Here is a 57284-nt window from a genome sequence, read left to right as displayed (position 1 = left end):
CGGAGGATTAAGGCCGTAAAAGCGGTCATTGGCGGCATTCCATTAAACCGGTCATCCCCGCGAAAGCGGGGATCCAGCTCTTTGTCGCGCTGACGCCTGCCCAAGGACGTGCTGGATTCCCGCTTTCGCGGGAATGACGGAAGATTGGATTTGCGGCTCTCATCCTCCCGCCCCCATCTTCAACTCCCGCGGAGTGTCGAGGCCAATTGGGCCGTGGGTCGCTGCAACAATGAAGCCGCCACCGGAAAGGTGGTCGCGCATGAATCCGGCAAGACGGTCCTGCGATTGGGTGTCGAGGGCGGAGGTGGGTTCGTCGAGCAGCCAGACCGGCCGTTTGACGGCCAGGAGCCGGGCGATCGACAGCCGCCGCTTCTGCCCGGCCGAGAGGTAGGCCGCCGGCAAGTCGGCGAGCGTGTCTAATTCGACGGCTTCGAGGGCGGATTCGATCGCCGCTTCGTCCGAAGCCCCGAGAAAGTCGGCCCAGAAGGTCAGGTTTTCCCGCACCGTCAGCGAAGGCTTGGCCGCGTCGAGATGGCCGAGGTAGTGGGCCTGCTCCGGAAGCGTCGCGTCCTCGCGGCCGCCGGCCAGCGTCACCTGGCCTTCCGCCGCCCGCAGCAGCCCGGCGATCACCCGCAGCAAGGTCGACTTACCGGCGCCATTGCGCCCGGTCACGACCATGGCCTCGCCGGCCGATACCGTGAAGTTCACGCCGGCAAAAACCTGCCGCCCGCCGCGCTCGCAGGCCAGGCTCTCGCAGATGAGCTGCATCCGGTCGGTCTTCATCGAACCTGCCTTCGCTCGCGCGTGCGGTCGTTTATGACGATCCGGAACAAGAGCCTGAACAAAATTGGCGCCTTCATACTCTGGAATGATCCCAGTGATTATGGCATTGCGCAAAAAAAGACCTTATAAGCCAGCGAACTGCGGCGCCCTGCCAGCGCATAACGGTGCTGGCCAGCCATTGTCCTTGGATTTGCAATTGAAACCAATGACTTAGCGAGCGGGCGCCCCGAACGGATTTATCGTCCCCCGCCGGGAATGGAAACACAATCATGACCTCTCTCGACAGCTTCAAATGCGCCAAGACTCTCAAGGTCGGGTCCAAGACCTATGCCTATTACAGCCTCCCGGCGGCGGAGAAGAACGGACTGAAAGGTATCTCGCGGCTGCCCTTCTCGATGAAGGTGCTGCTCGAGAATCTGCTGCGCAACGAGGACGGCACGACGGTCACCAAAGAAGATATCAAGGCCGTTGCCGAGTGGATGAAGACCAAGACATCCACTCATGAGTTCGCCTTCCGTCCGGCGCGCGTCCTCATGCAGGACTTCACCGGCGTGCCGGCGGTGGTCGATCTTGCCGCCATGCGCGATGCCATGGAAACGCTCGGCGGCGACCCCAAGAAGATCAACCCGCTGATCCCGGTCGATCTCGTCATCGACCATTCGGTCAACGTCAACTTCTTTGGCGACAGCAAAGCCTTCAAGAAGAACGTCGACGAGGAATACCGGCAGAACCAGGAGCGTTACACCTTCCTGAAGTGGGCGCAGCGCTCGTTCGACAATTTCCGCGTCGTGCCGCCCGGCACCGGCATCTGCCACCAGGTCAATCTCGAATATCTCTCGCGCGTCGTCTGGACCAAGAAGGACAAGGTCACCATCGGCAAGAAGACCGCCGAGATGACCGTCGCCTATCCGGATACGTTGGTCGGCACCGACTCGCACACCACCATGGTGAACGGCGTCGCCGTGCTCGGCTGGGGCGTCGGCGGCATCGAGGCGGAAGCCGCGATGCTCGGCCAGCCTCTGTCGATGACGCTGCCGGAAGTGATCGGTTTCAAGCTGGTCGGCAAGCTCAAGGAAGGCCTGACCGCCACCGACCTCGTGCTCACCGTGACCCAGATGCTGCGGAAGCGCGGCGTGGTCGGCAAGTTCGTCGAGTTCTTCGGCCCGGGCCTGCAGCATCTGCCGGTCGCCGACCGCGCGACGCTCGCCAACATGGCGCCCGAATACGGCGCGACCTGCGGCTATTCGCCGGTCGACGAAGATGCCATCCAGTATCTCAAGGACACCGGCCGTCCGAACGAAGTGATCAAGCTCGCCGAGGCCTATGCCAAGGCGCAGGGCATGTACCGCACCGCGCGCACGCCGGACCCGGAATTCACCGATGTGCTGACGCTGGACCTCGCCACCGTGCAGCCGTCACTGTCCGGCCCGAAGCGTCCGCAGGACCGCATCGCGCTGCCCGACGTCGTCGCCGGTTTCACAACGGCGATGGAGAAGGAATACAACAAGGCCGCTGAGCTGAAGAAGCGCGCATCGGTCGAAGGCCGCAAGCACGATCTCGGCCATGGCGACGTTGTTATCGCCGCCATCACCTCCTGCACCAACACCTCGAACCCGAGCGTCATGATCGGCGCTGGCCTGCTCGCTCGCAAGGCGGCGGCGCTGGGCCTCAAGGCCAAGCCGTGGGTGAAGACCTCGCTGGCGCCGGGATCGCAGGTCGTCGCCGAATATCTCGCCAAATCGGGCCTGCAGAAGGACCTCGACAAGGTCGGCTTCAACCTCGTCGGCTTCGGCTGCACCACCTGCATCGGCAACTCCGGCCCGCTGCCGGAGGAAATCTCCGACACGATCAACAAGAACGATCTGGTGTCGGCCGCGGTGCTCTCGGGCAACCGTAATTTCGAAGGCCGCGTCAATCCGGACGTGCGCGCCAACTATCTGGCGTCGCCGCCGCTGGTCGTCGCCTATGCGCTGGCGGGCTCGATGTATGTCGATCTGACCAAGGATCCGATCGGCACCGACAAGAAGGGCAAGCCGGTCTATCTCAAGGACATCTGGCCGACCAACAAGGAGATCGCCAAGTTCGTCTCCAAGTATGTGACCAAGAAGATCTTCTCCGCGAAATACGCCGACGTGTTCAAGGGCGATACCAATTGGCGCAAGATCGCGGTCAAGGGCGGTCTCACTTACGGCTGGGACGACCGTTCGACCTATGTGCAGAACCCGCCTTACTTCGAAGGCATGCAGCGCAAGGAAGTGCCGATCGAGGATATCGAAGGCGCGCGCGTGCTCGGCCTGTTCCTCGACTCGATCACCACCGACCACATCTCGCCGGCCGGTTCGATCAAGGAGTCGAGCCCCGCGGGCACCTATCTGCGCGATCATCAGGTGCGCCCGATCGACTTCAACCAGTACGGCACGCGGCGCGGCAATCATCAGGTGATGATGCGCGGCACCTTCGGCAATATCCGCATCAAGAACCAGATGGTGCCGGGCGTCGAAGGCGGCGTCACCATTCACTACCCGTCGAAAGAGAAGATGACGATCTACGACGCGGCCATGCGCTACAAGGCCGAGAAGGTTCCGCTTGTCGTCTTCGCCGGCAAGGAATACGGCACCGGCTCGTCGCGCGACTGGGCGGCCAAGGGTTCGGTGCTGCTCGGTATCCGCGCCGTGATCACGCAGTCCTTCGAGCGCATCCATCGCTCGAACCTGGTCGGCATGGGCGTGATGCCGCTCAACTTCGAGGAAGGCACGTCGTGGCAGTCGCTCGGTCTCAAGGGCGATGAAAAGGTCACGATCCACGGCCTCGAAGGTGATCTCAAGCCGCGTCAGAAGCTGACCGCCGAGATCACAATGGGCGACGGCACCGTCAAGAAAGTGCCGCTGATCTGCCGTATCGACACGCTCGATGAGCTGGAATACTTCCGCTCGGGCGGCATCCTGCAATACGTGCTGCGTCAGCTCGCCGCCTGACGCATCGCCGGTTCCGGACTACGGTCGCCCGCCCTCACTGCGAAGTGAGTGGCGGGTGATTTACTTTTGTCCCTATATGATGCGCGTCGCGCCAACCGGGGAATGACGCCGAAATGGGACTGAGCCGCCTGACCTTTGCCGCCGCCTTTGGCGCGGTGCTGGCTGTCGCGAACCCCGCCGCTGGCGGGGAGCCGAAAGCCGTGGTCGAGCTGTTCACCAGCCAGGGCTGCTCGTCCTGCCCGCCCGCCGACCGGTTGCTCGGCAATCTGGCCCATGACCCGTCCATCATCGCCGTAAGTCTGCCGGTCGATTACTGGGATTATCTCGGCTGGAAAGATACCCTGGCGCTGAAGGGGCACAGCAAGCGGCAGCGCGCCTATTCGATCGCACGCGGCGACGGCGCCGTCTATACGCCGCAGGCCGTGATCAACGGCGTCGCTCATGCGCTCGGCAGCGACCAGGCTGCGATCAAGGATGCGGTTGCCAAGTCGCGCGACGATAAACTCGCGCTGCGGCTGGCGGTGAAGGCAGCGATCGAGGATGGCAAGATCGTCGTCAACGTGCCGGCCGTGAACGGCGAGCCCATTACCGCCGACGTGTGGCTGTGCCCGGTCACCGACAAAATCGAGGTCACGATCCAGCGCGGCGAAAATCGCGGCCAGAACCTGAACTACTACAACGTCGTGCGGCGCTGGGTGAAACTCGGCACCTGGAGCGGCAAGGCGGAAACCTTCACGCTGCCGCTCAGCGAGATTCCGAACGCGAACTTCACGCTATCGGACATCAATCATTTCGTCGTGCTGGTGCAGAACAGCGTCGATGGAAAGCCGAGCCTGATGGTCGGCGCCGCGACCGTGGCGATGAAATAATCGCGCAGCAAGCACCGGGTTTGAAGGGGCGCGTCCGACGGGCGCGCCATTTTCATGCGTCCAGCACATAAAAATAGGGCCGGCTTTTTGGGGCCGGCCCTAAGGCATAGGGGATTGAATCGAACGCTACTCAACTTGAACTCGATCGGCCCGGTCCGAAGACCCCCGGGGGGCTGGGGGGCTGAGGAATCCGGAGGTCAAACCGGACCGGGCCTTGAGGCAACGGTGCATTTATCCCAAGGCCTCGTGTCCGGCGATTGACCGAAATTGGGCGTTATTGTGAGAAGTGCTGACGAGTTCGTGATGCCGCCCGCGGCTTTTTGGCCTGAAATCGCGGCGTTTTCGCCTGGCCGGACGCGGCAACGGGAACTTCGGCGCGCGATCCTGCCATTTGAATCAGGGGCTTGCGGCGGCGGGCGGGCGGCGCGATCATCCATCTGTCACATCGCAGGGAGGCCGCATGACGATCGAGTCCGGCGACAGCGAGCCTAGCCAGTTTCCCGGGGGCGCTCCGGCGCGTGGTGCCCCCAACCTGCTCGGTCAGGTCACCTTCAACCGCCGCGAACTCAATCGCATTCTCGACCTCTACGGCCGTATGGTCGCCGCCGGTGAATGGCGTGACTATGCCATCGACTTTTTGAAAGACCGGGCGGTGTTCTCGGTATTCAGGCGCTCGTCCGAAGTGCCGCTCTATCGTATCGAGAAAGACCCGAAGCTGGCGCAGCGCCAGGGCGCCTACAGCGTCATCTCGGCAACCGGATTGATCCTGCGCCGCGGCCACGAACTCGACCGCGTCCTGCGCGTCATCGACAAGCCGCAACTGGCGCTGGCGAATTGATGTTTGTCGTCCCCGCGCATAGCCGTCCGAAGGACGGCGTTCTTTTAGAACGCCTATGAGCGGGGACCCATAATCCCTGCACTATCGAGAGAACACGGCGTATGGGTCCCCGCCTTCGCGGGGACGACAGCAATTAAGCCGGCTCTTTATCGCCCTTCCCGAGCGGCAACTGCATCTGCACCGTGTCGAGCCAGCGGCCGAATTTGTAGCCGACCGACTTGAACACGCCCGCCGGCTGGAAGCCGCAAGCCTTGTGCAGGGCGATCGAGCCTGCCTGGTTTGAATCGCCGATCACCGCCAGCATCTGCCGGAAGCCGGCTTCGGTGGAGAGCTTGATCAGCTCTGCCATCAGCGCCTTGCCGATCCCGCGCTTCTGCATGTCTGGCGCGATGTAGATCGAGTCCTCGACGGTGAAGCGATAGGCCGGCCGCTCGCGGAACGGCCCGGCATAGGCGTAGCCGGCGACCTTCCCGTCGATCTCGGCGACGATGTAGGGAAAACCGCCTGAGCGCAGCTTGTCATAGCGGCGCAGCATCTCGGCCTCGGTCGGCGGCTCGAGCTCGAAGGTCGCGGTGCCGGTGCGCACGGCGTGGGCGTAGATGGCGGCGATGGCCGGGATATCGGCGGGGGTCGTGGGGCGGATCGAAAGGGACATTGAGTCAGACTACAACAGGCGATCAGGCGGAGCGATGGTGGAGATCAAAGAATATCGCTGGAAAAAGCGGCGTCCAGTTGCTCCATAGGAGTCCCTCAAGGAGGTCCAATGTTCACGTTGTATTTTTCCCCGAATTCCTGTGCGCTGGCGTCGCACATTGCGCTGAAGGATGCGGGCGCCGACTACCAGCTGCGGCGCGTCAATTTCGCCGAGTCCCAGCAGCGCTCGCCGGACTTTCTGGCGGTCAACCCCAAGGGCCGGGTGCCGGCTCTGGTGACGCCCGCCGGCACCATCACCGAAACGCCGGCGATCCTCGCTTTCATTGCGCAATCCTTTCCGCAGGCCCGCCTGGCGCCGACCGATCCATTCCGCTTCGCCAAGATGCAGGAGTTCAACAGCTATCTCTGCTCCACCTTGCACGTGGCACACGCCCATCGTGGGCGAGGCCATCGCTGGGTCGATGACGAGGCGGCGATTGAGGCGATGCGGCGCAAGGTGCCGGAAACGGTCGGAGCCTGCTTCGAATACGTCGAAACGCAGATCGCCGGCCCCTGGGTGATGGGCGAGGATTACTCGATCGCCGATGCCTATCTGTTCACGCTCGCCCAGTGGATGGAAGGCGACGGTGTCGATCCGGCGCGTTATCCGAAGGTGCTCGATCATCGCACCCGGATGGCGGCGCGGCCGAATGTACGGGCGGCGATGGAAGAAGAAGCGCCGCAATCTTAAAGAAAACGCCCCGGCTTTGGGCCGGGGCGCTGCATTTCGCAACTGTCTCTGTTCGTTAGCGGCGATCGCCCAGGGGCGCGTTAGCGCCGATCGCCCAAGAAGCGCAGTAGGAACAGGAACAGGTTGATGAAGTCGAGATAGAGCGTCAGCGCGCCCATCACCGCCTTGCGGCCGGCCGCGGTGCCGTCGTCGTTGACGTCGTACATCTCCTTGATCTTCTGGGTATCCCAGGCGGTGAGACCCGCGAAGATCAGGACGCCGATCGCCGAGATGGCGAAGTCGAGGCCCGTGCTCTTCAGGAAGATGTTGACCACCATCGCCAGGATGAGGCCGAACAGGCCCATGACCAGGAACGAGCCGATCGGCGACAGGTCACGCTGCGTGGTGTAGCCGTACAGGCTCAGCGCACCGAACGACGCCGCGGAGATGAAGAAGGTGCGGGTGATCGACGCGCCGGTGTAGGCGAGGAACACCGACGACAGCATCAGGCCGAGCAGCGCCGCGTAGCCCATGAACAGCATGAGCGCGGTCGACGGCTGCAGCGTGTGCACGCGGAAGCTCAGGAAGAACACCAGTCCCAGCGTCGCCAGGAACAGAATGATGGTTACGGGTCCGCCGAAGATCGTCTGGCCGAACGACGTCAGCACCATCTGCCCCGCGGCATTGGTCTGCACTGCGGCGTTGAAGGTAAGCCAGGCGACCACGCCGGTCAGAGCGACGCCGGCCGCCATGTAGTTGTAGATGCGGAGCATGTAGGCGCGCAGGCCCGCATCGATCTCCGCGGTGCGCGCGGCGGTGCCGAAGCCGCGGGCGGCAACGTTACGGTCGAAGTCCGACATCGAAGTTCCCTCTTCTCAGTGCCGGCGGCTGTCAGGTGACGGTGCCGGCTCTCGTCAGGCGCCTGGCCCCGCGGTCGCGGGATCGGCGCTCGTGTCGCAGAATGTAATGGTTGGTGAGGTTGGACGCCAGATATGGCGGGGGCATGTCGGCGCCACCTTGCGGAATATTAACCTTTGCCGCCGGGCCCGATTCCGCCGCAAAAACAAGGCCTGCCGCTGTCCCGGGCTACCGGCGCGGCGGAATGTCGCTGGCAAACCAAGGTGTTAATGGCCGCCAGTCAGAGATTTCGCAGCACCGGGGCCGGTTTCTGGCCGAGCGCCGAGAAGGTGCCGGCGAGGCCGAGCACCACCGTCACCAGCACGGCCGCCACCGTGGCGATCAGCGCCGCGCCGGGCTGCCAGGCGAACGGCAGGCGCATGAGTTCGGTGACGATCAGCCAGCTCGCGGCGCTGCCGGCGAGCACCCCGAACACGGCAGTGGCGGCGGCGATCAGAAGATACTCGATGGTGTAGGCGCCGATCAGCCGCAGCCGGGTGGCGCCGAGCGTCTTGAGGATGACGGCATCATAGACCCTGTGGCGATGCCCGGCGGCCAGCGCGCCGCCGAGCACCAGCGCCGCGACCAGCAGCGTCAGGCCGGAGGCGCCGCGGATTGCCAGCACCAGATTGCCGATCAGCGAGCCGATGGCGTCGAGCGCGTCCTTGACGCGCACGGTGGTGATCATCGGGAAGTCCTGCGCCACGGCGCGGATGATCTTGTTCTCCTGCTCCGCGTTCGAGCCGCCATTCGGATAGGTCAAGGTCGCCAGCCGGGTATGCGGCGCGCCATCGAACACGTGCGGAGAGAACACCAGAATGAAATTGATGCTCAGGCTTTGCCAGTCGACGGTGCGCAGATTGGCGATCTTCGCCGTGATGTTACGGCCGAGCACATTGACGGTGACGGTGTCGCCGATGGTGAGGCCGAGGCCGTCGGCGATCTTCTTCTCGAACGACACCAAGGGCTCGCCGCGATAATCCGGCGCCCACCACGCGCCGTCCGTGAGGCGCGAGCCGTTCGGCACCGTCGCCGAATAGGTGATGCCGCGGTCGCTCTGCAGCACCCAGGCGGCTTCTTCCGACGGCTTGAGATCCTGCGCATCGATGCCCTTGGCCGAGACGATGCGGCCGCGCAGCATCGGCACTTCATCGAGCGCGGCGTTAGGGGCTTGCTTGGCGACGAAGGCGTCGAAATCCGGCGCCCGGTCGGACGGGATGTCGAGAAAATAGAAAGCGGGCGCCCGCGCCGGCAATTCCTTGGCGAACTGGCTGCGCAGATTGCCGTCGATCTCGATCACGGTAACGAGCAACGCGATGCCGAGGCCGAGCGACAAGACGATGGTCGGCGTCAGCGCGCCGGGGCGGTGGATATTGGCCACGGCCATGCGCAGGCTGGTCGAGCGCGCCCGCGGCACCCGGCGCGCCACCGCCATCACCAGGATGCCGACAAGCTGCAGCAGCACGAAGACCGCGGCAGCGACGCCGACATAGATCAGCGCCACGCGCCGGTCATAGGCGAGCAGCACCGCCAGCGTGCCGAGCGCGGCGATGGCGAGTGCGGTGAGCGCCATGTAGCTACGGCGCGGCCAGGCCGGCTGCGCGGCGACGACGTCGCGGAACAGCGCGCCGACCGGCACATCGTGCGCGCGGCCGAGCGGCCATAGCGCGAAGGCGAGCGCGGTGAGCAGGCCGTAGACCAGCGACAGAACGAGTTCGGGCGCCTGGATGGCCGGCACGATCGGCAGCGGAATGATCGAGCCGAACAGGCCGACGACGATGAAGGGCAGTGCCGCGCCTAAAGTTGCGCCGATGGCACCGCCGATCAGCGACAGCAGGATCACCTGCGTGAGATAGATCGCGAAGACACGGCGGCCGCTGGCGCCCAGCGCTTTCAGCGTGGCGATGGTGGCGCGCTTGCGGTCGAGATGACTCTTCACCGCATTGCCGACGCCGACGCCGCCGACCAGCAATGCGGTGAGGCCGACGATGGTGAGGAATTGCGTGAAGCGGTTGACGTTGCGCTCGAGTTGCGGCGAGGCATTGGTGCGGTTGCGGATTTCCCAGCCGGCATTGGACTGTTTGATGCGGGCGTCGTCGGTGACCGCCTTGACCGCGGCTTCATTGCCGGCGCCGGGCAGTTTCACCTGATACTTCCAGCGCACCAGGCTGCCGGGCTGCAACAAACCGGTGGCGCGCAAGGCTTCTTCGCTGACCATCAGGCGCGGGCCGAAGCCGATACCGACCGACAGCTTGTCCGGCTCGTTGGTGAGCGCGGCGCGGATGATGAAGTCGATATTGCCGACGGTGATGCGCGCGCCGGGTTCGATGGCGAGTCGCGCCAGCAAGGTCGGGTCGGCAACCGCGCCATAGGCGCCGTCGCGCTGTGCCAGCGCCTCATCGAGCGGCATGTCGGGCGCCAGCGTCACCTTGCCAAACAGCGGATAGGCCTTATCGACGGCTTTCAGTTCTACAAGCGTGGCGTCGCCGCTGGCGATGCGCGACATGGCGCGCAGGCTGGCGGTGGTCGAGACCTCGCCGTGGCTTTTCAGGAACGCCAGTTCCTCCGGCTTGGTCTCACGCTGGATCAGGCTGAACGACAAATCGCCGCCAAGGATGACGCGGCCTTCGCGTGCAAGGCCGTCATTGAGACTGGCGGCGAGCGAACCGACGCCGGCGATCGACATGGCGCCGAGCGCGATGCAGGCAACGAAAACATAGAAGCCCGACAGCCCGCCGCGCATCTCGCGCAGCGCGTAACGGAGCGGGAGCCAGCGTGAAGCGCTGCCCATTATTGACCGTCCACAATATGCCCGGAGCGCAGCCGCACGACGCGGCCGCATTTCTGCGCCAGCATGGGATCGTGCGTCACCAGCACCAAGGTCGCGCCGCGCTTCTCGTAGCCGGCAAACAGGAGTTCGACGATCTGCTTGCCGGTGTCCTCGTCGAGATTGCCGGTCGGCTCATCCGCGACGAGGATCGATGGATTCGGCGCCAGCGCGCGCGCGACCGCGACACGCTGCTGTTCGCCGCCCGACATCTGCGCCGGATAGTGATGCAGACGATGGCCGAGGCCGACGAGATCGAGTTCGGCGCGGGCGCGGTCCTGCGCATCGTCGATGCCGGCGAGTTCGAGTGGCACCGCGACATTTTCCAGCGCCGTCATGGTCGGGATGAGGTGGAAGGACTGAAAGACGATGCCTATGTTGCGGCCACGGAAGCGCGCGAGTTCGTCTTCGTCGAGTTCGCGCAGGTTCTCACCGGCGACCGTCACGGTGCCGGTGTCGGCGCGTTCCAGCCCGGCCATCACCATGAGCAGGGTCGATTTGCCCGAGCCTGACGGGCCGACGAGGCCAATTGCCTCGCCTCTGCCTATATTCAGGTCGATGTCCTTGAGGATATGAACGCGGGCGGCGTCGCGACCGAGCGAGAGATTGAGCCCCGACAAGGCAATGGCGGGGCCTGCAGGAGAAGGTGCTTTCATGAATCTCTTTCCGATGCGATCGCCGTCATATGGGGTGGTTTCGGGCTTCGTCCAGCAGGCTGCGGCGCTATACCTCATATTTGCCGGCATTTTGGGCCCGATTGGGGCCCTCGCGGCTGACAAACCCGTGAAGATCGTCGTGCTCGGCGACTCCCTGTCCGCTGGCTACGGGCTCAATGTCCAGGACGCTTTTCCCTCCAAGCTGGCAGTGGCCTTAAAGGCCAAGGGCCATGCCGTCGAACTGGTCAATGCCGGCGTTTCCGGCGACACGGCGACCGGCGGGCTCGACCGCTTCGACTGGTCGGTGCCGGCGGACGCCGACGCGCTGATCCTCGAACTCGGCGCCAATGACGCGCTGCGTGGTGTTGCCCCCGACGTGACGCGCGCGGCGCTCGACAAGATTCTGACCAAGGCCGGCGAGCGCAAGATTCCGGTGCTGATCGCCGGGATGAAGTCGCCGCCCAATATGGGCCCTGACTACGTGGCGAAGTTCGACGGCATTTTCCCCGAGCTCGCGCAGAAACATAATGCTCTGCTCTATCCGTTCTTTCTCGACGGCGTCGCCGCCGACAGCAAGCTCAACCAGCGTGACGGCATGCATCCGACCGCCGAAGGCGTCGACGTGATCGTGAAGAATATTCTGCCGAAGGTGGAAGAATTGATCGCGCAAGTGAAGGCAAATTAATCCCCGTCATGCCCGGCCTTGTGCCGGGCATCCACGTCTTCTTTATGCTGTGAGACGTGGATGGCCGGGACAAGCCCGGCCATGACGAGTGTGTTTGACGTTCTGAGAACCAACCCATGCCCCGTCTCTTCACCGGCATCGAAATTCCCTCCGGCGTCGCCGAAGCGCTGAACATGCTGCGCGGCGGGCTGCCGGGCGCGCGCTGGATCGACCGCGAGAATTATCACATCACCTTGCGCTTCCTCGGCGATATCGACGACCGCGCCGCGAACGATGCGGCCTCCATCCTCGCCGATATCCGCAAACCCGCATTCGATCTGCATTTCGACGGGCTGGCCTCATTCGGCGGCCGCAAGCCGCGCTCGGTCTACGCGCAGGTCGCGGCCGAGCCGGCTCTGGCGGAGTTGCAGGATGAGCAGGAGCGGCTGATGCGCCGCATCGGGCTTGAACCGGAAACGCGCAAGTTCACGCCGCATGTGACTTTGGCGCGGCTGCGCTCGACATCCAGCCTCGATGTCGCGGACTACCTGTCGGCGCGCGGCTTCTTCCGCACGGCGCCGTTTCCGGTGACGCGCTTCGTGCTGTTCTCATCGCGCGCCTCGACCGGCGGCGGGCCTTATGTGGTGGAAGAAAGCTATCCGCTTCTCTGACTACGCCACCTTGAACAGCCGCATCTGCGCGTCGAGCATCGAGGTGGCGATGCCGTGGGCGTCTTCGACGGCTTCGAGCGCGAGCGACAAGGCTGTGTAGCGCGGCGCCTTCACCTCGCCGATGATGCTGCCGAAATCGAAGGTAAAGTCGGCTTCGAACTTGCGGGCGAGCTGTTGCATGCGGCGATTGCCGGCCAGACAATCCATGCGCAGCAACCGGATGCCGCGGTTGCGCGACGACAACAGGATACGCTCGAGCAGCGCGGTGCCGACGCCGTGGCTCTGCCAGTCCTTTTCGATCGAGAAAGCGGCCTCGGCCTCGTGGCTGAACAGCGGACCCACCGGGCGCAGTTCGCCGGCGCCGCGCAGCACGCCGTCGACGAAGAAGCCGTACACGATGACGCCGAAGTCGCTGATGCTGTGGGCGTGCTTGTCGATGAATTCGTCGGAGACCGCGCCGGAGAAGCGCGTGTTGCGGCTCTCGCGGTCGAGGCGCAGCAGGTGATCGCGGTAGGCGGCGGCCTCGGCGGGCCAGAGCTTGCGGACGACGCCGTCGTCGGGCAGGGGCTCGTTCATTGTCGGAAGTCCTCAGGTCAGGTGGTTAGCTTGTTCCCTGGGTCTCCCGACTCACTTTTTGTTTGTGTGCATGTATATGGTGCATTGCAGCAAAAATGCGATGCGCTTTTGGCCGCAGACGGCCTCCGTTGCAGAAAACGCATGGGTTACAATAGGTTAATGCGGTATCTGGGTCGCCGGAATACCCGCTATGAACGTTTTCGCCGCGGGTTTGTCGTGTGGCGTGTCCATCTGCCGCCCCGCGAAGAGGCTGCCCTGGCGAATCGGGCGATTTACAGGTGCGGCGGTACGCCTTAGCAGTTGCGGCATTACCCCGCCGCCCCGCTATATGTCCTTCCACGCATGCCTCAAACCTTTGCCAGCCGCTATGCGGCGCTGGTCGCCTCCGGAAAGATCGAGGCCGATCCGGCGCAGGCCGAACTTGCCCGGCACTATGTCGCGCTCGATCAGCGGCTGACCGAGCGGCTGCTGGCGCGCAAGTCGTCGTCGCTCGGCTGGCTGTTCGCCAAGAAGGCGAAAGCGACGCCCGTGAAGGGTCTTTACGTCCATGGCGAGGTCGGCCGCGGCAAGACCATGCTGATGGACCTGTTCTACGAGTCCACGCCGGTCGAGAAGAAGCGCCGCGCGCATTTTCATGAATTCATGGCGGACGTGCACGAGCGGGTGCATCGTTATCGGCAGGCCATCAAGGACGGCAAGGTTCCGGACCAGGACCCGATCCTCCATGCCGCCGAGGAAATCGCCGACGAGACGCAGCTCATCTGCTTCGACGAATTCCACGTCACCGATATCGCCGACGCGATGATCCTCGGCCGGTTGTTCACGCGGCTGTTCGAGCGCGGCGTTGTCATGGTGGCGACGTCGAACCTGGCACCGCGGGATCTTTATAAAGATGGGCTCAACCGCGCGCTGTTCGTACCGTTTCTCAAATTGCTGGAGCAGCAGTGCGAAGTGGTGCGGCTCAATGCCCGCGCCGATTTCCGGCTGGAAAAGCTCACCGGCGTCAATGCCTGGTACGTGCCCCCCGATATCCAGGCCGAGGCGGCGCTGGACAACGCCTGGCGCGATCTGGTCGGCGACGCCGAAGGCGCCGCGCACGAAATGGTGGTGAGAGGGCACATCGTCAATGTGCCGAAGGCGGCCATGGGCGTAGCCCGATTCGATTTCGCCGATTTGTGTTCGAAGCCGCTGGCGGCCGCGGACTACCTCAAGGTCGCGCTGGAATTCCACACCCTCATCATCGACCGCATCCCGGTGATGGATCAGTCGCGCCGCAACGAGGCCAAGCGCTTCATCATCCTGGTCGATACCTTGTACGACCATGCGGTGAAGCTGCTCGCCTCTGCCGAGGCGTCGCCCGAGCAGCTCTACACCGGCACCGACGGCTATGAGGCCAACGAGTTCAAGCGCACCGCTTCGCGCCTGTTCGAAATGCGTTCGCAGTCTTATCTCGGTTTGCCGCATGGGCCGCGCACGGCGGAGAATGTCGATCTGGCGAAGATCGTCGATACGTAGAATTTAGTTTTTCGCAAGGCGGTTGACCGTTGCCAATCGCGCCGCGCGGCGCGACATATAGCCTGGGCGACCGCAAGCGAGACCGTCATATGTCCGATCCATCGCATCCGACCGGCGAGGGCGGCACGCCGCCCCTTTCCTCAAACAACGCATCCCAAAACGACGCATCCACAAGCGGCGTGCCGACCCGGGCGAAGCGAGCCAGGCCGGTGCGCTTTCAGTGCGTGATCTGCAACAAGGAAAAGCCGCTCCGCGACGTGACGTCGCTCGACGTGGTGCGGCCCAGTCTGCTCGACCGCATTCATGCCGAGCATCCCGACCTGCCGGCCGAGGGTTACGTTTGCAACGCGGACCTCGACCGCTACCGCTCGCGTTATGTCGCCGAACTCCTCGGCCAGGAGCGCGGCGAACTCACCCGGCTCGAGCATGAGGTGGTCGAGAGCCTCGCCGCCCATGAAACGCTGGCCGAAAACGTCGAGGCCGAATATGCCGGACAGCGCAGCTTCGGCGAGCGTCTTTCCGATCGGCTGGCGGCCTTCGGCGGCAGCTGGACCTTCATCATGATCTTCTTCGCGGTGCTGGTCGTCTGGATGGCCTTCAACCTCATCGCCGTGCAGCGCGATGTGTTCGATCCTTATCCGTTCATCTTGCTCAATCTGGTGCTGTCGTGTCTGGCGGCGATCCAGGCGCCGATCATCATGATGAGCCAGAACCGGCAGGAGGCGAAGGACCGGCTGCGCTCGGAGAACGACTATCGCGTCAACCTGAAGGCCGAGCTGGAAATCCGGCACCTGCACGAGAAGATCGATCACATCCTCACGCGGCAGTGGGAGCGGCTGGCCGAGATTCAGCAGATTCAGCTTGAGATGATGCAGGACTCTGCGCTTCGCAACTTTCCCAGAAAATAGTCCTTGACCTATATTCCTACTAGGCCTATATTCCACCTCATCCCGCCCCATCTAGCGAGGGGTGTCTGTACAGCATCTTCAGATGCTGGGGCGGGGAGCGGTGGCCGGGTTTGGGGCGTCGGAGATGCGGCGCGGTTTCCCTCCCGGCGGTCCAAGCCGCATCGGTCCTGGCGCGCTAAACCGCGCGCAACGGGGAGTGTAACTGGGCGTGGGGTGACGGGAGGTTGCGTCACGTCCTGAAGAAATCCCACAGCGGTGGATAGGCTGCCCCGACGTAAGAAGGGCCCGCCTGAAAGGTCGTGAGTCCACCGGGGGCCATGCGGAGCAAACCTAAGAAACACCGCGCGCGGAACGCCAAAGGCTCGGCAATTCCGTGGTGACTAACTCGTGTGAATCTAACTCACACTCACACGAGGCTGCGGGGCTGTTCGAGCCCCGGCGTTCCGCGCGCCCTCGTTAGGGGGCGTTGGATAGGAATGCGAACTGGGACTGCGGCCTGCCCGGGGCCGACCAAAGAATACGGGCGATGACGCATGTCCGCCGCGCTTCTTCTTCACCCTCCCCTGGAGGGGGAGGGTCGGCGAGCATCGAAGATGCGAGCCGGGGTGGGGTGAACCTTTGACTCCGAAAGCTCACCCCACCCCGACTGAATCTCGCTGCGCTCGCTCAGTCGACCCTCCCCCTCCAGGGGAGGGTGAAGACGGAGAACCTAACGCCCCACGAACTCGCCGTTCATGCCGCACATCTGCCTTCGCACCGCAGCGCTCTTCGATGGTCGAGATGAAACCCCTCGATTCTCACCGGCATGTCGCACTGCGAGACTACGTTGCGCTGCGTCCGCACTTTCCAGGCGAATCGCTCTGGACTTTGGTCGAATGCTCTGTTGGTATTATGTATACACGATAAGAAAACAGGGCGGAAATGTTGCTGCGCAACAGCAAAATGGCTAAGCCATCGGCGGCCGCGCTCCGCGGCAGCAAGCAAAGAGTTTCCCATCATGGCGCGTAATAAAATCGCATTGATCGGCGCTGGCCAAATCGGCGGCACGCTGGCCCATCTGGTCGGCCTCAAGCAGCTTGGCGACGTCGTTATGTTCGACGTCATGGAAGGCATTCCGCAGGGCAAGGCGCTGGACATTGCCCAGTCCTCCCCGGTCAACAAATTCGACGCCAAATTCACCGGCGCCAACTCCTATGAGGCGATCGAAGGCGCCGATGTCTGCATCGTCACCGCCGGTGTGCCGCGCAAGCCGGGCATGAGCCGCGACGACCTCCTGGACATCAACCTCAAGGTCATGGGCCAGGTCGGCGCCGGCATCGCCAAGTATGCGCCTAATGCATTCGTGATCTGCATCACCAACCCGCTCGACGCGATGGTGTGGGCGCTGCAGAAGTCCTGCGGCTTGCCGCAGCAGAAAGTCGTCGGCATGGCCGGTGTGCTCGACTCGGCGCGCTTCCGCTATTTCCTCGCCGACGAATTCAACGTCTCGGTCGAGGACGTCACCGCCTTCGTGCTCGGCGGCCACGGCGACACCATGGTGCCGCTCACCCGCTACTCGACGGTCGCCGGCATTCCGGTGCCGGATCTCGTCAAGATGGGCTGGACCACGCAGGCCCGCGTCGACGAGATCGTCAAGCGCACCGCCAATGGCGGCGCCGAAATCGTCAACCTGCTCAAGACCGGTTCGGCCTTCTACGCGCCGGCGGCCTCGGCCATCGCGATGGCGGAAAGCTACCTGCTCGACAAGAAGCGTGTTCTGCCCTGCGCCGCTTATCTGAGCGGCGAGTACGGCATGAAGGACATCTATGTCGGCGTGCCGGTGGTGATCGGCGCCAAGGGTGTCGAGCGCATCGTCGAAGTCGATCTCAATGGCGCGGAAAAGTCCGCCTTCGAGAAGTCCGCGGCCTCCGTGCAGGGTCTCATCGAGGCCTGCAAGAAGATCGCGCCGACTTTGGCGTAACTCGTTGCTGTCATCGCCCGCGCAAGCGGGCGATCCAGTAATCGCTGCGAGACCGGGAATACTGGATGCCCCGCTTTCGCGGGGCATGACAGCCTAGGGAGTTGGGGAGAGCCGATGAATATCCACGAGTACCAAGCCAAAGCAGTTCTGAAGGAATTCGGCGTCCCGGTGCCGCGCGGCATCCCCGCCTTCACCGTCGATGAGGCCATCAAAGCCGCCAATGAGCTTGGCGGTCCGGTCTGGGTGGTGAAGGCCCAGATCCATGCCGGCGGCCGCGGCAAGGCCGGCGGCGTTAAGGTCGTCAAGACCGTCGACGACGTGAAGAAGGAAGCGACCCGCATTCTCGGCTCGACCCTGGTCACGCACCAGACCGGCCCGAAGGGCAAGCAGGTCAACCGCCTCTACATCGAAGAAGGCTCGGCCATCGATAAGGAGTTCTATCTCTCCGCGCTGGTCGATCGCGAAACCTCGCGCGTCGCCTTCGTCGTCTCGACCGAAGGCGGCATGGACATCGAGCAGGTCGCGCACGACACCCCCGACAAGATCGTTTCGTTCTCGGTCGATCCGGCGACCGGCCTGATGCCGCATCACTCGCGCGCCGTTGCGCAGGCGTTGAAGCTGACCGGCGATCTCGCCAAGCAGATCGGCGATATTCTGCCCAAGCTCTATGCGGCGTTCATCGCCAAGGACATGTCCATGCTGGAGATCAATCCGCTGGTCGTGACCAAGGACGCCAAGATCATCTGCCTCGACGCCAAGGTCGATTTCGACAACAACGCGCTCTATCGCCACGCCGATGTGATGGCGCTGCGCGACATCACCGAAGAAGACGACAAGGAAGTCGAGGCGTCGAAATACGACCTCAACTACATCGCGCTCGACGGCCAGATCGGTTGCATGGTCAACGGTGCCGGCCTTGCGATGGCGTCGATGGACATCATCAAGCTCTACGGCATGGAGCCGGCGAACTTCCTCGATGTCGGCGGCTCGGCCACCAAGGAGAAGGTCACCGCGGCGTTCAAGATCATCACTTCCGATCCGAACGTGAAAGGCATCCTGGTCAACATCTTCGGCGGCATTATGAAGTGCGACGTCATCGCCGAAGGCGTTGTCGCCGCGGTGAAGGAAGTGGGTCTCAAGGTGCCGCTGGTCGTGCGCCTCGAAGGCACCAACGTCGACCTCGGCAAGAAAATCATCAAGGAATCGGGCCTCAACGTCACCTCCGGTGACGACCTGGACGATGCCGCGCAGAAGATCGTCAAGGCCGTGAAGGAGGCTGCGTAATGTCCGTCCTCATCGACAAGAATACCAAGGTCATCTGCCAAGGCTTCACCGGCAAGAACGGCACCTTCCATTCGCAGCAGGCCATCGCCTACGGCACCAAGATGGTCGGCGGCACCTCGCCGGGCAAAGGCGGCTCGACGCATCTCGACCTGCCGGTGTTCGACACCGTGGCCGAGGCTAAGGAGAAAACGGGGGCCGACGCCTCCGTGATCTACGTGCCGCCGCCGGGTGCGGCCGATGCGATCTGCGAGGCCATCCAGGCCGAGATCCCGCTCATTGTCTGCATCACCGAAGGCATTCCGGTGATGGACATGGTCAAGGTCAAGCGCGCGCTGTCGGGCTCCAAGTCGCGCCTCATCGGGCCGAACTGCCCGGGCGTTATGACCTCCGGCGAATGCAAGATTGGCATCATGCCGGGCAACATCTTCTCGACCGGTTCGGTCGGCATCGTGTCGCGCTCCGGCACGCTGACTTATGAAGCGGTGTTCCAGACGACGCGCGAAGGCCTCGGCCAGACCACGGCGGTCGGCATCGGCGGCGATCCGGTCAAGGGCACCGAGTTCATCGACGTGCTGGAGATGTTCCTTGCCGATCCCAAGACCACCTCGATCGTCATGATCGGCGAAATCGGCGGTTCGGCCGAAGAAGACGCCGCGCAGTTCCTGATCGACGAAGCCAAGAAGGGCCGCAAGAAGCCGATGGTCGGCTTCATCGCCGGCGTCACCGCGCCTCCGGGCCGCCGCATGGGTCATGCCGGCGCGATCATCTCCGGCGGCAAGGGCGATGCGAAGTCGAAGACCGCGGCGATGGAAGCCGCCGGCATTCGCGTGTCGCCGTCGCCGGCGCGCATCGGCAAGACTTTGGTGGAAGTGCTGAAGGGCTAAGCCGGCCCCGTCAGGCAGACAGCCAACCAGATGCAAGCGCCGCCAGGCTGATGCCGGCGGCGCTTGTCGTTTGGAGCGGCGCCCTGAGTTTTGGCCTTAGGCCTGGTGCGGGCCTCTGCGGCGTATCCGTTAAAATGAACTATAGTTCATTTCTATGCTTTTTTGGACTTAACTACGTCATAAATAGGTTTAAGAGTGAGGTCCGCCGACCTAGGGCGTCATGCCCGGGAGCGGCCCAATCCGACAGAGCAGCTTGCGGTCCGGCTGGGGATCGCCGGGCTCTTTGCCGGATTGCCTCACGCCGGAAACGCACATCGCGCGGCAATTGCGCCGCGCCAGGACCCAGATCTCATGTCCCGCCAAGACGCCAACGCCGCCTTCGCCCACACCTCGTTCCTCTATGGCGGTAACGCCGCCTATATCGAAGACCTGCAGGCCCGGTTCGAGAAAGACCCGAACTCGGTCGACGCCGAATGGCGCACCTTCTTCGAGGCGCTCAAGGACAACGGTCCAGATGTGGTGAAGCAGGCCCAGGGCGCCTCCTGGAAAAAGCCGAACTGGCCGGCGCGGCCGAGCGGCGATCTGGTCGCCGCGCTCGACGGGCAGTGGGCCGAGACCGAAAAGAAGCTCGGCGAAAAGATTACCAAGACCGCGCAGGCCAAGGGTGTCGACCTGTCGAGCGCCGATGTCATGCAGGCGACGCGCGATTCCATCCACGCGCTGATGCTGATCCGCGCCTACCGCATGCGCGGCCACTTCCACGCCAAGCTCGATCCGCTCAACATTCAGGAAGAGCCGAACGAAGAAGAACTGATGCCCGCGTCCTACGGCTTCACCGAAGCCGACATGGATCGCAAGATCTTCCTCGACAAGGTGCTCGGCCTCGAATTCGCGTCGATGCGCGAGATCGTCACGATCCTTCGCCGTACCTATTGCCAGACGCTCGGCGTCGAGTTCATGCACATCTCGAATCCGGCGCAGAAAGCCTGGATCCAGGAGCGCATCGAAGGCCGCGACAAGGAAATCCAGTTCACCCGCGAGGGCAAGCGCGCCATCCTCAACAAGTTGGTGGAAGCCGAAGGCTTCGAAAAGTTCCTCGACGTCAAATTTACCGGCACCAAGCGCTTCGGTCTCGACGGCGGTGAATCGCTGATCCCGGCGCTCGAACAGATCATCAAGCGCGGCGGCAATCTCGGCGTGAAGGAAATCGTGCTGGGCATGCCGCATCGCGGCCGCCTCAACGTGCTCACGCAGGTGATGAGCAAGCCGCACCGCGTGCTGTTCCACGAATTCAAGGGCGGCTCGGCGACGCCGGATGACATCGAAGGCTCCGGCGACGTGAAGTACCACCTCGGCGCTTCGTCGGACCGCGAGTTCGACGGCAACAAGGTGCATCTGTCGTTGACGCCGAACCCGTCGCATCTCGAAATCGTCGATCCGGTGACACTCGGCAAGGTGCGCGCCAAGCAGGAGCAGCACGGCGCGACGCCGGAAGATCGCACCATGGTGATGCCGTTGCTGATTCACGGCGACGCGGCTTTCGCCGGCCAAGGCGTCGTGGCGGAATGCTTCGGCCTGTCGGGCTTGAAGGGCTATCGCACCGGCGGCAGCATTCACTTCATCGTCAACAACCAGATCGGCTTCACGACCTATCCGCGTTACTCGCGCTCGTCGCCTTATCCGTCCGACGTCGCCAAGATGATCGACGCGCTGATCCTGCACGTGAACGGCGACGATCCGGAGGCGGTGGTCTACGCGGCCAAGGTCGCGACCGAATACCGGATGAAGTTCCAGCACCCGGTCGTCATCGACATGTGGTGCTATCGTCGCTTCGGCCACAACGAAGGCGACGAGCCGGCATTCACACAGCCGGTGATGTACAAGAACATTCGCTCGCGTAAGTCGACGCTGGAAATCTACTCCGAGAAGCTGATCGCCGAAGGCGTCGTTACCGAAGGCGAGATCGACAAGATGCGTGCCGACTGGCGCTCGCGCCTCGACGCCGAATTCGAAGCCGGCCAAGCCTACAAGCCGAACAAGGCCGATTGGCTCGACGGCCGCTGGTCGGGCCTCAAGCCGGCGCAGGATGCCGACGATCCGCGCCGCGGCAATACCGGCGTTCCGCTCGCCGAGCTGCGCGCCATCGGCAAGGCGATCACCACGGTGCCGAAGGACTTCAACGTTCATCGCACCGTGCAGCGCTTCCTCGACAATCGCGGCAAGGCGATCGAGACGGGCGAGGGTATCGACTGGGCGACCGCCGAAGCGCTCGCCTTCTGCTCGCTGCTCAAGGAAGGCCATCCGGTCCGCCTGTCGGGTCAGGACTCCGAGCGCGGCACCTTCTCGCAACGTCATTCGGTGCTGTTCGATCAGGACACCGAGAAGCGTTACGTGCCGTTCAACAAGCTCGGCGACGGCCAAGCCAAGTACGACGTGATGAACTCGATGCTGTCGGAAGAAGCAGTGCTCGGCTTCGAGTACGGCTATTCGACCGCCGAGCCGAACACGCTGACTTTGTGGGAAGCGCAGTTCGGCGATTTCGCGAACGGCGCCCAGGTCGTATTCGACCAGTTCATCTCCTCGGCCGAACGCAAGTGGCTGCGCATGTCGGGCCTCGTCTGCCTGTTGCCGCATGGCTATGAAGGGCAGGGGCCGGAGCATTCGTCGGCGCGCCTCGAGCGCTATCTGCAGATGTGCGCCGAAGACAACATGCAGGTCGCCAACTGCAGCACGCCGGCCAATTACTTCCACATCCTGCGCCGGCAATTGAAGCGCGAGATCCGCAAGCCGCTGATCCTGATGACGCCCAAGAGCTTGCTGCGCCACAAGCGTGCGATTTCGAACCTCGCCGAGATGGACGCCGGCACTTCGTTCCATCGCCTGCTGTGGGACGACGCGCAGTCGCTGCCCGGCGAGAAGATCAAGCTTGCGCCCGACGACAAGATCCGCCGCGTCGTGCTGTGCTCGGGCAAGGTCTATTACGACCTCTATGAGGAGCGCGAGAAGCGCGGCGTCAACGATATTTACATCCTGCGCGTCGAGCAGCTCTATCCGTTCCCGACCAAGGCGCTGGTCACCGAGCTGTCGCGCTTCAAGCAAGCTGAAATCGTCTGGTGCCAGGAAGAGCCGCGCAATATGGGCTCCTGGTTCTTCGTCGACGTCTTTCTTGAATGGGTGCTCAACCAGATCAACGCCAAGCACCGCCGCGCCCGCTATGCCGGCCGTCCGGCCTCGGCGTCGACCGCGGTCGGCCAGATGTCGAAGCATCTCGCGCAGCTCAAGCAGTTCCTCGACGAGGCGCTGGGGTAATCATTTTCGTCGCCCCCGCGAAGGCGGAGACCCAGCGCTTTCTGCTCTCTGCCGGAAGAGCTGGATCATCCGCTTTCGCGGATGATGACGCCGAAACAAGATCATTGAACGGAAACAATCATGACTGACATCAAGGTGCCCACGCTGGGCGAATCGGTGACCGAAGCCACCGTCGGCAAGTGGTTCAAGAAGCCCGGCGACGCCGTCGCGGTCGACGAGCCGCTCGTCGAGCTCGAGACCGACAAGGTGACGCTGGAAGTGCCGGCGCCGGCCGCCGGCGTGCTCGGTGATATCGCCGCCAAGGACGGCGACACCGTCGGTGTCGGTGCGATCCTCGGCACCATCAAAGACGGCGCTGGTGCGGCCAAGGCTGCGCCCGCTGCCGCGCCCGCCGCGGCTCCGGCCAAGCCTGCGGCTGCCCCTGCCAGTGCCCCCGCCGCCGCGACCAACACGGCGCAGGCCCCGTCGGTGCGCAAGCTCGCTGCCGAAAGCGGCGTCGATCCGTCGACCGTCGCCGGCACCGGCCTCAAGAACCAGGTGACCAAGGGCGACATGCTCGCCGCCATCGAGAAGGCCGCCTCCGCCCCGACGCCGGTCGCCACGCCGGTGCAGATGCGCGCGCCGTCCGCGCCGGACGATGCTTCGCGCGAAGAACGCGTGCGCATGACCAAGCTGCGCCAGACCATCGCGCGCCGCCTCAAGGACGCGCAGAACACCGCCGCCATGCTCACGACCTTCAACGAGGTCGACATGACCACGGTGATGGCGCTGCGCAATCAGTACAAGGATCTGTTCGAAAAGAAGCACGGCGTGAAGCTCGGCTTCATGGGCTTCTTCGTGCGCGCCTGCATCGCCGCGCTGAAGGACATTCCCGCAGTCAACGCCGAGATCGACGGCACTGACTTGGTCTACAAGAACTACTATCACATCGGCGTTGCCGTCGGCACCGAGAAGGGCCTCGTCGTTCCGGTGGTGCGCGACGCCGACATGATGTCGCTCGCCGGCATCGAGAAGAAGATCAACGATTTCGGCAAGCGCGCCCGCGACGGCCAGCTCAAGATCGACGAGATGCAGGGCGGCACCTTCACGATCTCGAACGGCGGCGTCTATGGCTCGCTGATGTCGACGCCGATCCTCAATGCGCCGCAGTCCGGCATTCTCGGCATGCACAAGATCCAGGAGCGGCCGATGGTCATCGGCGGCAAGATCGAGGTGCGCCCGATGATGTATCTGGCGCTGTCCTACGATCACCGCATCGTCGACGGCCGCGAGGCGGTCACCTTCCTGGTGCGCGTGAAGGAAAACCTGGAGGATCCGGCGCGGCTGGTTTTGGATTTGTAAAAGCTGAAACGGAGGGGGCGCATGCAGCCTGTTTCTGAGCCTGACATTTTCATGTCTCTGTTGCCGTTCGCAACTTTAACCCTCATCGTTTTTGCTTTTATGGTTCCGATTTCGCGCCGGAAAGGGAAGAGCTTCGCTTATACGCTCTTGATCCTCATTCCCGTCGTGGGGTGGTTCATCACGTGGTATGTCATCAGTCTCACGGACAAGAGCGTTCTCGATCGGTTAGCGGCTCTTGAAGGAAAAGTGCGGTAGGTAAAATTATTATGTCCTACGATCTCATCGTCATCGGTTCCGGCCCCGGCGGCTATGTCTGCGCCATTCGCGCGGCGCAACTCGGCCTGAAAACCGCGGTGGTCGAGAAAAAGTCACTCGGCGGCACCTGCCTCAACATCGGCTGCATCCCGTCGAAGGCGCTGCTGCATGCCTCCGAGCTGTTCGAGGAAGCCGGGCACTCCTTCGCCAAGATGGGCATCGGCGTGCCTAGCCCGAAGCTCGATCTGCCGACCATGCTCAAGTTCAAGCAGGATGCCATCGACGGCAACGTCAAGGGCGTCGACTTCCTGTTCAAGAAGAACAAGGTCGAAACCCATTACGGCTTCGGCCGCATCGTCGCGCCGGGCAAGGTCGAGGTAAAAGCCGCCGATGGCAAGGTGACGACGCTGGAGACCAAGTCGATCGTCATCGCCACCGGTTCCGACGTGGCGAAGCTGCGCGGCATCGACATTGACGAAAAGCGCATCGTGTCGTCGACCGGCGCGCTGTCGCTGCCGGAGGTGCCGAAGCATCTTCTGGTCATCGGCGCCGGCGTCATTGGCCTCGAACTGGGGTCGGTGTGGCGCCGTCTCGGCGCCAAGGTCACGGTGGTGGAATTCCTCGACGGCATTTTGCCCGGCATGGACGGCGAAGTGCGCAAGCAAGGCCAGCGCCTGCTGGAGAAGCAGGGCATCGCGTTCAAGCTGTCGTCCAAGGTCACCGGCGTCGATTCGTCCGGCAAGACGCTGAAGGCGACCATCGAGCCGGCGAAGGGCGAGGGCAAGGCGGAGACCGTTGAGGCCGATATCGTCCTCGTCTCGACCGGCCGCGTGCCTTACACCGACGGCCTCGGGTTGAAAGAGCTCGGCGTGAAGATGGACGAGCGCGGCCGCGTCGTCACCGATCATTACTACGCGACCAGCGTGCCGGGCATCTGGGCCATTGGCGATGTGATCGCCGGCCCGATGCTGGCGCACAAGGCCGAGGACGAAGGCGTCGCGGTCGCGGAGATGCTGGTCGGCCAGGCTGGCCACGTGAACTATGACGTCATCCCGGGTGTCGTTTACACGATGCCGGAGATCGCCTCTGTCGGCAAAAGCGAGGAAGACCTCAAGGCCGCGGGCGTCGCCTATAACGTCGGCAAGTTTCCGTTCACCGCGAACGGCCGCGCCAAGGCGAACCAGCAGACCGACGGCTTCGTCAAGGTCATTGCCGACGCCACAACCGACCGCGTGCTCGGCGTGCATATCATCGGTTCGGATGCCGGCAACATGATCGCCGAAGCCGCCATCGTCATGGAATTCGGCGGCGCGGCGGAAGACATCGCCCGCACCTGCCACGCCCATCCGACGTTGCCCGAGGCGGTGAAGGAAGCGGCCATGGCGGTCGCCAAGCGCGCGATTCATATGTGAGGTGGTCGGCCTCATGGTGAGGAGCCGGGCGCAGCCCGGCGTCTCGAACCATGTGGCCGCCCCATCCTTCGAGACGCGGTCTGCGACCGCTCCTCAGGATGAGGCGGAACTGACGCCTTATATCCGGCTATTCGGCCTCCTACATTAGTCCGATGCGCCGCTGGCTCCGCCCCCTCTGGGTTTTCCTCGCCTTGCTGTTCCTCCTGGAAGCATGGCTGTGGGACCACTTGTCGCCGGTGGTCGCGCGGATCGTCGGCTTTATTCCGTGGCTGGCCTTCAAGCAAAAGCTGGCGCGGGGGATTGAGCGGCTGCCGCCCTGGGCGACCTTGATCGTGTTTATCGTGCCGCTCATTCTCGTCGTCATGCCGCTGAAGCTGCTCGAAGTCTATTTCCTCGCAACCCGGCACTGGCTCTGGGCCGTCGCTGTCATTGTCGCCGCCAAGCTGATCGGCGTTGGCGTTACCGCCTTCATCTTCGATGTGACGCGCGACAAGCTGCTGCAGATGGCGTGGTTTCGCGCGCTCTATGAGTGGGTGCTGCGCGTGCGCGCCTGGGCGCATGCCATCACCGAACCGGTGCGCGTCCGCATGAAGCAGATTGCCGCAATGCTCCGCGGCGAGCGCGGCGGCTTCCTGCGCCTGCTAAAGCGATTGCGGCGCAGAGCGTTTCGCGGCGCCGCCTGACGATCAGTGCGCGCCGCTGGCGTGCAGCAGGAAGTCGAGCGCGTGCGGCGCCCACAGGCCGAAGGCCGAGAAGATAACGCCGACAAGCCCAACCAGCCCCGACAGCCAGCCGAGCACGACCATGCCGGTGATGACTTCGGCCGAGGCCAGCACGATGCCGATCTGGAACGCCGCCGAGCCCAGTTCGAACTGATGGTAGCGCGCGAGCTGGTAATCGCGCTGATGCTCGTAATTCAAGGCCAGTTCGCGCAGTTCCTTGCGACCATCCTTCTCCTTGGGATCGGATTCGTAGCGCATTGCCGTCGCACGCCAGGTCTCGATTTGCTTTTCCATCGCCGCCTTGATTTCCGGCTTGTCGATCGACGGTGCGATCGCTGCGAGATTGTCCGCGGCGGTCCGGATGCCGGTCTGCCGGATGGTCTTGGCCTGAAAGAAATTCCAGGTGTCGGACGCCTTGATGTTGAGACCAATGCTTTCGGTCTGCGCGCCCTTGCCGAGCGTCTCGGAGAAAGCGAGAAACAGCGCCAGCACCGATATCAGCAGCGCGATCTTTTTGTTGCCGCCGTGGGAGGCGTGCTCCGCGTGTTCGGCGTGTTCGAGGTTTTCGTGCGGTCCCGCCATGGTCGTCCCCTGTTTGGTGGAGGACGATGATCGTCCGCGCGGGCGCCGGCAAGAGCGCGCCGGCGTTGTCGACGATGAAATTACGATGACGCCCGCGGATGGGCGCTGGCATAAACTTCGAGCAGACGGGCGCTGTCGACGGCGGTGTAAATCTGAGTGGTCGACAGCGAGGCGTGGCCGAGCAATTCCTGGATCGAACGCAGGTCGCCGCCGCGCGCCAGCAAATGCGTGGCGAAGGAATGGCGCAAGGCATGGGGCGTTGCCGTGTCCGGCAGACCGAGCGCGCCGCGCAGCGTCGCCATTGCCAGTTGCACGATGCGCGGGCTGAGCGGTCCGCCTTTGGCGCCAACGAACAGCGGGCCCTCCGGTGGCTGCACATAAGGACAAATCGCGAGGTAATCGGCGATGGCCTTGGTGACCTGAGGCAGCACCGGCACCATGCGCGTCTTGTTGCCTTTGCCGGTAACGGTGAGCGCGTCCTTGCCATTCGCGTCGCCGCGCTTGAGGCCGAGCGCTTCCGAAATGCGCAGGCCGCAGCCATAAAGCAGCGCCAGCACAGCGGCATCGCGCGCCAGGATCCAGGTCTCGCGATCCTCGCCGGCGCGCAGATCGATGTCGGTCATCTGTTTGGCGGCCGATGCGGCGAGCGGCTTGGGCAGTGTGCGGCCTGCCTTCGGCGCGCGGATGGCCGCGAGCGCGCCGACTTTGCCTTTGCCGTTGCGCTCAAGGAAGCGGACGAAGGAGCGGGCTCCGGCCAGTGAGCGCATCAAGGTACGATTGCCGGCGCCGTCGGCCCGCCGCGCCGCCATGAAGGCGCGGACATCGGCCGGGGTGATTTTCGCCAGAGATTTCAGCGATGGCGGACCGCCGAGGTGCTCGGCCAGAAAGCCGAGGAACTGGCCGACATCGCGCTCATAGGCCTCCAGCGTCTTCGGCGACATGCGCCGTTCCGCGCCGAGATAGGCGCGCCAGCGGCCGATTTCGGCGGCGACGTCGGGGGCGATGGCGATCGTGAGGCTCATGGCGCCAAAGAGCCTAGGCGCGCCCGGTTAAGACCTTCCTTCTGGCCCCTGAATCGGCCTAGACCCGCCTCTATGACCACGCGCATTGTCGATGTTCTGGTGCCAGTGGCGCTCGACCAGGCCTATTCCTACCGGGTGTCGGCGGGGATGGAGGTCGCGCCCGGCGATGTCGTCGCCGTGCCGCTCGGACGGCGCGGCGAGACCGTGGGCGTGGTCTGGGCCGAAAACCCCAATCCCGCGCCCGGCCTGCACAACCGCCTCAAGGACATCGCGGCGAAGATCGACGTGCCGCCGCTGAAGAGCGAGCTGCGCACCTTCATCGACTGGGTGTCGGGTTACACGCTGGCCTCGCGCGGCATGGTGCTGCGCATGGCGCTGCGCATGGGCAATGATCTCGGGCCCGCGCGCGAGCGCGTCGGCGTCCGCCTCGTCGGCCCGCCGCCGCAGCGCATGACGGTGGCGCGCCAACGCGTGCTGCGCGCGCTGGAAGACGGCATGGTGCGCGCCAAGGGCGATGCCGCGCGCGAGGCCGGCGTCTCGACCGGCGTCATCGACGGTCTTGTCGATGAGGGCACGCTGGAAACGGTGGTGCTGCCGCCGGAGAAAGTATCGCGCCAGCCCGATCCGGATTTCCGCCAGCCCGATTTCTCGCTCGGGCAACTGGCCGCTGCGGACGCGCTACGCACCACGGTCGATCAGGGCGGTTATGTTGTGTCGCTGGTCGACGGCGTCACAGGCTCCGGCAAGACGGAGGTTTATTTCGAGGCGGTGGCCGAGAACATCCGCAAGGGCCGGCAGACGCTCATTTTGATGCCGGAAATCGCGCTCACCGGCCAGTCACTCGACCGCTTCACCGCGCGCTTCGGCACCAAGCCGGCCGAATGGCATTCGCAATTGTCACCGCGCCTGCGCGCGCGCACCTGGGCGGCGGTCGCGGAAGGCGAGGTCTCGGTAGTCGTCGGTGCGCGCTCGGCGCTGTTTCTGCCTTACGCCGATCTCGGGCTTATCGTTGTGGATGAAGAGCACGAACAGGCCTACAAGCAGGAAGACGGCGCCCGCTACAATGCGCGCGACATGGCGGTGGTGCGCGGCTCGATCGCGAAGATCCCCGTCGTCCTCGCTTCCGCGACTCCCTCGGTCGAATCCGAAGTCAACGCCCGCAAGGGCCGCTATCGCCGCCTGCATCTGCCGGAACGTTTCGGCGGTGCGTCGTTGCCGCATGTCGAGGCCATCGATCTCACGCGCGAAGGCCCGCCGCGCGGCCGCTTCATCGCGCCGCGTCTCGCCGAAGCCGTCCATAACACGCTGGAGCGCGGCGATCAGGCGCTGCTGTTCCTCAACCGCCGCGGTTTCGCGCCGCTCACTCTATGCCGCGCCTGCGGCTTCCGCCTGCAATGCCCGAATTGCGACGCCTGGCTGGTCGATCATCGCTTCCGCAAAAGGCTGATCTGTCATCACTGCGGCTACAACATGCCGCCGCCGGAGGCGTGCCCGAACTGCCACGCCACCGAGAGCTTCACCGCGGTCGGCCCCGGCGTCGAACGGCTGGAGCAGGAAGCCGCCGAGCTGTTTCCGGACACGCGCATTCTCATTCTGTCGAGCGACCTCGTCGAGTCGATGGAGCGGCTGCGGCAGGAACTCGACGACGTCGCCGAAGGCCGTTTCGATATTATCGTCGGCACACAACTGGTGGCGAAGGGCCATCACTTCCCCAAGCTCAATCTGGTCGGCATCATCGATGCCGATCTGGGATTGGGCAATGGCGATCCGCGCGCGAGCGAACGGACGTTCCAGCTTCTGCATCAGGTGGTCGGCCGCGCCGGCCGCGAGGACAATCGCGGCGTCGGCTTTTTGCAGACGCATCAGCCGGAGCATCCGGTGATGAAGGCGCTGATCCTCGGCGATCGCGAGAAATTCTACGAGACCGAAATCGCGCTGCGCGAAGCGTCGGGCTATCCGCCGTTCGGCCGGCTGGCCGGCATCGTCGTCTCCGCCGACAACAAACACGACGCCGAAGGCTATGCGAAAGCCGTGGCGAAGGCGGCACCTTACAACGAGACGGTGCGCGTGCTCGGTCCCGCCGAGGCGCCCATCGCCGTGGTGCGCGGCCGCCATCGCTACCGGCTGCTGGTTAAGGCGCCGCGCGAATTCAACCTGTCGGCTTATTTGCGCGACTGGCTGAACGTCGCGCCGAAGGCGCGCGGCAGCATCAAGATGGACGTCGATGTCGATCCGATGAGTTTTTATTGACCCGTCACGGCGCTGCGCGCGTTGTACGCTCGCCGGCCCACTGATTGATGCTCAGGCTGCCGAGCACGATTGCCGCACCGAGCGATTGCACTAAAGTCGGTACGAAGCCACGAATGACGGCGTCGAGCGCGAAGGCGACCATTGGAATCAGCAGAAAGAATGGTGCCACCGCCGGCGCGCCGGCTCTGTCGACGCCATGAAACCAGAGTGCATAGGCCAGCGATGTACCGATGAGCGCGACATAGGCATAGGCGGCAATGCTCGTGATATCGAGCGAGGCGGGCACGTCGCCGATGAAGGCCGCCAGCGCCGCCAGTTCGATGCCACCGATGACGAGCTGCCAAGCAGTGAATTCGAGCAGCGGAATCGGTCGGCCCCAGCGGTTGAGCAGAACGCCGCCCAGCGCCAGCGACACCGCGGCGATCAGGCCCGCGACCGCGCCGATAAAATCGAGCACGATCCGGCCGCCGGTGAGCAAGATCATCACGCCGATGGCGCCGAGCACGACACTGGTCAGCCGCAGCAACGTCGGCCGCTCGCCGAGTAGCGGCCAGGCGATCAGCACGGTGATTATCGGCCCGAGCGATTGCAGCGTGCCGGCGACCCCGCCGGGCAGGCGCTCTGCGGCGATGAACAGGAAGGCGAAGACGATGCCGCAATTGAGCGTGCCGAGCAGCGCCACCTTGCCCCACCATTCGCGCGGCGGCAGCTCGTTGTAGAACAAGAGCAGCGGCAGGCCGCCGCCGAGCGCGCGCACCGCGCCGGTGAAGATCGGATTGTGCGGCAGTACGGTGCTGACGAAAATATAGGTGGTGCCCCAGATAGCGGCAGCGAGGGCGGCGGACAGCTTGGGGTTTATGGTTGAAAACATCGGCGAAAAATACTCCGCCGCCCGTGCCAGGCGGCGCGGACGAGCGGACGTTCCCTTTGAGATGATTGTTGCGGCCGCGGATGCGGTCTCACGCGACAGATAGTGCGATGGCCGCACCGGGAAAGGCCGCGGGCCTCGCGTTCGGCGCAAGGCAGCCCGCTGAATTCGCCTATTCGACTAAGGGCGGGTGGTCATTCCGGGGACCGAGCGAAGCGAGGGAGCCCGGAACCCATACTCCGCAGCACCGGGGTTATGGATTCCGGATCGCGGCCATAGCGCGAAAGACGCGCTGATGGCCGCGTCCGGAATGACAATTAAGTCTCGTACAGCTTCCGGGCGCTTTCGACGCTGGCGGCATAGCGCATCAGCGGCGGCTTCAAGCCCGCGGCAATGAGTTCGTGCCGCACGTTCTGCCTGGCGGCGGCGAAATAGACGTTCGCCCCGCTCCTGGCGAGCTTCTTGACGAAGGCATGCAGCGAGCGCGCCGCCGTGGTGTCGATCAGCGGCACATCGGTGAAGTCGAGGATGAGCAGTTTCGGCGTGCTCCCGATACGCTCCAGCGCCGTCAGTACATGCGCGGTGGCGCCGAAGAAGAACGCGCCGCTGATGCGATAGACCATCACATCGCGCTCGCTGGCAGCCTCGGCATCGTATTTGGTTCTGTCGGCCGTATCGGCGACGTCTTCGAGCCCGCCCGCCTGGATCTCGACCGACTCGGCCATGCGGTGCAGGAACAGGAGCGAGCCCAGCACCACGCCGACGGCGATGCCGGTGATCAGATCGACGAAAATCGTGAGCAGGAATGTCGCGAGCAGCACAGCGGCGTCGCCGCGCGAGGTGCGCAGCAGCGACCAGAACTCCTCCTTCTCCGCCATATTCCACGACACGATCAGCAACACGGCGCCCAGCGCTGCGAGCGGGATATAGCCGACCAGCGGCGCCGCCACGGCGAGGAACAGCAGCAAATAGCCACAGTGAAAGATGCCCGATATCGGCCCGCGCGCGCCGGCACGAATATTGGTCGCGGTGCGCGCGATGGTGCCGGTGACGCACATGCCGCCGAACACGATGGACGCCACATTGGCGACGCCCTGCGCGCCGAGTTCAGCATTGGAGCGGTGGCGACGGCCGCTCATGCCGTCGGCGACGACGGCCGACAATAGCGATTCGATGGCCCCGAGTAGCGCGATGGCAAAGGCGTCCGGCAGCACCGCCTGCAGCTTCTCGATGCTGAAGGCCGGCAGCGACGGCGCCGGCAGCGTGCGCGGGATTTCGCCGAAGCGTGAGGTCACGGTCGCGACATCGAGATGGAAGGCAAAGCAGATCAGCGCCGTCACGGCGATGGCGATCAGGAAGCCCGGCCAGCTCGGCCGGTAGCGGCGCAGGACAAGGATGATCGCCAGTGCCAGTGCGGTGATGGTGAGGGTCTGCCAATTGATCGTCGAGATCGCGCCGGCGATGGCTTCGAGTTTGGGCAGCAACTCGGACGGCTCTTTCGCCATGTCGAGGCCGAGCACGTCGCGGATCTGGCTCGCGGCGATGATGACGGCGATGCCGGCAGTGAAGCCGACTGTGACCGGCATGGGTATGTATTTGATGTAGGTGCCGAGGCGCAGCAGGGCGACGGCGATCAGGATCAGGCCGGCTATAATCGTCGCCAGCGCCAGCCCGTCATAGCCGTGGCGTTCGACAATAGAGGCAATCAGAACGATGAAGGCGCCGGCCGGGCCGCCGATCTGGAAGCGGCTGCCGCCGAGAAAGGAGACGAAAAAACCGCCGGCGATGGCGGTGTAGAGCCCGCGCTCCGGCGATAAGCCCGAGGCAATGGCAATCGCCATCGATAACGGCAGTGCCACCACCGCGACCGTCAGACCGGCGATGGCGTCGGCGCGCAGGTCGCGGCCGCCATAGCCCTCACGCAAAACCGTGATCAGTTTGGGCGTGAACAGTTGAACGAAAGTCGGCGAAGCAGCGCGTGAGTGACCAGACATGATGGACTCTGTTGGAAAAGCTCCGTCACCATCGCGCTTCGGACGGCTTGAACGCAACTCCGAAATTGCTCGTAAATAAAAATAGGCAATAATTCCTTTATACGTTTCAGGCCTTGCCCTTGATGCTGCCGCCCGGCACCAGCACGCAAGCCGCGGCCGCAAAGATCAGCACGAAACCGACAATGTCGGCGCCGGTCGGTCGCTCGCCGAGAACGACGATCGAGGCCGTGACGCCAACCACCGGCGCCAGTAGCGCGCCGATCGAGGCCGTCAGCGGCGATAGCCGCCCGACGATCGTCCACCACAGGAAATGGGCGAGGCCGACCCCGAACAGGCCGATATAGACAATGGCGAAGGCCGAGGTCGAACTGATCGGCCACAGGCGCGGCAGGCCTTCGAACAGCAGCGTGCCGGCCAGCAGGAAGCAAAAGCCGGACAGCAACTGCCATGCGGCATTGGCCAGCGGCGGCACCGTCACGCGCTGCCATTTCATGTAGACGGTTCCGAAAGCCCAACCGACGGCGCCGGTGACGGCATAAAGCACGAAGGCGGAAAATCCGTCCGCGAACAACGGCCACACCAGGGTGCCGACGCCGACCGCGCACAGCGTGAGGGCGAGCAGGCGAACGCGGTCGAGCCGTTCGTGCAACAGCAGCACGCTCAAGCCCGCGGTCCAGATCGGCATGGTGTAGGCGAGCATGACGGTGCGTGAAGTGGCGCCATGAAGCTGCGAAAACGCCATCAGGATGTGAAATGCGCCGACGTTGAAGAAGCCGCCGATCGCGACGTGGATACGTTCGCGCGTCGGCACGGCGAGATCGAAACCGGCGAATTTGGCCGCGACAAACAAGGTCGCGGCGCCGAGCCCTGTGCCGATCGCGCGCAGCGTCCACGGCGCGACGTCCCGCAGCGCCAGCGCGGTGGCGACCCACAGAAACCCCCAGCACAAGCCCAGCAGAATGACGGACAGGCGGGCGGCCCGGGTTTCGGCTGCTCGCGACGTTCCGTCAGGCATGATTTTTTCCCTTTCTGGTGAGGCCGGGTCGCGTCGTGCTTGCGGGGGCAATACGAGAGCGTTCGCCCATATATGGATTCGGCCGTTCCCGCTGCGGGTAAATGCGAAGGCCAGCCCTGCAATCGCGGGAAGGGCCTGCCCCGTCCGGACGCGGCGTCCCGCGTTTTGCCGCAGCACCTTTGGCCGTCTCCGGGATACCCCTTGTTGCACCGCCCCCCATCGCTGTGTTAGCTACCCCTCGATTTTCAAGGCCCGCCCGCGGGGGTTTGCCGGGCGGCCCGGAGATCGGAATTCCCTCTTGAATTCCAATAGCTTGCGCCGCCCCTTTAGGCGACGGTGTCGAGCTTGTTTAAAGTCCTAAGAGAGAGCGTGACCGTGGCGGGCGAAGATCACCCAGTTTCAGGAATGGCGGGCCGCTATGCCGGGGCCCTGTTCGAGCTGGCGCTCGAGGAAAAGGCAACCGATACCGTCAGGCAGGAGCTCGACAAGTTCGACGCTCTGATCGCAGAATCTCCCGATCTCAACCGGCTGGTCCGCAGCCCCGTTTTCGGCGCCGACGAGCAGCTCAAGGCGCTCAGCGCCATCCTCGCCAAGGCCGGCGTCTCCGGTCTCACCGCGAATTTCCTCCGCGTCATCACCACGAACCGCCGCCTGTTCGCCGTCCGCGACATGATCCGCGCCTATCGCGCGCTGGTCGCGAAGAATAAGGGCGAGGTGGTGGCGAAGGTCACCGTTGCCGAGCCGCTTAATGACCAGAACAAGGAGGCGCTCAAGGGCGCCCTCAAGTCGGTCACCGGCGGCAAGGACATCGACATGGACGTCACGATTGACCCGGCGATCATCGGCGGGCTGATCGTCAAGGTCGGCAGCCGTATGGTCGACACGTCCCTCCGCACCAAACTCAATTCGATCAAAATTGCGATGAAAGAGGCACGCTGATGGATATCCGCGCCGCAGAAATCTCCAACATTCTCAAAGAGCAGATCAAGAATTTCGGCCAGGAAGCCGAAGTTTCGGAAGTCGGCCAGGTGCTGTCCGTCGGTGACGGCATCGCCCGCGTCTACGGCCTCGACAACGTCCAGGCGGGCGAAATGGTCGAGTTCGAGAACGGCACGCGCGGCATGGCGCTGAACCTCGAAAACGACAACGTCGGTATCGTTATTTTCGGCTCCGACCGCGAGATCAAGGAAGGGCAGACCGTCAAGCGCACCGGCGCCATCGTCGACGTGCCGGTCGGCAAGGGCCTGCTCGGCCGCGTTGTCGACGCGCTCGGCAACCCAATCGACGGCAAGGGTCCGATCCAGGCCGACAAGCGCGCCCGCGTCGACGTCAAGGCGCCCGGCATCATTCCGCGCAAGTCGGTGCACGAGCCGATGGCGACCGGCCTCAAGGCCATCGACGCCTTGATCCCGATCGGCCGCGGCCAGCGCGAACTGATCATCGGCGACCGCCAGACCGGCAAGACCGCGATCGCGCTCGACACCATTCTCAACCAGAAGCCGCTCAACGCGCAGCCGGATGAGAAGATCAAGCTGTACTGCGTTTACGTCGCGGTCGGCCAGAAGCGCTCGACCGTCGCGCAGTTCGTGAAGGTGCTCGAAGAGCAGGGCGCGCTGGAATACTCGATCGTCATCGCCGCCACCGCGTCCGACCCGGCGCCGATGCAGTTCCTGGCGCCGTTCGCCGGTTGCGCCATGGGCGAGTTCTTCCGCGACAACGGCATGCACGCCGTCATCATCTATGACGATCTGTCCAAGCAGGCCGTCGCCTACCGCCAGATGTCGCTGCTGCTGCGCCGCCCGCCGGGCCGCGAAGCCTATCCTGGCGACGTGTTCTATCTCCACTCGCGCCTGCTCGAGCGCGCCGCGAAGATGAACGACGAGAAGGGCGCCGGTTCGCTGACCGCGCTGCCGGTCATCGAAACCCAGGCCAACGACGTGTCGGCCTACATCCCGACCAACGTGATTTCGATCACCGACGGTCAGATCTTCCTCGAGACCGACCTGTTCTATCAGGGCATCCGTCCGGCCGTGAACGTCGGTCTGTCGGTGTCGCGCGTCGGCTCGGCCGCGCAGACCAAGGCGATGAAAAAGGTCGCCGGCAAGATCAAGGGTGAGCTGGCGCAGTACCGCGAAATGGCGGCCTTCGCGCAGTTCGGCTCCGACCTCGACGCCACCACGCAGCGCCTGCTCAACCGCGGCTCGCGCCTGACCGAACTCCTCAAGCAGGCGCAGTTCTCGCCGCTGAAGATGGAAGAGCAGGTCGTCGTGATCTGGGCCGGCACCAACGGCTATCTCGACAAGCTCGATCTCGGATCGGTGCGCAAGTTCGAGACCGGCCTGTTGTCGCTGCTGCGCAACGAGAAGACCATTCTCGAGGACATCCGCAAGACCAACGACCTGTCGGGCGACACCGAGAAGAAGCTCAAGGAGCAGGTCGAGAAGTTCGCGGCCTCGTTCGCCTAAGGCGATCCAACGCAAGACGTGAATGCCCGGCACAAGGCCGGGCATGACGAAATAAAAGAGACCGAGAGAGCCGAAGAGACATGGCGTCACTCAAGGACATGCGCGTTCGCATCGCCGCGACGAAGGCGACGCAGAAGATCACCAAGGCCATGCAGATGGTCGCGGCCTCGAAGCTGCGCCGCGCGCAGGCGGCGGCGGAAGCCGCGCGGCCCTATGCCGAACGCATGGACCTGGCGCTGGGCAACATCGCCTCCGGCATGGCCGGTGCCGAAGGGGCGCCGAAGCTGCTGGCCGGCACCGGGTCCGACAAAGTTCACCTCCTTGTCGTCGCGACCGGCGAGCGCGGCCTCGCCGGTGCGTTCAATTCCTCGATCGTCCGTCTGGCGCGCGAGCACATCAACCGCCTCCAGTCCGAAGGCAAGACGGTCAAGATCCTGACCGTCGGCAAGAAGGGCTACGAGCAGCTCCGCCGCAACTACGAGAAGCTCATCGTCGACCGCATGGAACTGCGCGGCGTGCGCACGCTCGGTTACGTGAACGCTTCACAGATCGCCGACAAGGTTCTGGCGATGTTCGAGAAGGGCGAGTTCGATATCGCGACCCTGTTCTACGCGCAGTTCAAATCGGTGATCTCGCAGGTCCCGACAGCGCAGCAGATCATCCCGCCGAAGTTCGACGCGTCGAAGCCGGCGGCGGCGCTTGCGCCCTACGAATACGAACCCGAGGAAGAGGAAATTCTCGGCGAACTGCTGCCGCGTTACGTGGCGACCCAGATTTTCCGCGCGCTGCTCGAGAACAACGCTTCGTTCTACGGCGCGCAGATGTCGGCGATGGACAACGCGACCCGCAACGCCGGCGACATGATCCGCAAGCAGACCATCACCTACAACCGCACGCGTCAGGCCATGATCACGAAAGAACTCATCGAGATCATCTCCGGCGCCGAAGCGCTCTAAGCGCGCACGAATAGAGAGTAAGAGGACCGAACATGGCGACAAAGGCTGGTTCCAACAAGTCGGGCAAGATCACGCAGGTCATCGGCGCGGTCGTCGACGTGCAGTTCGAAGGCAATCTGCCGGCGATCTTGAACGCGCTCGAGACCAACAACGGCGGCAACCGCCTGGTGCTCGAAGTGGCGCAGCACCTCGGTGAATCGACCGTCCGCACCATCGCCATGGACGTGACCGAAGGTCTGGTCCGCGGCCAGGAAGTGACCGACACCGGTCTGCCGATCGCCGTGCCGGTCGGTCCAGGCCTGCTCGGCCGCATCATCAACGTCATCGGCGAGCCGATCGACGAAGCCGGCCCGGTGAAGTCCGAGACCCGGATGCCGATTCACGCCGAAGCGCCGAAGTACACCGACCAGTCGACCGAAGCGCAGATTCTCGTCACCGGCATCAAGGTCGTCGACCTGCTCGCGCCTTACGCCAAGGGCGGCAAGATCGGCCTGTTCGGCGGCGCCGGCGTCGGCAAGACCGTGCTCATCCAGGAGCTGATCAACAACGTCGCCAAGGCCCACGGCGGTTACTCGGTGTTCGCCGGCGTCGGCGAGCGTACCCGCGAAGGCAACGACCTCTATCACGAGTTCATCGAATCGGGCGTCAACAAGAAGGGCGGCGGCGAAGGCTCCAAGTGCGCCCTCGTGTTCGGCCAGATGAACGAGCCGCCGGGCGCCCGCGCCCGCGTCGGCCTCACCGGTCTGACCCTCTCGGAGTACTTCCGCGACCAGGGCCAGGACGTGCTGTTCTTCGTCGACAACATCTTCCGCTTCACGCAGGCGGGTTCGGAAGTGTCGGCGCTGCTCGGCCGTATTCCTTCGGCCGTGGGTTATCAGCCGACGCTCGCGACCGACATGGGCGCGCTGCAGGAGCGCATCACCACCACCACCAAGGGTTCGATCACTTCGGTGCAGGCGATTTACGTGCCGGCCGACGACTTGACCGACCCGGCGCCGGCGACCTCGTTCGCGCATCTTGACGCCACCACCGTGCTGTCGCGCGACATCGCCGCCAAGGGCATCTATCCGGCCGTGGACCCGCTCGACTCGACCTCGCGCATGCTGTCGCCGCTGGTTGTCGGCGAGGAGCACTACGCGGTGGCCCGTTCTGTGCAGCAGGTGCTGCAGCGCTACAAGGCGCTGCAGGACATCATCGCCATTCTCGGCATGGACGAACTGTCGGAAGAGGACAAGCTGACGGTGGCCCGCGCCCGCAAGATCGAGCGCTTCCTGTCGCAGCCGTTCCACGTCGCCGAAGTGTTCACCGGCGCGCCTGGCAAGCTGGTCGACCTGCAGGACACCATCAAGGGCTTCAAGGGCCTGGTGGAAGGCAAGTACGATCACCTGCCGGAAGCGGCCTTCTACATGGTCGGCAACATCGAAGAGGCGGTCGAGAAGGGCAAGAAGCTCGCGGCCGAAGCTGCTTAAGGCAACCCGCTCAAGGTAACGTAAGCCGATGGCTCTGCATTTCGAACTCGTGTCGCCCGAAAAACTCGTCTTCTCCGGCGAGGTGACTCAGGTTGACCTTCCCGGCTCCGAAGGCGACTTCGGCGTGATGGAGGGGCACGCGCCGCTGGTGACCACGCTGCGTCCCGGTATCATGACGGTTGTCGCCGGCGGCAATGCGCAGAAGATCGTTGTGCTCGGCGGCTTCGCCGAAGTCTCGGACAAGGGCCTCACCGTGCTCGCCGACACCGCCGACGCGGTGAAGGACTTCGATCGCGCCGTCATCGCCGCGCGCATCGCCGAGCTCGAGCAGCAAGCCACCAAGATGGAATCCGGCAACGAGCTCGACAAGATCATCACGCGGCTCGATCACTTCAAGGAAGTCGATCGTCATCTGACCGGCACCGCCGCGCACTGAGCGACGCGCGATCTGAAATAAAAACGCCGCCGGAGATATCCGGCGGCGTTTTTGTCTGACGATCGTCATGCCCCGCGAAGGCGGGGCATCCAGCGCTGGATTGCCCGCCTGCGCGGGCAATGACGCGGCCCGCTAGGCCGAAGCCACCGTCTGCTTCACCGGCTCCAGCGCGCCCTCGACCGTCGCATGCAGATGCGCCACCAGTCTGTCGTCGAGCTTCAGACGCGCCGCCAGCAGCGCGAGATAGGCGCGTTCGGACGGGTTATCGACGTCGATTGCCAGCAGTGACACGGTGTAAAGCTCGGCGGCTTCCTCCGGCGTGCGGGCGCAGCGCGCCACCGCATCGACGTCGAGCGGCGCGCGCAATTCGTCCATGACGAAGACCTTGTCTTCGGCGCCGACATTCATCTTGTCCATCTGCGCGAAGATGTTGGCCTGCTCGGCGGCGTCGATGTGCCCGTCGGCCTTGGCCGCCGAAATCATGGTGCGCAGAAGATTGCGTGCCAGCGACTGCTGGTCGGCCTCCTGCACCGGATTGAACGGCGTATCGGCGGGGGGCGGCAGAAGCGGCGTTTGCGCGGTGGCGGCGGGCGAGGCCTGCTTGCCGGCCTGGTAATTCTGGTAGGCGCGGTAAGCGAGCGCACCAGCGACCGCCATGCCGCCATAGGCCAGCGCATTGCCGGCGAGTTTGCGGCCGCCCTTGGAGCCGAGCAGCAGTCCTGCAAGGCCGCCGGTCAGTGCGCCGCCGCCGAACCCGCCGAGCATGTTGCCGGCCTGCTGGAGCAGATCGCCGCCGCCCTGACCGAAAGCGCCACGGCCAAGACCTTGCGGACCTTGCCCGCCTTGATTGCCGCCCTGATTGTGCCCACCCATGAACTGGTCGAGCAGGCTTTTCGCGTCGAACATCGGTTCTCCCTCGTTTAAACCAGCGAAGGAGCTAAGAGCCGATCCGGGCTTTCAAAGGACTTTATGGTGCGGCGTAATGCCCCGGCGGTCCGCGTAAACCTTCACGCGAGGCGCGAAAACGACGCCACCACCTGCTCGTAGATCGGCCGTTTAAACGGCACCACGAGGTCGGGCAGCGCTTTCATCTCGACCCAGCGCCAGTCGATGAATTCCGGCTTGTGATGGCCACCGCCGGGATGGACGATGTCGATCTCGCTATCGTTGCCGGTGAAACGCAGCGCGTACCATTTCTGCTTCTGGCCGCGATACCGGCCTTTCCACGCTTCGCCAACGATGTCGCGCGGAATGTCGTAGGCGAGCCAGTCGGCAATCTCGTCGAGCTTCTCGACCGACTTGATGCTGGTCTCTTCGTAGAGTTCACGCAGCGCGCCTTGATACGGATCCTCGCCTTCGTCGATGCCGCCTTGCGGCATCTGCCAGACGTGGGTGGCATCGACATGTTCGGGGCCACCTTTGCGGCGGCCGACGAAAACCAGCCCGGCGCGGTTGAGCACCATGATGCCGGCGCAGGGGCGGTAGGGCAGGTTGTCGTAGACGGTCTGCGAGATGTCGGTCATGCCGCGCTATATGCCGCCGGCGCGGCGAGGGTTCAAGACGACTTCGTCTTCGCCACGATCATCGAGATCGGTACCAGCACGAAGCCGCGGCTTTCGACTTTGGCCATCCATTCGGCGATGCGGGTGATGGTTCCCGGCTGGGCATTAGCGATGCCGACGGCGGTGCCGCCCTCGCGCGCGACAATTTCGAGCCGCGCCAGCGCCCGCTCGATCTCGACCGGAGTTGGCACCGCGTCGATGACGATGTCGGCTTTGGCGAAAGCCATATTGCGTGCGGTGGCGAGCTGGCCGGCGACGCTGCGCTGCGAGGCGCCGCCATCGACGAAGATCAGCCCGCGCTTGGCAGTCTCGCTCAGCACCGGCGCGAGCGCCGGCTCAGCGGTGAGGAAGCGGGCGCCCATGAAACTAACGGCACCGACATAACCTTGCATGCGGCTCATCAGCCAGTGCAGGCGGTCGATGTTCTGCTCCGGCGTCAGCGATGTCAGCAGCGTCTGCGGACCCGGGTCGTTGTCGGGATACTCGAACGGCTCCATCGGCACTTGCAGCAGCACCTCGTGGCCCTCGTCGCGGGCGCGCTCCGCAAGGCGGGCGACATCGACCGCGTAAGGCGCCAGCGCGAACGTCGCCGACGCCGGCAGCGTGAACGCATCGGCCGTGCCCGAGGCGCTGATGCCCATGCCGGTGAGTATGATGGCGATGCGCGGCCGGTCTTTCAGCGCCGGCGATAGCGGTCGTGCTTGGGCGAACACCGCAGACGGCCTGGCGCCGTCGGGGCCGATCTTCGGAATGATGCCGTAGCGGCCCTTCTCGGCGAGCTTGGCGGGATCGATATCGGCCTTGATCTCCGGCCGGGCCGGCGAGGCCGAGCCTCGCTTGCCGTCGGCCCCCTTACCGTCCGAACCTTTGCCGTCGATCGCCTTGGCCATCGCATTCTCGGCGCTGTCGGGCGCACCGGTACCGGGAATGACGACTTCCTGACGCTTGCCGCTGGAGCCATCGATAATGGTGACGGTCCTGCCGCCCTCGGGCGGCTTGGTGGCGTCGGGAATGCGGGCGACCGTGCCGCCAGCCCCGTCGACGCGGGGCTGCTCGCGGCCGGCGTTGGCGGTTCCGCCATCCGCGGCGGGCCCGAGCTTGGTCGAAACCACGGCCATCGGCTCGCCGCCGAGCGGGTCGGTCGCGACCATGGCCCAGCCGGCGACGACAATACCGCCGAGCGCCAGCACGGCGGCCAATAGCTGCGGCGCCGGCACGGGCAGCTTCGGCAGGCGGCTTTTGGGTTTGTCCTGGCCGAGCGGGGTGTTCAGATCATCCGATTCCACGGCCCGTATCCTCGCCGGCGGTGCCTTCGCGAATCATCGGCACAGTCTATCACGCAGGGAAAAGGCCAATTCTTAACGCACCGCAGTCGTTTAGGGACGCTGCGCCGGCCAACGAAAAAGGGCGGCCCTGAGGCCGCCCTTTGGGTCCGATCCGTCGCCGGAGCTTTAGTTCGGCATGGCCGTTTTGGCGCTCGGTGGGAAGGCCGAGTTGACCTGAACGCCGCGCAGGAGGTCGACCGCCATCTTGAGGGCCTTGTCGTCCTTCTCTTCCTTCGGGATGAAAGACTGCGAGCCGGTCTGTTCTTTGCCTTCGTCGCCCTTGAGATGGCCGCGCAGCGAAGCCTCGCCCTTGCTGTCTCGAGCCTTCTGATCTTCCGGCACGTCCTGCAGCACCTCGATATCCGGGGTGATGCCCTTGGCCTGGATCGAGCGGCCCGACGGCGTGTAGTAGCGCGCCGTGGTCAGCCGCAGCGCGCCGTTGCCGGAGCCGAGCGGGATGATGGTCTGCACCGAGCCCTTGCCGAACGAACGCGTGCCGAGCACGGTCGCGCGCTTGTGGTCCTGCAACGCGCCGGCGACAATTTCCGACGCTGAGGCCGAGCCGCCATTGATCAGCACGATGACCGGCTTGTGACCGGTGAGATCGCCGCCGCGGGCGTTGAAGCGCTGCGTCTCTTCGGCGTTGCGGCCGCGGGTCGAAACGATCTCGCCCTTGTCGAGGAATGCCGCCGAAACCGAGATCGCCTGATCGAGCAGGCCGCCCGGATTGTTGCGCAGGTCGAGCACATAGCCCTTGAGCTTGTCGCTGGCGATCTTCGACTTGATGTCGGCGATGCCCTTCTTCAGGCCGTCGGTGGTCTGCTCGTTGAACTGGGTCATGCGGATGTAGCCGATATCCTCGCCCTTCACCTCGGTCTTGACCGGGCGCACGCGGATGATGTCGCGCGTCAGCGTCAGTTCGAGCGGCTTGTCGGCGCCCTTGCGCATGATGGTGAGGCGGATCTTGGTGTTGACCGGACCGCGCATCTTCTCGACCGCCTGGTTCAGGGTGAGGCCCTGCACCTGGTCGTCGTCGAGCTTGGTGATGAGATCGTTGGCGAGCACACCGGCCTTGGCGGCAGGCGTATCGTCGATCGGCGCCACCACCTTGATCAGGCCGTCTTCCATCGTCACTTCGATGCCAAGGCCGCCGAACTCGCCGCGCGTCTGCACCTGCATGTCGCGGAAGCTCTTGGGGTCCATGTAGCTGGAATGCGGATCGAGATTGGTGAGCATGCCGTTGATGGCATTCTCGATCAGCTTGGTGTCGTCCGGCTTCTCGACATAGTCGGCGCGGACGCGCTCGAACACGTCGCCGAACAGATTGAGCTGCTTGTAGGTGTCGGCCACTGCCGCCCTGGCGCTGGAGCCGAAGAAGACCGCTCGCGGCTGGACAGCGACCAGCGTCAGCGCGGCACCCGCCGCGGCACCAAGCAGAATCAGGGAAGTCTTGCGCATCATCCGCGAACCTTTTCGCCTTCGCCAGCCGCCCACCATGGGCCTGGATCAACGGGGGTCCCGTTCTTACGAAACTCGATGTAGAGCACCGGTTGGCTGGAACCTGACGCCAGAATTGCGGCGATATGAGAGCCGGACCCCATGACCGCCACAGGTTCTCCGGCCAGCACGAACTGCCCTAAATCGACTGATATCCGATCCATCCCGGCAAGCAATATATGATACCCACCGCCGGCATTCAGTATCAATAGTTGTCCATAGGAGCGGAACGGGCCGGCATAGACCACCCAGCCGTCGGCCGGCGCGGTGACCTGGGCCCCGGCGCGGGTCGCCACCGTGAGGCCTTTTTCCGTTCCCCCGTTACCGTCGGGTGCACCGAAATTGCGCAATTTGACGCCGTTAACCGGCATCGGAACCTGACCGCGCAGCGAGGCGAAGGCGATCGCCGGCGCGAGGCGGCCTGGATCGCGATATGCGGACAACGCAGGTCTGCTGTCGCTTCGCGCGGCCTCTCGGGCCTCGCGCACGGCGGGGTCGAGACCGGCCTCCAGCTTGGCGATCAAATCCTTGAGATCGCCGGTCTGGCGGGCGAGTTCGGCGGCCCTGGCGCGCTCCGCCGCGAGCGCCTTTTCACGTTCGCCCTGCTGCTTCTGCCGCTCGTCGGTGAGCGCGGCGATACGGGCGCGGTCCTTGTCGAGCGCGGCGATCTCGGCCTTCAGCCGCTCGCCTTCGGCGGTAATGTTTTTGCGCAGGTTCAGCAGCTCGGCGAGGTCGGCGGCCAGCGCATCGACCTTGCCGCGCATGTCGGGCAGGACCGCGCCGAGCACCATGGCGGTGCGGACCGCCTGCAGCGCGTCCTCGGGGCTGGCGATCAGCGCCGGCGGCGGCCGGCGGCCGATTCGCTGCAGCGCCGCCAGCACTTCGCCGATCACAGCGCGGCGGTCGTCGATCGACTTGCGCACCGCTGCTTCGCGCGCGGCGAGCGGTTCCAGACGCTGCTGCGTGGCTTCGATCTTGGCTTCGGTGGCGCGCGTGCGCGCCGCGGTGTCGATGAGGTCCTGCGCCAGCTTGCGCCGGTCGGCGGAGAGTTCCTCGATCTCGCGCTTGAGCGCGGCTTCCGCTTCGGCGGACTGGCGCTGTTTCTCGCGCGCCGCCTCGAGTTCCTGGTCGCGCGCCTTGAGCTGATCGAGCGCCTGCGATTTGTCGACGGCCGGCGTCGCGTTCTGTGCCAGCGCGCCGGCCGGCAGCATCATTGCAAGCGCGCAGCCGAACGCCGCCCGTCGCAGACGGCGCGAATCAGTGGCGCGGCGTGAAGCTGTCATCGCAGCCACGTTACGCCCGCGAGGATTAGCGGCAAGTGCATTTTGCGGGCACTTTTGCCGGTGCATTGGGTCCATTCAATGTCATCAGCCCGGCCATGACAAAGGCACAGGATGCGTATCTACACCCGATGATACGGATGCCCACTCAGTATCGTCGTCGCGCGATAGATCTGCTCCAGCACCATCGCGCGTACGAGCTGATGCGGCCATGTCGCCTTGCCGAACGACAGGCGCAGATCGGCCTTGTCGCGCAGGCTTGCCGCCAATCCATCGGCGCCGCCGATCATGAAGACGACGGCCGGCTTGTTGTTCTCGCGCCAGGTCGCAAGCTCGGTGGCGAAAGCCTGGCTGCCGAGCGCGTCGCCTTTCTCGTCGAGCAGCACCACCGCCGCGCCCTGCGGAATGACATTGGCGAGCGCGATCGACTCCTCGAGCATGCGCTTCATCGCTTCGTCGGCGCGGCTTTCCTTGATCTCAATGACTTCGACCGATTTCCAGCCCAAGGCACGGCCACTCTGCGTCGCGCGCTTGGCGTAGCGCTCGGCGAGTTCGGCTTCCGGGCCCTTCATGCGGCCAATGGCGGCGACGATGATGCGCATGGTTCAGAGCCTACCACGAACTCTGTCGTCATCCTCCGCGAAAGCGGAGGATCCAGCGCTGCGGCTATTTCGGAAAGAGCTGGATCGTCCGCTTTCGCGGACGATGACAGAAAGGGGCGCTCACGCGCTCCACATGTTCTCGATGCCGTAGAAGGCGCGCACTTCGGGGCGGAAGACATGAACCAGCACACTGCCGGTATCGATGACGACCCAGTCGCCCTGGCGCAGGCCTTCGACGGCGATGCCCGTCATGCCGGCGGCTTTCAGGTCCTTGATGACGCGGTCGGCGATGGCCTGCAGATGCACGTTCGAGCGGCCGGTGGTCACTACCATGGTCTCGCCGATCGACGACTTGTCGGATAGGTCGATCACGACCGTGTCCTCGGCCTTCATTTCGTTGAGGCTGTGCAGGATCGACTTCAGCGTCTTGTCGTCAAGCTTCGGCGCCTTCGGCTTGGCGGGCTTCGGCGCCGGCGGCTTGGACGGTTTCACCGAGGCTTTGGCCAGCGCGCGAGGGCTGAGCTTGTCGCCTGATTTGGCGGCGCTCTTCTTGCCCGTGTTTTTCTTGCCCGCGGTTTTGCTCGCGCCTGATCTGGCGGCGGACTTCTTCGCCATGCCAGCGGACTTCGGTTTGGTGCGGGTGGTCTTTGCTTTTGCCATTGGTGTCAGACTAACTATTTCGCGCGTTTCCGGGAAGCCATGCTGGTCGTCAGCGGCTCATCTTTCGCCTGAGGTTCCGCTTCGGACTGGTCGCGCAATGCGCGCAAGGCAGTCGATGACAGCGTGGATTTCAGGCCATGCAGGTAAGTCCATGCCGGCGCCCGGCGCTGCGGCAGCGTGGCCGCCGCTTCTTCCGGGATACGGAATTTCGCCAGCGCCTGGCCGGCCGTGCTGTTCGAGGCATAGAGGCTCGGCCCCGGCCGGTCGACCACGACAATGGGAATGAGCTCGGCGATGGCGCGCCATTTCTGCCAGCGGTGGAAATGCCGCAGGTTGTCGGCGCCCATGATCCAGACGAAGCGCACACGCGGGCAGCGCGCGATCAGCCATTCGATGGTGTCGAAGGTATAGCGCGTGTTGATCACGGCCTCGATGCCGGTGATGTCGATGCGCGGATGATCCGCAAGCTCGCGCGCCGCCACCATGCGTTCGGCGAGCGGCGCAAGGCCGCTCGTGTTCTTCAACGGATTGCCGGGCGTCACCAGCCACCAGACGCGATCGAGCTTGAGGCGCTTCATCGCCAGGAGGCAGGCATCGAAATGCGCGCGATGCGGCGGATCGAACGTGCCGCCGAACAGGCCGATGCGCATGCCGGGAGCGTGCGGCGGAATGATCCGTTCGATGCTGGGCAAGCGCTGCTGCGCGGGCGGCGGCAAATTCACGATGTCACGGCCGCGTCTGACCGGTGCCGCGGATGCGGTACTTGAATGTCGTGAGTTGCTCGGCGCCGACCGGGCCGCGCGCATGCAGGCGGCCGGTGGCGATGCCGATCTCGGCGCCGAAGCCGAACTCGCCGCCATCGGCGAACTGCGTCGAGGCGTTGTGCAGCACGATGGCGGAATCCACTTGTGCGAGGAATTTGTCGGCCGCGGTCTGATCGGCGGTAACGATGGCGTCGGTGTGATGCGAACCGTAACGCTCGATGTGATCGATCGCGTCGTCGACGCCATTCACCACGCCGGCGGTGATGATGGCGTCGAGATATTCGGTCTTCCAGTCGTCGTCGCTCGCGGGCTTCACGCGCTTGTCGGCGGCCTGCACGGCATCGTCGCCGCGTATTTCGCAGCCGGCGTCGATCAGCATGTCGATCAGCGGTTTGAGATGCGTCGAAGCGGCGGCGCGATCGACCAGCAGCGTTTCCGCCGCGCCGCAGACGCCGGTGCGCCGCATCTTGGCATTGAGCACGATGGATTTGGCCATGGCGAGGTCGGCGGCCTTGTCGACATAGACGTGATTGACGCCTTCCAGATGCGCGAACACCGGCACCCGCGCTTCCGCCTGCACGCGGGCGACGAGGCCCTTGCCGCCGCGCGGCACGATGACGTCGAGATTGCCGTCGAGGCCGGTCAGCATCAGGCCGACCGCGGCGCGGTCGCGCGTCGGCACGAGCTGAATGGCGGCCTCTGGCAGATTGGCGTCGCGCAGGCCCTGCACCAGACAGGCATGGATGGCGCGGCTGGAATGCGTCGAGTCCGAGCCGCCGCGCAGGATCGCGGCATTGCCGGCTTTCAAGCATAGCGCGCCGGCATCCGCGGTGACGTTGGGGCGGCTCTCGTAAATGATGCCGACGACGCCGAGCGGCTCGCGCACGCGCTCGATGGTCAGGCCGTTCGGCCGCGTCCACGAATCCATCACGGCGCCGACGGGGTCGGGCAGATCGCGCACCACCTCGATGCCGGCGGCGATACCCTCGATGTTCTTTTCGGTGAGGGCGAGACGGTCGAGCATGGCCCCCGTCATGCCGCTGTTACGGGCCTGGGCGATATCCTCGGCATTGGCGGCGAGGATCGCTGGCTTCGATGCGCGGATTGCCGCAGCCATGGCGGTGAGGGCGCGATTTTTCTGCTCCGCCGGGGCGCGGGCGAGCGCGCGCGCGGCGGCGCGGGCGGCCCGGCCGACACCCGCCATCAGCTCCGTGAGGCCGGCGGAATCGGCAGTTCCGTCAATGGCTTTCATGCCCTCAAGGGCGCGTGCAGGCGCGGTCATCGGCAGCAAACCCGGCGATAATTCAACTACCCCGATACCCATGTCGGGAGCGCGGGAGGCATTCCTACCACGTCAAGTCCGATACGGCGAGATGGGCCTGAAAAGGACGTGAACTGCATTTGCGGCTGGGGATGCCGGGGATAGCGAGGATAACCGGCCGCCCGGCGAAACCCATCAAGGGCCCTACATATTGATCCGTCAACGTTCCTGACCAACCGCACAGGCCTTTTGTGGCGTTTTCCGGCCTGGCGCATGGAGGATGCGATGCCGACCAGTACCGAACGCCTGCCGGCCCGTTTTCCCGTCGGCACCAAATATGTGATCGAGGGCCGGCCCGGCCAGGTGCCGACCCGCTTCATCGAATTCCCGGATGGCACCAAGCTGCGCCTGCCGAAACGACCGGCGCCGCAGAAATCGGCCCCGGCCGGCCGCCGCTCCCGCATCAAGGGCAAGCGCGGACACTAAGTGACCGCGTCCGGGGGCAAGCGCGGACATTGAGACGTTAGAGGCCGCCGCCCATCACGAGGTCGTCCCGGTGCACCATCACGGTGCGGCCGGTGAAGCCGAGGATGGTCTGCACGTCGGCCGATGAGCGGCCGATGATCTTCTCGGCGTCGGCGAAATCGTAGGCGACCAGCCCGCGGCCGACTTCGGCGCCATCGGGGCCGCGCAAGATCACAGCGTCGCCGCGCTGAAATGCGCCGTCGATTTTTTTCACGCCCGCCGGCAGCAGGCTCTTGCCGCTGCGCAATGCCTTCACTGCGCCATCGTCGATATGCAGCGCGCCATGCGGCTCGAGCGAGCCGGCGATCCACTTCTTGCGCGACGTCACCGGATTGGCCGGCGTCAGGAACCAGGTGCAGGGCCCGCCCTCGGCAATAGCCTTGAGCGGATGCATGACGCGGCCCGAGGCGATGACCATGTGGACGCCGGCGGTGGTGGCGATCTTGCCGGCCTCGATCTTGGTGACCATGCCGCCGCGCGACAATTCGGAGCCCGAGGCGCCGGCCATGCTTTCGATCTCGGCGGTGATGCGCGGCACCACCGGAATGAGCTTGGCGTCGTTGCCCGGCGCCGGCGGCTTGTCATAGAGGCCGTCGATATCCGACAGCAGTACCAGCAGGTCAGCACTCACCATCGTCGCGACGCGCGCGGCGAGGCGGTCATTGTCGCCATAGCGGATTTCGCTGGTGGCGACGGTGTCGTTCTCGTTGATCACCGGCACGACGCGCCATTCCAGAAGCTTGTCGATGGTCTCGCGCGCATTGAGATAGCGGCGGCGCTCTTCGGTGTCGGTGAGCGTCAGCAGAATTTGTCCGGCGGTGATGTTGTGCGCGCTCAGGGTCTCCGACCAGGAGCGCGCCAGCGCAATCTGCCCGACCGCGGCGGCGGCCTGCGCTTCCTCCAGACGCAGCGCGCCGCGCGGCAGCTTCAAGGTCGCGCGCGCCGAGGCGATGGCGCCTGACGAAACCACCAGCACGTCGCGTTTCTCGCCATGCAATTTCGCAATGTCATCGACCAGCGACGCCAGCCACGCGCGCTTGAGCTCACCGGCCTCGGAATCGACCAGCAGCGACGAGCCGACCTTGATGACGATGCGGCGGAAATCGGTAAGGGCAGGCGTTTTCGACATGGTCCCGGCAGCGGCGTAATGGTTGCGCCGGGTGTCTAGCACGCCGTGTCCCGCGCCCGTAAGGGGTGCCCGATCATCCGGGAGCCTAGCCGATCCCAGGCAGGGCTCCGTCCGCCACGCTCTGGTTGTGAGCGGGCGCTTTGCGGATACGGCGTATGAACGCTATCGACGCGCTAGCCATTGGTCTAAGCATTGCGCTGCCGGCGCAACCCGTTGAGACGGACATAGGCCGGATCGTTGACCACCGTCGGATCGGCGGCCGCACATTCTTGCAGAAAGCCTGCGAGATCACTTGGGACGCGGAACGCAGCGGGATCAATTAGCGCGTTGGCCAGCCTTACAAACGAAAGAGGGTATCGCCGGACCAATTCGCTGTGTTTGCTCTCCAAGCGTAAAGAATGCGAGAGCTGATAAAGCTCGTAAGGCACAATTACGTCCAGGATAGCCTCGACTGCTTCTGGAAACGCATCTTCTGTTTCCAGCGCCATCAAGACAAGATTTTGTGTCGTGCTCTCTGAGCGCAGTCGCGCGTCCAGCGGCCATATACTCTGGAAAAGCGGCCCAATTATCGTCCGCCACCGGGTTGGCCTATCGATAGGGGCCGTCCCGGCATCCTCCTCGTCCGAGCCTTCCTGATCCGGCTTGCCCATCATGCGCCAGAGGTTCCACGAGACATTCCGGCGCGCCGAAGCCGGCCCCACCGTCAGCGCCCGCCTGACTTCTGCCGCCGAGAGCTCATATTCCGGCGCTTCACCGCGTTGGTGCCAGAGGGCGACGCTCAGAAGGTTCGACATCACGCCTTCAAACTCATTGTCGGACAACTCTTGACGTTCGAAAGCCGCGAGCGCCGCGGGCTTCAGGGCGTTGAATAGCCGGGCAGAGCCAACTCCGTCGTTGGCAAAGGACCGCCAAAGCGGCAGCGCTTCGGGATGTCCCCAGGCAAACCTCGGTTCAAAATGTGTCTGAACCCAATTCGGGTCTACCGCGTCGAGATAAGCCAATGAATGGGCGAGATACACCCGCGCCAGCAATCCGGCCCGACCACCGGCAGAGGCGAGCCGATCAAACCGTGTTAATAGCGCCGCGCCAAAGCCTGCATTGCGGTCGGGTTTCATCGCACCCAGCGCATCCAGTAATGCCCATGCGAGCGTGCCGCCTGGCCTGTTGAGCGATTCCGTCAGCAGATCGTCGCCCAATTCATCTTTCTCAGACGCATCGTCCGACGACAGATAGACGAGGTCGGCAAAGCGATCCCAAAGCGGAAAAAATTGTGGTGGGTTTTCTATGCTCTCGGTGGCGGACAGAACCTCGCGCCGCCGTTGCAGCCAGGAGGTTGCTGCCGGTAAAAGCTCGGATAAAGGGGCGTCGGGCATTTGCAACAAGAGACCGGCCAGCGTGAATTGGAACGAAGCATCGCCTTTTTCGTTCGCTGCCCAGATCAAATAACGCCATGCTTCCGGCTCCCATTGATTGCCGGCTGCTTCCAGTTGAAGGCCGCGTAAGGCTCTCTCCGGATCAGCAGAGCAAAATACCCGCCAAACATCTCCCTGATCGAAATGTCTTTCGCGTTGGAGGCGCATGGCTTCCCGCACCAGCCGGTCGTCCGCGATCTTCGCAAGCAGCCCCGGTTCCCCGTCGGGGCCCGAGCGCATCTCGTGCCAGACATGAAAGTCGTCGCGGTCTCCCGGGCTCGGCTGCCATTCCGGATGCCTTGCCGCAATCTCCGCGATGACCTTCTGGCTTTCAGGCGAAAGCGTGCCGCCCGCAAGCTCTATCCGTTTCAAGCGTCTGTATATGGAAGAGTCATGAACCGAGCGCCATTCCTCATCGTTCTCAAATGCATCCGCAGGAAATAGATCGCGCGGCTCCCCGTTCCGTATGCGTGTTTCAATCGCCGCACGATCTGGATCGCTGAACTGCGACCAGCGCGCCACAAGAAGGCGCATGATCTCGACGCGGGCGTTGCCCCAAAACATTTTCTCGTCGAGGTTCATGACGGCCATAGCGGCCTCCGATGGCGAGAAGGCCGCATGCTCATATGCAAACAACGTCAATCGCCGAAGCAGCAAGTGGGCTGAATTAGTCCATAGTTGAACCAGCGCCCGCGCCCGGGTGGCATCGCGCGCGACGATGCGGAGCCAAAGGTCCGCGAGCGCGCGGGTAATCGGATAAAATCCGTGGCGATGTGCGTTCTGTCTGTGCGCCGCTACGGATGGCACGTCAAAGCTGATCCGATCCCAGCCGTCCAGTAGCCCAATATCCTGCGCTTCCTCCATCGCGTCGAGCAGCGCCCGGTCCAGCATTTGAAATAGCGCAATCTCATGTTCGATGTCTTGAGGCCACGCCGCAAGAATTTCGGTGGCTGGAGGATGCTCCGCCGGATCAAATTCAAGCTTGAGGAGATCGTGAAGCGCCTCCGCTGCATCAGGGTCGCGGGTCTCATGGTCCCAGCGCCAGGCTTTGCCGATCGTCAGTCGGGGGCGTAGAATTCGGCTGACAAGACGGCGCGTTTCGAAATCCACCTGACCGCGCTTAATCGCGGGAGAGGCCTGATACCAGCTATCATCCAGAACATCTGCCGCGCGTGGCCGCTTTGCCGTCAGCATCAAACGCCACGCCCGAGCACGTAATGGCGAAACCTGCTGCTGGTCGCGTTCCAGCGCCTGTCCGATATGCCAGCGTAATTGTTCGTCAAATGCGGCGATCGTAGTGGCGGCGCGGATCATCGCCGGATCGTTGATGCGTTTTGCGATCCATTGGCCTGGCAGTTCCTTGCCTCGGTCGAAGACGCGCTTCTCAATCAGAACCGGAAGCCATTCGGCCGGCGGCGACAGCTCCCCCAACAATTGACAGGCGTCGCCGTGAGCTAGCAGGTTTGTGCATTCCTGTTTGCGTTCATCGCTGGTCGCGCTTGGCGGCGCGGCAAGGATAGGGCGTAAGCGTTCACGACGCCAAGCTGTTGGGTCCTCCGCATAGTTCCGCCATTCCAGCAGGCTGGAATAAAGGGCGTCGTGATCGTCATTGTTGACTGTGTAGAGAATGGGCTCGACTGCCTTTGCGGCCCAAAGAGCGCGCACCAGTTCCTCCTGGCCGGGCTCGCAAGAAGCGAAGGCATAAACTTTCTGCAAGTCTGGATAGCGCTCGCGGTCTGCCTCCAGTGCTTCAAGCAAGTACCGCATCGGCGGATCATCAGCCTGATAGCCAACCAGCACGACCGTATAGGCCCGCACGAGATCATAGATGTAACGCGATGCCCAGCCAGACCGGAGATAGGCGTCGCCAAACTCGGCGCTTGTCAGCACGAGGTCGGTATCAAACGCCGCCAATTCCGGCATGGGGTCGGCAAGCCGGCCATGAAGGTGCAAGACGCCCGTACACGCCGCGACTTTAGGCTGCGGCATGGCCATGCCGGCATGCGTGGCAATCGCCGACTGATGCTTGTCATGCCAGGCTCTCTCAAACAGCGTATCGAAGTTGGTGGTAAGAATCCGATTGCGGCCTTCCGCGTCCCGCGACAGCTCCAACAATGCGAGGTGATTGGCCAGATCGGCATTGGCGGGCGGCGCAAGGACATGCCGTACCGCTGTTCGAATGCGCTCACGCATGCCACGGTTGCGCAGTGCATCCGAAGCCGCTAACCGTCGCTCCAGGCAACGCAGCACGCGGTCATACTGGCCTTCCAGCGCGCCATCTGTCTGCATCCCCTCGCGTTCGGCTGGATGCAGGTTCCAGTCTTCGCCCAACTGCTGGTAAACGCCTTCGACCAAACCACGAAACAAAGGTAATCCAGCGCGGCGCGATACACCCGCGCCACATACAAAGATTGTCTGTCCTTTCTCCTGAGCAGAGACCAGATCAGGCGGGACGTCAGGGCCGTCAGGCAAGAAGCGCATGTCAGTTGTGCCAAGAATTTACATTTGGTTGGCATCAGAACCTACAAGGTAATACGCAGATTCGCCGGAGCTGTCGTCAAGGCTCTGTATTGCCACATTCGAAGCTCCAGCAGTAATGCGAGCCTCCGGCCTATTCGTGCCGCAGCGCTTCGATCGGATCGAGCCGGGCCGCGCGGCGGGCCGGGAAGTAGCCGAAGACGATGCCCACCAGCGCGGAAAAGGCGAAGGCGACGACGATGATGCGCCCGTCGATGGTGAACGGCACCTGCAGGCCGCGCGTGGCGGCAAAGGCCAGACCCAGACCGAGCAAGATGCCAATCAGGCCGCCGAACAGGGACAGCACCACCGCTTCGACCAGGAACTGCGACAGCACTTGCCGTTCCAGCGCGCCGATGGCGAGCCGGATGCCGATCTCGCGGGTGCGCTCGGTCACCGACACCAACATGATGTTCATGATCCCGATGCCGCCGACCAGAAGGCTCACCGCCGCCACCGCACCAAGCAGCGCGGTCAGCATGGCTGTCGTGCCCGCGGTCGTCTGAGCGATCTGCTTCATGTCGAGAACTGTGAAATCGTCGTCCTTGCCGGGGCCGATATTGCGCCGCTCGCGCAGGATGCGCGCGATGTCTCCTTGTACCTTGGCGGTCTCGACGCCGTCCTTGGCCGATACCATGACGCGATTGATGTCCGTGTTGCCGGCCAGGCGCCGTTGGAACGTGCGGAGCGGCATCAACACGATATCGTCTTGATCGGTGCCGAAGCTCGACTGGCCCTTGGTCTCGAGCAGTCCGATGATTTCGCAGGACACATTGCCGACGCGGATGCTGCGGCTCAGCGGATCGACCGGGCCGAACAGCTTGTCGCGAACGGTCGTGCCGATGATGCAGGCGGTACGGCCGCCGCGAATCTCGGTGTCGAAGAACTGGCGCCCAGAGATCATTTGCCAGTCCTGGGTGATGAAATAATCGTTGTCGGTTCCGGTGACCGGCGTTGTGCGGCTTTCGGAACCGTAAACCAGTGTGACGGACTTCTGCGAGACCGGCGCGACGGCCTTGATGCCGGTGAGCTGAGTCTTCATCACCTCGACGTCGCGTGAGTTGAAGGCCTTGGCGTCGGAACTGGCGCGGCCCGGCCCCAGCTGCCCCGGGCTGACCGACAAGAGGTTGGAGCCGAGCTTGGCGAGATCGGCGGTGACCTTGGCGGTGGTGCCGTTGCCGACAGTCACCATGGCGATCACCGCTCCGACGCCGATGACAATGCCGAGCACGGTCAGGAACGACCGCAACGGGTTGCGGCTGATCGCCTGGAACGCCAATCTGATGACTTCGACAAGCATCAGGCGGCCCGATCCTTGTTGACGGTATCGCTCTCCAGTTTGCCGTCGACGAAACGCAGGAGGCGACTCGCATAGGCGGCGATGTCGGTCTCGTGCGTCACCATCACCACGGTCATGCCCTGATCGCGGTTGAGGCTGGTGATGAGCCGCATGATCTCGTGGCTGGTCTTGGTGTCGAGGTTGCCCGTCGGCTCGTCGGCGAGAAGCACCGCCGGATCGGTGACGATCGCGCGCGCGATGGCGACGCGCTGCTGCTGGCCGCCGGACAGTTCGTTGGACGTATGGTGCCCGCGCCCGGACAGGCCGACGCGCTCGAGCGCGCGCGCCGCGAATTTCTGCCGTTCGGTCGACGGCATACCGCGATAGATCAGAGGCAGTTCGACGTTCTCGAGCGCCGTGGTGCGTGCGAGCAGATTGAAGCCCTGAAACACGAAGCCGAGCAAATGACGGCGGATCAGAGCCCGTTGATCGTGCGCCAGCCGTCCGACCTCGACACCCTTGAGCAGGTAATCGCCCGAGGTCGGTGTATCGAGGCAGCCGATAATGTTCATGGCCGTCGACTTGCCCGAGCCGGACGGGCCCATGATGGCAACGAACTCGCCGGTCTCGATGGTGAAGTCGACATTATCGAGGGCGTGCACGGCCGCGGTACCGGTGCCGTAGATCTTGCTGACCGAGCGAAACCGGATGAGCGGCAAGGGCGCGGCGTCGGTCACGGCCTCGCTCCCGTCACTTGCGCGTCGACTGGTCGAGGATGATGGCCGCTCCCGCCTGCAGGTCGCCGCTCAGCACTTCGGTGCGTTTGCCGTCGCTCGCGCCGATGGCGATGCGTTGTGCGACCGCCGTGCCATCGCGCAGCACCCAGACGGTGCGGTTCTGGCCGGCTTCCTCGCGCGGCGTCGCGGTGCGCAGGCGCGGCGGTCCGGGCAGAATGCGGCTGAGCAGGCTGCGGTTGTCCGTTGCCGCCGTCGTTGCCGGCGGCGAATAGCGCAGCGCCGCATTGGGGATGAGCAGTGCGTCCTGAACCTCCTTCACCTTGATTTCGGCCGTCGCCGTCATGCCGGGCCGCAGCAGCAACTCGGAATTGTCGACGTCGAGGATGGCCTTGTAGGTGACGACATTGTTTGTCGTTTCGGACGAGTAGCGCGTGTAGCGGATGCGGGCGGGAAACTTGCGATTGGGAAAAGCATCGACGCTGAAGGTGGCCATCTGGCCGTCCTGCACCTGGCCCACGTCGGCTTCGTCGACATCGACGCGGACCTCCATCTTCCGCAGGTCTTCGGCAATGGTGAACAAGGTCGGCGCGGACAGCGAGGCGGCAACGGTCGAACCCGGATCGATGCTGCGCGTCAGCACCACGCCGTTGGTCGGTGAAATGATCGAGGCCTTCCTCAGGTTCGTTTCGTCGACCTGGACGTCCGCTTCCGCGACGGTGACGTCGGCGCGCGCGCTTTCCAGCGAGGTGATGGCGCGGTCGCGCTCGGCGACGGCCTGATCGTGGTCCTTCTGCGAGATTGCCCGGTCAGGCATCAGCGCCTTGTTGCGGGCATAGTTGCGCTCTTTCTCTTGGACGGTCACTTCCGCCTCGGCAACTTTCGCCTTGGCGGCAGCGAGTTTGGCGCGCGAGCTGTTGAGCGTTGCCGAAAGCTTGGTGGTGTCGAGTTCGGCCAGCAGCTGGCCGGCC

Annotated in this window: 49 protein-coding genes (2 of these 49 running past the window's edge); 23 read left to right on the top strand and 26 right to left on the bottom strand. The window is 64.2% G+C overall.

Annotated elements, in window-relative coordinates; translation table 11 throughout:
• A protein-coding gene (ccmB, locus tag E8Q40_RS21670; protein ID WP_137046479.1) for a heme exporter protein CcmB crosses the window boundary here: on the bottom strand, positions 1-29 show its 5' end (the start). It extends 640 nt beyond the left edge of the window; 29 of the gene's 669 nt are visible here — the first part of the coding sequence; its start codon is at positions 27-29; its stop codon lies off the left edge, out of view.
• A gap of 130 nt (positions 30-159) precedes the next feature.
• Positions 160-768, bottom strand: coding sequence for a heme ABC exporter ATP-binding protein CcmA (gene ccmA, locus E8Q40_RS21665; RefSeq protein WP_137046877.1), 609 nt, complete (start codon positions 766-768; stop codon positions 160-162).
• A gap of 284 nt (positions 769-1052) precedes the next feature.
• Here ccmA and acnA point away from each other — a divergent pair, with 284 nt between their 5' ends.
• The 3 genes from acnA (at position 1053) to E8Q40_RS21650 (ending at position 5465) form a co-directional block, all read left to right on the top strand.
• A complete protein-coding gene (gene acnA, locus E8Q40_RS21660) occupies positions 1053-3758 on the top strand; it encodes an aconitate hydratase AcnA (protein WP_137046478.1) in 2706 nt (901 codons plus the stop codon).
• A 113-nt stretch (positions 3759-3871) separates the two neighbouring features.
• Complete coding sequence (locus E8Q40_RS21655; protein WP_137046477.1) at positions 3872-4627, top strand: thioredoxin family protein; 756 nt, start codon at positions 3872-3874, stop codon at positions 4625-4627.
• A gap of 460 nt (positions 4628-5087) precedes the next feature.
• Complete coding sequence (locus tag E8Q40_RS21650) at positions 5088-5465, top strand: DUF2794 domain-containing protein (protein ID WP_137046476.1); 378 nt, start codon at positions 5088-5090, stop codon at positions 5463-5465.
• Between the two features lie 133 nt (positions 5466-5598).
• On the opposite strand, the gene E8Q40_RS21645 is transcribed toward E8Q40_RS21650, so the two are convergent.
• Positions 5599-6120 carry a GNAT family N-acetyltransferase gene (locus E8Q40_RS21645; RefSeq protein WP_137046475.1) on the bottom strand — a complete coding sequence of 174 codons (522 nt, stop codon included), beginning with the start codon at positions 6118-6120 and terminating at the stop codon, positions 5599-5601.
• 108 nt (positions 6121-6228) lie between these two features.
• On the opposite strand from E8Q40_RS21645, the gene E8Q40_RS21640 reads away from it, so the two are divergent.
• Positions 6229-6849, top strand: a complete 621-nt coding sequence (locus E8Q40_RS21640; RefSeq protein WP_137046474.1) for a glutathione S-transferase family protein — start codon at positions 6229-6231, stop codon at positions 6847-6849.
• A gap of 80 nt (positions 6850-6929) precedes the next feature.
• Here E8Q40_RS21640 and E8Q40_RS21635 read toward each other — a convergent pair whose 3' ends face one another.
• The 3 genes from E8Q40_RS21635 to E8Q40_RS21625 all read right to left on the bottom strand — a co-directional run bounded on the left by E8Q40_RS21635 (position 6930) and on the right by E8Q40_RS21625 (position 11208).
• Positions 6930-7688 carry a Bax inhibitor-1/YccA family protein gene (locus E8Q40_RS21635; protein ID WP_137046473.1) on the bottom strand — a complete coding sequence of 253 codons (759 nt, stop codon included), beginning with the start codon at positions 7686-7688 and terminating at the stop codon, positions 6930-6932.
• A 278-nt stretch (positions 7689-7966) separates the two neighbouring features.
• On the bottom strand, positions 7967-10516 hold the full coding sequence (locus tag E8Q40_RS21630; RefSeq protein WP_137046472.1) for an ABC transporter permease: 2550 nt from the start codon (positions 10514-10516) through the stop codon (positions 7967-7969).
• Positions 10516-11208 carry an ABC transporter ATP-binding protein gene (locus E8Q40_RS21625; RefSeq protein ID WP_246662955.1) on the bottom strand — a complete coding sequence of 231 codons (693 nt, stop codon included), beginning with the start codon at positions 11206-11208 and terminating at the stop codon, positions 10516-10518. The genes E8Q40_RS21630 and E8Q40_RS21625 overlap by 1 nt, the downstream gene beginning before the upstream one ends.
• Here E8Q40_RS21625 and E8Q40_RS21620 point away from each other — a divergent pair.
• Positions 11207-11893 carry an arylesterase gene (locus E8Q40_RS21620; RefSeq protein WP_246662954.1) on the top strand — a complete coding sequence of 229 codons (687 nt, stop codon included), beginning with the start codon at positions 11207-11209 and terminating at the stop codon, positions 11891-11893. The genes E8Q40_RS21625 and E8Q40_RS21620 overlap by 2 nt on opposite strands.
• Before the next feature lie 116 nt (positions 11894-12009).
• Complete coding sequence (gene thpR, locus E8Q40_RS21615; RefSeq protein ID WP_137046469.1) at positions 12010-12543, top strand: RNA 2',3'-cyclic phosphodiesterase; 534 nt, start codon at positions 12010-12012, stop codon at positions 12541-12543.
• On the opposite strand, the gene E8Q40_RS21610 is transcribed toward thpR, so the two are convergent.
• Positions 12544-13119 (bottom strand): GNAT family N-acetyltransferase, encoded by a 576-nt coding sequence (locus E8Q40_RS21610; RefSeq protein ID WP_137046468.1) that lies wholly within the window; start codon positions 13117-13119, stop codon positions 12544-12546. It abuts the gene before it with no gap.
• A gap of 342 nt (positions 13120-13461) precedes the next feature.
• On the opposite strand from E8Q40_RS21610, the gene zapE reads away from it, so the two are divergent.
• The 10 genes from zapE (at position 13462) to E8Q40_RS21560 (ending at position 26670) form a co-directional block, all read left to right on the top strand.
• Entirely contained in the window at positions 13462-14634 is a 1173-nt protein-coding gene (gene zapE, locus E8Q40_RS21605) for a cell division protein ZapE (protein ID WP_137046467.1), read from the top strand.
• Between the two features lie 89 nt (positions 14635-14723).
• Positions 14724-15542, top strand: a complete 819-nt coding sequence (locus tag E8Q40_RS21600; RefSeq protein ID WP_137046466.1) for a DUF1003 domain-containing protein — start codon at positions 14724-14726, stop codon at positions 15540-15542.
• 997 nt (positions 15543-16539) lie between these two features.
• Positions 16540-17502, top strand: coding sequence for a malate dehydrogenase (mdh, locus tag E8Q40_RS21595; RefSeq protein WP_137046465.1), 963 nt, complete (start codon positions 16540-16542; stop codon positions 17500-17502).
• Positions 17503-17616: 114 nt separating this feature from the next.
• Positions 17617-18786 carry an ADP-forming succinate--CoA ligase subunit beta gene (gene sucC, locus E8Q40_RS21590; protein ID WP_137046464.1) on the top strand — a complete coding sequence of 390 codons (1170 nt, stop codon included), beginning with the start codon at positions 17617-17619 and terminating at the stop codon, positions 18784-18786.
• Complete coding sequence (gene sucD / locus E8Q40_RS21585) at positions 18786-19670, top strand: succinate--CoA ligase subunit alpha (protein ID WP_137046463.1); 885 nt, start codon at positions 18786-18788, stop codon at positions 19668-19670. Before sucC ends, sucD begins: the two co-directional genes overlap by 1 nt.
• A gap of 351 nt (positions 19671-20021) precedes the next feature.
• Positions 20022-22979: a 2-oxoglutarate dehydrogenase E1 component gene (locus E8Q40_RS21580; protein ID WP_137046462.1), complete on the top strand. Its 2958-nt coding sequence runs from the start codon at positions 20022-20024 to the stop codon at positions 22977-22979.
• Between the two features lie 120 nt (positions 22980-23099).
• Positions 23100-24320 (top strand): 2-oxoglutarate dehydrogenase complex dihydrolipoyllysine-residue succinyltransferase, encoded by a 1221-nt coding sequence (odhB, locus tag E8Q40_RS21575; RefSeq protein WP_137046461.1) that lies wholly within the window; start codon positions 23100-23102, stop codon positions 24318-24320.
• A gap of 21 nt (positions 24321-24341) precedes the next feature.
• The gene (locus E8Q40_RS21570) at positions 24342-24575 is read left to right on the top strand and encodes a hypothetical protein (RefSeq protein WP_137046460.1); all 234 of its coding nucleotides are present in this window, start codon (positions 24342-24344) and stop codon (positions 24573-24575) included.
• Positions 24576-24583: 8 nt separating this feature from the next.
• Positions 24584-25987 carry a dihydrolipoyl dehydrogenase gene (gene lpdA, locus E8Q40_RS21565; RefSeq protein ID WP_205995844.1) on the top strand — a complete coding sequence of 468 codons (1404 nt, stop codon included), beginning with the start codon at positions 24584-24586 and terminating at the stop codon, positions 25985-25987.
• A gap of 152 nt (positions 25988-26139) precedes the next feature.
• On the top strand, positions 26140-26670 hold the full coding sequence (locus E8Q40_RS21560; protein WP_137046458.1) for a hypothetical protein: 531 nt from the start codon (positions 26140-26142) through the stop codon (positions 26668-26670).
• A 3-nt stretch (positions 26671-26673) separates the two neighbouring features.
• On the opposite strand, the gene E8Q40_RS21555 is transcribed toward E8Q40_RS21560, so the two are convergent.
• Positions 26674-27291 (bottom strand): DUF4337 domain-containing protein, encoded by a 618-nt coding sequence (locus tag E8Q40_RS21555; RefSeq protein ID WP_137046457.1) that lies wholly within the window; start codon positions 27289-27291, stop codon positions 26674-26676.
• 80 nt (positions 27292-27371) lie between these two features.
• Positions 27372-28313 carry a tyrosine recombinase XerC gene (locus tag E8Q40_RS21550; protein ID WP_137046456.1) on the bottom strand — a complete coding sequence of 314 codons (942 nt, stop codon included), beginning with the start codon at positions 28311-28313 and terminating at the stop codon, positions 27372-27374.
• A 72-nt stretch (positions 28314-28385) separates the two neighbouring features.
• Here E8Q40_RS21550 and E8Q40_RS21545 point away from each other — a divergent pair, with 72 nt between their 5' ends.
• A complete protein-coding gene (locus E8Q40_RS21545) occupies positions 28386-30563 on the top strand; it encodes a primosomal protein N' (RefSeq protein WP_137046455.1) in 2178 nt (725 codons plus the stop codon).
• Between the two features lie 4 nt (positions 30564-30567).
• Here E8Q40_RS21545 and E8Q40_RS21540 read toward each other — a convergent pair whose 3' ends face one another.
• From E8Q40_RS21540 to E8Q40_RS21530, 3 genes are all read right to left on the bottom strand, one after another.
• Entirely contained in the window at positions 30568-31434 is an 867-nt protein-coding gene (locus E8Q40_RS21540) for a DMT family transporter (RefSeq protein WP_137046454.1), read from the bottom strand.
• Positions 31435-31748: 314 nt separating this feature from the next.
• Complete coding sequence (locus E8Q40_RS21535) at positions 31749-33425, bottom strand: SulP family inorganic anion transporter (protein ID WP_137046453.1); 1677 nt, start codon at positions 33423-33425, stop codon at positions 31749-31751.
• Between the two features lie 106 nt (positions 33426-33531).
• Positions 33532-34440 carry a DMT family transporter gene (locus E8Q40_RS21530; protein ID WP_137046452.1) on the bottom strand — a complete coding sequence of 303 codons (909 nt, stop codon included), beginning with the start codon at positions 34438-34440 and terminating at the stop codon, positions 33532-33534.
• Positions 34441-34845: 405 nt separating this feature from the next.
• On the opposite strand from E8Q40_RS21530, the gene E8Q40_RS21525 reads away from it, so the two are divergent.
• The 5 genes from E8Q40_RS21525 to E8Q40_RS21505 all read left to right on the top strand — a co-directional run bounded on the left by E8Q40_RS21525 (position 34846) and on the right by E8Q40_RS21505 (position 39766).
• A complete protein-coding gene (locus tag E8Q40_RS21525; protein ID WP_370455215.1) occupies positions 34846-35379 on the top strand; it encodes a F0F1 ATP synthase subunit delta in 534 nt (177 codons plus the stop codon).
• On the top strand, positions 35379-36905 hold the full coding sequence (gene atpA, locus E8Q40_RS21520) for a F0F1 ATP synthase subunit alpha (protein WP_137046451.1): 1527 nt from the start codon (positions 35379-35381) through the stop codon (positions 36903-36905). Before E8Q40_RS21525 ends, atpA begins: the two co-directional genes overlap by 1 nt.
• 80 nt (positions 36906-36985) lie before the next feature.
• A complete protein-coding gene (locus E8Q40_RS21515) occupies positions 36986-37861 on the top strand; it encodes a F0F1 ATP synthase subunit gamma (RefSeq protein ID WP_137046450.1) in 876 nt (291 codons plus the stop codon).
• Positions 37862-37893: 32 nt separating this feature from the next.
• Positions 37894-39330 (top strand): F0F1 ATP synthase subunit beta, encoded by a 1437-nt coding sequence (atpD, locus tag E8Q40_RS21510; RefSeq protein WP_137046449.1) that lies wholly within the window; start codon positions 37894-37896, stop codon positions 39328-39330.
• Positions 39331-39358: 28 nt separating this feature from the next.
• Positions 39359-39766 (top strand): F0F1 ATP synthase subunit epsilon, encoded by a 408-nt coding sequence (locus tag E8Q40_RS21505; RefSeq protein ID WP_137046448.1) that lies wholly within the window; start codon positions 39359-39361, stop codon positions 39764-39766.
• 132 nt (positions 39767-39898) lie between these two features.
• On the opposite strand, the gene E8Q40_RS21500 is transcribed toward E8Q40_RS21505, so the two are convergent.
• The 9 genes from E8Q40_RS21500 to E8Q40_RS21460 all read right to left on the bottom strand — a co-directional run bounded on the left by E8Q40_RS21500 (position 39899) and on the right by E8Q40_RS21460 (position 48738).
• Entirely contained in the window at positions 39899-40672 is a 774-nt protein-coding gene (locus E8Q40_RS21500) for a tellurite resistance TerB family protein (protein ID WP_137046447.1), read from the bottom strand.
• 101 nt (positions 40673-40773) lie between these two features.
• On the bottom strand, positions 40774-41289 hold the full coding sequence (locus tag E8Q40_RS21495; RefSeq protein WP_137046446.1) for an RNA pyrophosphohydrolase: 516 nt from the start codon (positions 41287-41289) through the stop codon (positions 40774-40776).
• Between the two features lie 32 nt (positions 41290-41321).
• Positions 41322-42614 carry a divergent polysaccharide deacetylase family protein gene (locus tag E8Q40_RS21490; protein ID WP_137046445.1) on the bottom strand — a complete coding sequence of 431 codons (1293 nt, stop codon included), beginning with the start codon at positions 42612-42614 and terminating at the stop codon, positions 41322-41324.
• 165 nt (positions 42615-42779) lie between these two features.
• Positions 42780-44114: a S41 family peptidase gene (locus tag E8Q40_RS21485; RefSeq protein ID WP_137046444.1), complete on the bottom strand. Its 1335-nt coding sequence runs from the start codon at positions 44112-44114 to the stop codon at positions 42780-42782.
• Entirely contained in the window at positions 44111-45364 is a 1254-nt protein-coding gene (locus tag E8Q40_RS21480) for a murein hydrolase activator EnvC (RefSeq protein WP_370455214.1), read from the bottom strand. The genes E8Q40_RS21485 and E8Q40_RS21480 overlap by 4 nt, the downstream gene beginning before the upstream one ends.
• Positions 45365-45552: 188 nt before the next feature.
• A complete protein-coding gene (gene rlmH / locus E8Q40_RS21475; RefSeq protein WP_137046442.1) occupies positions 45553-46032 on the bottom strand; it encodes a 23S rRNA (pseudouridine(1915)-N(3))-methyltransferase RlmH in 480 nt (159 codons plus the stop codon).
• Positions 46033-46152: 120 nt separating this feature from the next.
• Entirely contained in the window at positions 46153-46647 is a 495-nt protein-coding gene (gene rsfS / locus E8Q40_RS21470) for a ribosome silencing factor (protein WP_137046441.1), read from the bottom strand.
• Between the two features lie 59 nt (positions 46648-46706).
• Positions 46707-47342 carry a nicotinate-nucleotide adenylyltransferase gene (locus E8Q40_RS21465; RefSeq protein WP_246663126.1) on the bottom strand — a complete coding sequence of 212 codons (636 nt, stop codon included), beginning with the start codon at positions 47340-47342 and terminating at the stop codon, positions 46707-46709.
• A 76-nt stretch (positions 47343-47418) separates the two neighbouring features.
• A complete protein-coding gene (locus E8Q40_RS21460) occupies positions 47419-48738 on the bottom strand; it encodes a glutamate-5-semialdehyde dehydrogenase (protein WP_137046439.1) in 1320 nt (439 codons plus the stop codon).
• A 264-nt stretch (positions 48739-49002) separates the two neighbouring features.
• Here E8Q40_RS21460 and E8Q40_RS21455 point away from each other — a divergent pair, with 264 nt between their 5' ends.
• A complete protein-coding gene (locus E8Q40_RS21455) occupies positions 49003-49203 on the top strand; it encodes a hypothetical protein (RefSeq protein WP_137046438.1) in 201 nt (66 codons plus the stop codon).
• Between the two features lie 37 nt (positions 49204-49240).
• Here the strand turns inward: E8Q40_RS21455 and proB are convergent, their stop codons facing one another.
• The 5 genes from proB to E8Q40_RS21430 all read right to left on the bottom strand — a co-directional run.
• Positions 49241-50371 (bottom strand): glutamate 5-kinase, encoded by a 1131-nt coding sequence (proB, locus tag E8Q40_RS21450; RefSeq protein WP_137046437.1) that lies wholly within the window; start codon positions 50369-50371, stop codon positions 49241-49243.
• Between the two features lie 185 nt (positions 50372-50556).
• Positions 50557-54150: an SIR2 family protein gene (locus E8Q40_RS21445; protein WP_168197930.1), complete on the bottom strand. Its 3594-nt coding sequence runs from the start codon at positions 54148-54150 to the stop codon at positions 50557-50559.
• Positions 54151-54394: 244 nt separating this feature from the next.
• Complete coding sequence (locus tag E8Q40_RS21440; RefSeq protein ID WP_137046435.1) at positions 54395-55600, bottom strand: ABC transporter permease; 1206 nt, start codon at positions 55598-55600, stop codon at positions 54395-54397.
• The gene (locus tag E8Q40_RS21435) at positions 55600-56316 is read right to left on the bottom strand and encodes an ABC transporter ATP-binding protein (RefSeq protein ID WP_304577523.1); all 717 of its coding nucleotides are present in this window, start codon (positions 56314-56316) and stop codon (positions 55600-55602) included. Before E8Q40_RS21435 ends, E8Q40_RS21440 begins: the two co-directional genes overlap by 1 nt.
• Before the next feature lie 13 nt (positions 56317-56329).
• Positions 56330-57284, bottom strand: partial view of an efflux RND transporter periplasmic adaptor subunit gene (locus tag E8Q40_RS21430; protein WP_137046434.1) — the 3' portion only. 326 nt of this gene lie beyond the right edge of the window; only the last 955 of its 1281 coding nucleotides appear in the window; its start codon lies beyond the right edge, outside the window; the stop codon is at positions 56330-56332.

Source organism: Pseudolabrys sp. FHR47 (genome assembly GCF_005153485.1).
In the GTDB taxonomy this organism is placed as follows: Bacteria; Pseudomonadota; Alphaproteobacteria; order Rhizobiales; family Xanthobacteraceae; genus Pseudolabrys.
The sequence above is the reverse complement of the archived record's forward strand: the minus strand, read 5'-3'. Positions and strand labels throughout refer to the sequence as shown.

What these genes read in the sequence shown, in the direction of transcription:
- ccmA (WP_137046877.1), bottom strand. Translation starts at nt 768, where the DNA reads ATGCAGCTCATCTGCGAGAGCCTGGCCTGCGAGCGCGGCGGGCGGCAG.
- acnA (WP_137046478.1), top strand. Translation starts at nt 1,053, where the DNA reads ATGACCTCTCTCGACAGCTTCAAATGCGCCAAGACTCTCAAGGTCGGG.
- E8Q40_RS21655 (WP_137046477.1), top strand. Translation starts at nt 3,872, where the DNA reads ATGGGACTGAGCCGCCTGACCTTTGCCGCCGCCTTTGGCGCGGTGCTG.
- E8Q40_RS21650 (WP_137046476.1), top strand. Translation starts at nt 5,088, where the DNA reads ATGACGATCGAGTCCGGCGACAGCGAGCCTAGCCAGTTTCCCGGGGGC.
- E8Q40_RS21645 (WP_137046475.1), bottom strand. Translation starts at nt 6,120, where the DNA reads ATGTCCCTTTCGATCCGCCCCACGACCCCCGCCGATATCCCGGCCATC.
- E8Q40_RS21640 (WP_137046474.1), top strand. Translation starts at nt 6,229, where the DNA reads ATGTTCACGTTGTATTTTTCCCCGAATTCCTGTGCGCTGGCGTCGCAC.
- E8Q40_RS21635 (WP_137046473.1), bottom strand. Translation starts at nt 7,688, where the DNA reads ATGTCGGACTTCGACCGTAACGTTGCCGCCCGCGGCTTCGGCACCGCC.
- E8Q40_RS21630 (WP_137046472.1), bottom strand. Translation starts at nt 10,516, where the DNA reads ATGGGCAGCGCTTCACGCTGGCTCCCGCTCCGTTACGCGCTGCGCGAG.
- E8Q40_RS21620 (WP_246662954.1), top strand. Translation starts at nt 11,207, where the DNA reads ATGAATCTCTTTCCGATGCGATCGCCGTCATATGGGGTGGTTTCGGGC.
- E8Q40_RS21625 (WP_246662955.1), bottom strand. Translation starts at nt 11,208, where the DNA reads ATGAAAGCACCTTCTCCTGCAGGCCCCGCCATTGCCTTGTCGGGGCTC.
- thpR (WP_137046469.1), top strand. Translation starts at nt 12,010, where the DNA reads ATGCCCCGTCTCTTCACCGGCATCGAAATTCCCTCCGGCGTCGCCGAA.
- E8Q40_RS21610 (WP_137046468.1), bottom strand. Translation starts at nt 13,119, where the DNA reads ATGAACGAGCCCCTGCCCGACGACGGCGTCGTCCGCAAGCTCTGGCCC.
- zapE (WP_137046467.1), top strand. Translation starts at nt 13,462, where the DNA reads ATGCCTCAAACCTTTGCCAGCCGCTATGCGGCGCTGGTCGCCTCCGGA.
- E8Q40_RS21600 (WP_137046466.1), top strand. Translation starts at nt 14,724, where the DNA reads ATGTCCGATCCATCGCATCCGACCGGCGAGGGCGGCACGCCGCCCCTT.
- mdh (WP_137046465.1), top strand. Translation starts at nt 16,540, where the DNA reads ATGGCGCGTAATAAAATCGCATTGATCGGCGCTGGCCAAATCGGCGGC.
- sucC (WP_137046464.1), top strand. Translation starts at nt 17,617, where the DNA reads ATGAATATCCACGAGTACCAAGCCAAAGCAGTTCTGAAGGAATTCGGC.
- sucD (WP_137046463.1), top strand. Translation starts at nt 18,786, where the DNA reads ATGTCCGTCCTCATCGACAAGAATACCAAGGTCATCTGCCAAGGCTTC.
- E8Q40_RS21580 (WP_137046462.1), top strand. Translation starts at nt 20,022, where the DNA reads ATGTCCCGCCAAGACGCCAACGCCGCCTTCGCCCACACCTCGTTCCTC.
- odhB (WP_137046461.1), top strand. Translation starts at nt 23,100, where the DNA reads ATGACTGACATCAAGGTGCCCACGCTGGGCGAATCGGTGACCGAAGCC.
- E8Q40_RS21570 (WP_137046460.1), top strand. Translation starts at nt 24,342, where the DNA reads ATGCAGCCTGTTTCTGAGCCTGACATTTTCATGTCTCTGTTGCCGTTC.
- E8Q40_RS21560 (WP_137046458.1), top strand. Translation starts at nt 26,140, where the DNA reads ATGCGCCGCTGGCTCCGCCCCCTCTGGGTTTTCCTCGCCTTGCTGTTC.
- E8Q40_RS21555 (WP_137046457.1), bottom strand. Translation starts at nt 27,291, where the DNA reads ATGGCGGGACCGCACGAAAACCTCGAACACGCCGAACACGCGGAGCAC.
- E8Q40_RS21550 (WP_137046456.1), bottom strand. Translation starts at nt 28,313, where the DNA reads ATGAGCCTCACGATCGCCATCGCCCCCGACGTCGCCGCCGAAATCGGC.
- E8Q40_RS21545 (WP_137046455.1), top strand. Translation starts at nt 28,386, where the DNA reads ATGACCACGCGCATTGTCGATGTTCTGGTGCCAGTGGCGCTCGACCAG.
- E8Q40_RS21540 (WP_137046454.1), bottom strand. Translation starts at nt 31,434, where the DNA reads ATGTTTTCAACCATAAACCCCAAGCTGTCCGCCGCCCTCGCTGCCGCT.
- E8Q40_RS21535 (WP_137046453.1), bottom strand. Translation starts at nt 33,425, where the DNA reads ATGTCTGGTCACTCACGCGCTGCTTCGCCGACTTTCGTTCAACTGTTC.
- E8Q40_RS21530 (WP_137046452.1), bottom strand. Translation starts at nt 34,440, where the DNA reads ATGCCTGACGGAACGTCGCGAGCAGCCGAAACCCGGGCCGCCCGCCTG.
- E8Q40_RS21525 (WP_370455215.1), top strand. Translation starts at nt 34,846, where the DNA reads ATGGCGGGCCGCTATGCCGGGGCCCTGTTCGAGCTGGCGCTCGAGGAA.
- atpA (WP_137046451.1), top strand. Translation starts at nt 35,379, where the DNA reads ATGGATATCCGCGCCGCAGAAATCTCCAACATTCTCAAAGAGCAGATC.
- E8Q40_RS21515 (WP_137046450.1), top strand. Translation starts at nt 36,986, where the DNA reads ATGGCGTCACTCAAGGACATGCGCGTTCGCATCGCCGCGACGAAGGCG.
- atpD (WP_137046449.1), top strand. Translation starts at nt 37,894, where the DNA reads ATGGCGACAAAGGCTGGTTCCAACAAGTCGGGCAAGATCACGCAGGTC.
- E8Q40_RS21505 (WP_137046448.1), top strand. Translation starts at nt 39,359, where the DNA reads ATGGCTCTGCATTTCGAACTCGTGTCGCCCGAAAAACTCGTCTTCTCC.
- E8Q40_RS21500 (WP_137046447.1), bottom strand. Translation starts at nt 40,672, where the DNA reads ATGTTCGACGCGAAAAGCCTGCTCGACCAGTTCATGGGTGGGCACAAT.
- E8Q40_RS21495 (WP_137046446.1), bottom strand. Translation starts at nt 41,289, where the DNA reads ATGACCGACATCTCGCAGACCGTCTACGACAACCTGCCCTACCGCCCC.
- E8Q40_RS21485 (WP_137046444.1), bottom strand. Translation starts at nt 44,114, where the DNA reads ATGATGCGCAAGACTTCCCTGATTCTGCTTGGTGCCGCGGCGGGTGCC.
- E8Q40_RS21480 (WP_370455214.1), bottom strand. Translation starts at nt 45,364, where the DNA reads ATGATGCTGCCGGCCGGCGCGCTGGCACAGAACGCGACGCCGGCCGTC.
- rlmH (WP_137046442.1), bottom strand. Translation starts at nt 46,032, where the DNA reads ATGCGCATCATCGTCGCCGCCATTGGCCGCATGAAGGGCCCGGAAGCC.
- rsfS (WP_137046441.1), bottom strand. Translation starts at nt 46,647, where the DNA reads ATGGCGAAGAAGTCCGCCGCCAGATCAGGCGCGAGCAAAACCGCGGGC.
- E8Q40_RS21465 (WP_246663126.1), bottom strand. Translation starts at nt 47,342, where the DNA reads ATGCGCATCGGCCTGTTCGGCGGCACGTTCGATCCGCCGCATCGCGCG.
- E8Q40_RS21460 (WP_137046439.1), bottom strand. Translation starts at nt 48,738, where the DNA reads ATGACCGCGCCTGCACGCGCCCTTGAGGGCATGAAAGCCATTGACGGA.
- E8Q40_RS21455 (WP_137046438.1), top strand. Translation starts at nt 49,003, where the DNA reads ATGCCGACCAGTACCGAACGCCTGCCGGCCCGTTTTCCCGTCGGCACC.
- proB (WP_137046437.1), bottom strand. Translation starts at nt 50,371, where the DNA reads ATGTCGAAAACGCCTGCCCTTACCGATTTCCGCCGCATCGTCATCAAG.
- E8Q40_RS21440 (WP_137046435.1), bottom strand. Translation starts at nt 55,600, where the DNA reads ATGCTTGTCGAAGTCATCAGATTGGCGTTCCAGGCGATCAGCCGCAAC.